Below are 55,964 nucleotides of genomic sequence, written 5' to 3'. Positions count from 1 at the left end.
GCATCTGCATTCGAGTACGCCCCCGCCCCCGAGTCGCGCTCGGTCGTCGATATCGCGCCCTCGTACGGCCTGTTCATCGACGGCGAGTTCACCGACGCGGCCGACGGCAAGGTTTTCAAGACGGTCTCGCCGAGCAGCGAAGAGGTGCTCTCCGAGGTCGCGCAGGCCGGCGCCGCGGACGTCGACCGGGCCGTGAAGGCGGCCCGCAAGGCGTTCGAGAAGTGGTCGGCGCTGCCCGGTTCCGAGCGCGCCAAGTACCTCTTCCGGATCGCCCGGATCATCCAGGAGCGCAGCCGCGAGCTCGCCGTTCTCGAAACCCTCGACAACGGCAAGCCGATCAAGGAGACGCGCGACGCGGACCTCCCCCTGGTCGCGGCGCACTTCTTCTACTACGCGGGCTGGGCCGACAAGCTCGACCACGCCGGCTACGGCGCGAACCCCCGCCCGCTCGGCGTCGCGGGCCAGATCATCCCGTGGAACTTCCCGCTCCTCATGCTGGCCTGGAAGATCGCCCCGGCGCTCGCCACCGGCAACACGGTGGTCCTCAAGCCCGCCGAGACGACCCCGCTCTCCGCGCTCTTCTTCGCGGACATCTGCCGCCAGGCGGGACTGCCGAAGGGTGTCGTGAACATCCTCACCGGGTACGGGGACGCGGGCGCCGCCCTCGTCGAGCACGAGGACGTCAACAAGATCGCCTTCACCGGCTCGACCGCGGTCGGCAAGGCCATCGCCCGCCAGATCGCCGGCACGAACAAGAAGGTCACCCTGGAACTGGGCGGCAAGGGCGCCAACATCGTCTTCGACGACGCCCCGATCGACCAGGCCGTCGAGGGCATCGTCACCGGCATCTTCTTCAACCAGGGCCAGGTCTGCTGCGCGGGCTCGCGCCTGCTCGTGCAGGAGTCGATCCAGGACGAGCTGCTGGACGCCCTGAAGCGCCGGCTGTCCACTCTCCGGCTCGGCGACCCGCTGGACAAGAACACCGACATCGGCGCGATCAACTCCGCGGAGCAGCTCGCCCGGATCACCGCGCTCGTCGAGACGGGCGAGGCGGAGGGCGCCGAACGCTGGTCCGCCTCCTGTGAACTCCCCTCTTCCGGCTACTGGTTCGCCCCGACGCTGTTCACGAACGTCACCCAGGCGCACACCATCGCCCGCGACGAGATCTTCGGCCCGGTGCTGTCGGTGCTGTCGTTCCGTACGCCCGACGAGGCGGTCGCCAAGGCCAACAACAGCCAGTACGGCCTCTCGGCCGGCATCTGGACGGAGAAGGGCTCCCGCATCCTCGCGGTGGCGAACAAGCTCCGGGCAGGCGTCGTCTGGGCCAACACGTTCAACAAGTTCGACCCGACCTCGCCCTTCGGCGGCTACAAGGAGTCGGGCTTCGGCCGCGAAGGCGGCCGTCACGGCCTGGAGGCGTACCTCGATGTCCGATAACCGTCTGAGCGTCTTCAAGACCTACAAGCTGTACGTCGGGGGCAAGTTCCCCCGCTCCGAGAGCGGCCGGGTGTACGAGGTGACGGACTCCAAGGGCAAGTGGCTGGCGAACGCCCCCCAGTCCTCCCGCAAGGACGCGCGTGACGCGGTCGTGGCCGCCCGCAAGGCGTTCGGCGGCTGGTCGGGTGCGACGGCGTACAACCGCGGCCAGATCCTCTACCGCATCGCGGAGATGCTGGAGGGCCGCAAGGACCAGTTCGTACGGGAAGTGGCGGACGCGGAGGGCCTGTCGAAGTCCAAGGCGGCGGCCGTCGTGGACGCGGCGATCGACCGCTGGGTCTGGTACGCGGGCTGGACCGACAAGATCGGCCAGGTCGTGGGTGGGGCGAACCCGGTCGCGGGCCCGTTCTTCAATCTGTCCACGCCCGAGCCGACCGGCGTGGTCACGGTGCTGGCGCCCCAGAAGTCCTCGTTCCTGGGCCTGGTCTCGGTGATCGCCCCGGTGATCGCGACCGGCAACACGGCGGTCGTCGTCGCCTCGGCGGACTCCCCGCTGCCGGCCCTGTCCCTGGGCGAGGTGCTGGCCACCTCCGACCTGCCGGGCGGTGTGGTCAACATCCTGTCCGGGAAGACGGCGGAGATCGCGGCACCGCTCGCGTCCCACCAGGACGTGAACGCCATCGACCTCACGGGCGCGGACGCCACTCTGGCGAAGGAGCTGGAGATCGCTGCGGCGGACAACCTGAAGCGAGTTCTCGGTCCACAGCCTGTGGACGAAGGTGGCGCCTTCGACTGGTCGGCCGATCCGGGCACCCACCGCCTGACGGCCTTCCTGGAGACGAAGACGGTCTGGCACCCGACGGGCGCACTGGGCGCTTCGGGATCGTCGTACTGACCGCGTGACGGCGGCCCGCTACTCCGGGATCCCGGAGGAGCGGGCCGTGTCCGTGCCGGTGTCCGCACCCCGGCCCGCGTCCACCTCAGCGGTGCAGCACCTCTGTCGCCTGCCCCACCACCGGCAGGTCCTTCAGTGCGCCCCCACTGGTCACCGGGCCGGTGACGGCGGCCGTGGAGACCGGCTTGAAGTCGGCGACCTGCGTTGCCACCGCGTTGTCCAGCGGGTCCACGCCCGTACCGGCCAGCGGGTCGAGGCGCAGATGCGTCACCGGTGCGATGCCGTTGTCGAGCGAGTGCCCGAGCGTTCCGGTCACCGCGCTCCCGGTCGCCCCACCGACCCCGCCGAGGCTGCTGTCGGCGCCCGCGGCCGGTGCGAGGGGCAGCGGTGCCGCCTGGGCCGCCGCACCCCCCGCACCGAGCGCGGCACCCACCGCTGTGACGGTCAGACCTGCCCGCAGCAGGGCGCGGCGCCGGGACTTGGAAAGTGCGTGACGTGCCATGGATTTCCCACCTGATCGCGACCATCGAGTAACCATCTGGATGCGTAGAGTAGTTGAGGTGTGATGCTCGATACCAACACAGGCACCGGGGGATCCCCTGAGCGGGTCAATGCCTCACACTCGTGTCCTGTGAATTCCCAACCGATCCCGACCCGCGTCGTGCTGCTCGCCGGCCCTTCCGGCTCCGGCAAGTCCTCCCTCGCCGCCCGCACCGACCTGCCGGTGCTGCGCCTGGACGACTTCTACAAGGAGGGCGACGACCCCACGCTGCCGCTCGTTCCCGGCAGTTTGGACATCGACTGGGACTCCGCGCAGTCCTGGGACTCCGATGCGGCGGTCGCCGCCATCCTGGAGCTGTGCCGCACAGGGCGTACGAACGTCCCGGTGTACGACATCGCCACGAGCTGCCGGGTCGACCGGGAGGCCCTCCACATCGAGCGCACACCACTGTTCGTGGCCGAGGGGATCTTTGCGGCGGACATAGTCGAACGGTGCCAGGAACTGGGCGTGCTCGCCGACGCGCTGTGCCTGCGCGGCCGTCCGACGACGACGTTCCGCCGTCGGCTGTTGCGGGATCTGCGGGAGGGACGGAAGTCGGTGCCGTTCCTGCTGCGGCGGGGGTGGCGGCTGATGCGGGCGGAACGGCGCATCGTGGCGCGGCAGACGGCGCTGGGTGCGTATCCGTGCGGCAAGGAGGAGGCACTGGGAAGGCTGGCCGCCGCGGCGGCGGGACGCTGCCGACGCGCGTCCGCGGCGCGGGGGACGGTGTAGCGGGCTTCCCGTAGCCGGGGGCACTGCCCCCGGCCCCCGCTCCTCAATCGCCGGAGGGGCTTGATCTTGCGCACATGTCGACGGGGCCGGACCGGACCCCCCGGCCCGTCCGACCCCGCAGCACTCCCCCGTACCCCCGTGCACCGCCGCCTCCCCCGAAGCAGCGGCCCCGCTTTCCCCGTATCCCCCGTTTCCCCCCGTCCCTTCAGGCCACCAGCTCGCCGAAGGACTCCTCCTCGTCACGGCCGAAGCTGAGGACCTCGTCCTCGCGCAGCCGGCGGAGCGACCGCCAGATGCTGGACTTCACCGTGCCGACACTGATGTCGAGTATGGCCGCGATCTCCGGGTCGGTGCGGCCCTCGTAGTAGCGCAGGACCAGCATCGTGCGCTGGAGTTCCGGCAGTCGCGCCAGCGCCTGCCAGAGCACGGCGCGCAGTTCCGTGCCGCGCATCGCGTCCGTGTCGCCCGCCGTCTCCGGCAGCTCCTCGGTCGGGTACTCGTTGAGCTTGCGCCTGCGCCAGGCGCTGATGTGCAGGTTGGTCATGGTGCGGCGCAGATAGCCACCGACCGCTGCCTTGTCGCTGATCCGGTCCCACGCCCGGTACGTCGAGAAGAGGGCGCTCTGCAGCAGATCCTCGGCCTCGAACCGGTCTCCGGTCAGGTGGTAGGCGGTTGCGTACAGGGAGGCGCGGCGCTCCCGGACGTAGGCCGTGAACGCCGTTTCGGCGTCCTCGGCCTGCGCCGGGGGCTTCCGCTCCCCTATGACCTCCCCGTACGCGGCTCCCCCGCCGCTTCCCCCGTTGGCCCCCACAGGCGCGTCGACCACCGCCATGTACGGCATGTGCTGACGCCCGACGCCACGAACGCACCCCCGGCCTCCCCCGAGCTCTCGGCTTCGCTCGAGCAGGGAGGTCCCCCCTCCGGCGCCGGACTTCTCGGTGCTCCGGCCGACATCGTGGAGACGCGTGACAACTGCGCTTGCGGTGGTGCTGTGAGTTGCGTTCATCTCGCGCCCCCCATCGGTGGAGTCCGTCCGTTCCTTGTGCCAATGAGCTTGCCGGGGCAGTTTCATCGCGCTGTCCCCCGACTGTCACAGCCCTGTCACAGGGCCTGCCGTCCGTGCGTCGCCGGTGCGCCGGATGTATGAGTCGGCGCCAACTGTCGAACTGGGGCTCCCCCATGAGTCAGAATGACCAGCGTGCCTTTCCTGTTGCTGATCGAGGACGACGACGCCATCCGCACGGCCCTCGAACTCTCGCTGTCACGCCAGGGCCACCGTGTGGCCACCGCGGCGACGGGAGAGGACGGTCTGAAACTGCTGCGTGAGCAGCGGCCGGATCTGATCGTGCTGGATGTGATGCTGCCCGGCATCGACGGTTTCGAGGTGTGCCGGCGCATCCGGCGCACCGACCAGCTGCCGATCATTCTGCTGACCGCGCGCAGCGACGACATCGACGTCGTGGTCGGGCTTGAGTCCGGTGCCGACGACTATGTGGTGAAACCCGTGCAGGGCCGGGTGCTCGACGCCCGGATCCGGGCGGTGCTGCGCCGCGGTGAGCGCGAGTCCACCGACTCCGCGACCTTCGGGAACGTGGTGATCGACCGCTCCGCGATGACCGTGACCAAGAACGGCGAGGATCTGCAGCTCACGCCGACCGAGCTGCGACTCCTGCTGGAGCTGAGCCGCCGGCCGGGCCAGGCCCTGTCGCGGCAGCAGCTGCTGCGGCTGGTCTGGGAGCACGACTACCTCGGTGACTCCCGGCTCGTGGACGCCTGTGTGCAGCGGCTGCGCGCCAAGGTGGAGGACGTACCGTCCTCGCCGACCCTGATCCGTACCGTTCGGGGTGTGGGCTACCGACTGGATTCGCCTCAGTGAGCGACGCCGCCAAACGGAGCCTGCTCACCGGGCTTCGCTGGACCAGTCTGCGACTGCGTCTCGTCGTCGTGTTCGCGCTGGTGGCGCTGACCGCCGCAGTGTCCGCCTCGGGAATCGCGTACTGGCTGAACCGCGAGGCCGTACTGACGCGTACCCAGGACTCCGCGCTCGGGGACTTCCGCCAGGAGATGCAGAACCGAGCGGCCTCGCTGCCGCTGCGTCCCACCAAGGACGATCTGCAGAACGCCGCCGTGCAGATGGCGAGCAGCTCGCCCGGCTACAGCGTGCTGCTGGTCGACGAGCGCGACGCCGGCAAGCCGATCGTCGGCAACTCCGATCTGGACACCTTCACGCTCGACAACGTGCCGCTGTCGTTGCAGAAGGCGGTCAACAAGAAGCAGCCGGTGGAGGCGGGCAACAAGTACGAGTACCACTTGTTCTGGCAGCGGGTCAGCATCCGCGGTACGCCGTATCTGGTGGGCGGTACGAAGATCATCGGTGGTGGCCCGACCGGCTACATGCTGAAGTCGCTCGACCAGGAGCGGCAGGATCTGAACTCCCTCGCGTGGTCACTGGGGATCGCCACCGGGCTCGCCCTGGTCGGCTCGGCGCTGCTCGCGCAGGCCGCCGCGACGACCGTGCTGCGGCCCGTGCAACGGCTCGGTGACGCCGCGCGCAAGCTCGGCGAGGGCAAGCTCGACACCAGGCTCGTGGTGTCCGGCACCGATGAACTCGCCGATCTCTCCCGTACGTTCAACAGGACCGCGAGTTCGCTGGAGAAGAAGGTCGCGGACATGAGCGCGCGGGACGAGGCGAGCCGGCGGTTCGTCGCCGACATGTCCCACGAGCTGCGCACCCCGCTCACCGCGCTGACCGCCGTCACCGAAGTGCTGGAGGACGAGGCGGACAGCCTGGACCCGATGATCGCGCCCGCGGTGCATCTCGTGGTGAGCGAGACCCGGCGCCTCAACGACCTGGTGGAGAACCTGATGGAGGTCACCCGCTTCGACGCGGGTACGGCCCGGCTCGTCCTCGACACGGTCGATGTCGCCGACCAGGTCACCGCCTGCATCGACGCCCGCGCGTGGCTGGACGCGGTGGATCTGGACGCCGAGCGCGGCATGATGGTCCGCCTCGACCCGCGTCGGCTCGATGTGATCCTGGCGAATCTGATCGGCAACGCGCTCAAGCACGGCGGCTCGCCGGTACGGGTCTCGGTACGGACCGAGGGCGACGAACTCGTCATCGAGGTCCGCGACCACGGCCCCGGTATCCCCGAGGACGTCCTGCCGCATGTCTTCGACCGGTTCTACAAGGCCAGCGCGTCCCGGCCGCGCTCCGAGGGCAGTGGTCTCGGTCTGTCGATCGCCATGGAGAACGCGCACATCCACGGTGGTGACATCACGGCCGCGAACTCGCCGGACGGCGACGGCGCGGTGTTCGTACTGCGCTTGCCGCGCGATGCCGAGCCGCTCACCCGTTCCGCCGGGGATCACGACGCGGGGGTTCAGGACGAGGAGGGCGACGCGACGTGATGGGCAGCAACCGCCGGGCACACCGTTCGGCCGTGGCGCTGGCCGGTGCCGTGATCACGGCCGTGCTGGCCGCGGGCTGCGGGATCAGGACCACCTCGGTGCCGGTGGACGCCGGGGCCGCACCGTCCCAGGTGCCGTGCTCGATGTCCGCGGAGGACGTCGCCACCCAGGCCCTCCAGGGCATCCCCGTACAGATCTATCTGGTCTGTTCCTCGCAGCTGGTCACGGTGGACCGAACGGTACAGGTCGGCGACACGAAGTCGGACCGGGTCCGGATCGCGCAGGCGCTCCTGGACGAGCTGGAGCAGAAGCCGCCCGCCGATGAGCGGCAGGCCGGGTTCTCCACGGCCGTCCCGGCGACCCTGCAGATCAGCGCGGCCCGCCGCGGCGACCGGCAGGGCACGCTGCGGCTCAGCGAGCAGCCGGAGGACCTGCCGTCCGAGGCTCTGGCGCAGATCGTGTGTACGTACGCGGAGAGCGAGTCGCTCGCCCCGGACGGCACGGTGGTGCTGGGCGGGCCGGGGAACTACGCGCCGCGTGGGTATCTGTGCACCTCGGAGACGAAGGCCAAGCCGAAGGCGGCACCGACGCTGGGGGCGGGGACGGGGGCCTGAGCGGGGGCCGGGGGCGTCCGGCGGCCGGTTCTGCTGTCCTCAAGCGCCGGCCGGGCCGGGTTTTTGCGTCGTGCCGGCCGGTTTTTTGCATGGTCCCGGCCGGTTTTGTCGCCGTCACGGCTGAGATCCGGGTTCGTCGGGCCGGGCGGAACCGATCCTGCCGCCCGGCGCGTCTTGGGGGGCGTGCGTCAAGGTTCGGGCAGTCAAGCTGTCATTCGCTTCCGCGCGGTCGGGGTATCTCTCCTCCTCGCGCATCTGTTGCTTGTCGGGTGGCTGACGCTGCGCCCGCTCGATGTGCCGTGGATGACCGCCTCGAATCTTCAACCGTTCGCCGGTATCAGAGCGGACCTGTCCCTGGGCCCGGTCGAGGCCGCTCGCCGGATCGGTAAGGGGCTGCTGCTGCTCGCCCCGCTGGGCGTGCTGCTGCCGGTGGCCGGGGGCCGGCTGTTCGTCTCCCCGTGGGCCTCGCTGGCCCGTACCGTCGCGGCGGGGGCGCTGATCTCGCTGGCCATCGAACTGGCGCAGACCGGGGTGCCGGGGCAGGTCGTCGATGTCGACTCGCTGCTGCTGAACACCACCGGTGTGGCACTCGCCCATCTGCTGGTCGTTCCCATAGGCCGGGCGCGGCTGCGCCGCAGGAACCAGCGGCGGGTCAGGGTGCTGCCCCACCCCAGGGACGAGGCGGCTCAGGGGTCGACCCCGACGATTCCCAGGGTCGGTATCGCACCGTAGAGCGACGCTTTGCCCCTGTTCGCCGGGCGACCATGGATGCATCGGGAGCACGAAGGAGCTGCTCCCCAGTAACGGTTCACGAAGGAGCCCACCATGGCCGCACTTGCCCGCCCCCGTGACGGACGCATGATCGGCGGAGTGTGCGCAGCGTTGGCAAGGCGCTTCGGCACCTCCGCGGGAACCATGCGCATCATCTTCCTGGTCTCCTGCCTGCTGCCGGGGCCGCAGTTCCTGCTCTATCTGGCGCTGTGGGTGCTGTTCCCGTCCGAGAAGACGCCGTCCGCCGCCTGGTGATCCGCGTACGCACAACACGCCTGTGGGGCGGACACCCGGTTCGGGTGTCCGCCCCACAGGCGTGTGTACGGCGGATCAGCCGCCGAGCGGGAGACCGTTGGTCGACAGGCCGCTGGTGCTCAGACCTCCCGCGGGCAGACCACCGATCAGACCCTTGACCGGAGTGGTGGCGTCGCCGACGAGCTTCTGCCGGCCGGTGCCGAGCAGCTTGGTGGCCGTGTCCTGGGCCGGCAGGGTCCGGGTGGCGTTCTCCACTGCCGAGCCGGCGACCGGCAGTGCCGCGGCGTCGGCCGGGAGCACGGTGGCGGATGCGGTCCCCGCGGCGGCAGCGGCGAAAGCGGCACCGAGAGCGGCGACGCCGAGTGTCCTGACAGCAGACTGCTTCATGTGAAATTCATCCTTGGGGAAGGGGATGTGAGCGGCTCTGAAACGTAGTCAGCTCACTGCCCGTCCCGCAAACATGCCGACACACGGAAAACGGCCGGGATTTCGCAGTCCCGGCCGTTTTCCGCGGAGGTGCGGTTCAGCCCGCGGAAGAGGAAGGCACGCTGGTCGCAGCGGTCTGCTCGAAGAGCCACTCGGACTTCAGCTCGGCATATCCGGGCTTGATCACGTCATTGATCATCGCCAGACGTTCATCGAAAGGAATGAATGCCGACTTCATCGCATTGACGGTGAACCACTGCATGTCATCGAGTGTGTATCCGAAAGTCTCGGTCAGCTTCTCGAATTCATGGCTCATGCTCGTACCGCTCATCAGCCGGTTGTCCGTGTTCACCGTGGCCCGGAAATGCAGCTTCCGCAGCAGCCCGATGGGGTGGTCGGCGTACGAGGCGGCGGCGCCGGTCTGGAGGTTGGAGGTCGGGCACAGCTCCAGCGGGATGCGCTTGTCCCGTACGTAGGAGGCGAGGCGGCCGAGCTTCACACCGCCGTCCTCCGCGACCTCGATGTCGTCGATGATGCGGACGCCGTGGCCGAGCCGGTCGGCGCCGCACCACTGGAGCGCCTGCCAGATCGACGGCAGGCCGAAGGCCTCGCCCGCGTGGATGGTGAAGTGGTTGTTCTCGCGCTTGAGGTACTCGAAGGCGTCCAGGTGCCGGGTGGGCGGGAAGCCGGCCTCCGCGCCCGCGATGTCGAAGCCGACGACGCCCTGGTCCCGGTAGCGGTTGGCGAGCTCGGCGATCTCCAGGGAGCGGGCGGCGTGCCGCATCGCGGTGAGGAGGGCACCCACACGGATGCGGTGCCCGTCCAGGCGGGCCCGCTGCTCGCCCTTGCGGAAGCCCTCGTTGACCGCCTCGACGACCTCTTCGAGGGTCAGCCCGGCTTCCAGGTGCTGCTCCGGGGCGTACCGCACCTCGGCGTACACGACACCGTCGGCGGCCAGGTCCTCGGCGCATTCGGCGGCCACCCGGACCAGCGCGTCGCGGGTCTGCATGACGGCGCAGGTGTGGGCGAACGTCTCCAGGTAGCGCTCCAGCGATCCGGAGTCGGCTGCCTCGCGGAACCAGATGCCGAGCTTGTCGGGCTCGGTCTCGGGAAGTCCGTCGTAGCCGCTCGCGAGGGCGAGGTCGACGATCGTTCCCGGGCGCAGGCCACCGTCGAGATGGTCGTGGAGAAGAACCTTGGGGGCACGCCGGATCTGGTCCTGGCCGGGCACATGGAGGGTCGGGCTCATCATTTGGGCACTCTAGCGCCTACGCGCGTAGATTGTCGCTTGCCGATATGTAACAGTGACCGCGAATACGGGTGGAGTACACCTACCCTTCTGACACTGTTCTGTCATGGCACAGCGCGCACTCCCCCTGCCTGCTGCGAGGCTGGGACGGGCCGTCAGGACGGCCGGAGCACCATCTGCGGTCAGCGGCGTGGTTCTGCTGCTCCCGGACGGCGAGGCCGACTCGCACCGCCGCCCTTCCCCCCTCTCGTACGCCCTCCAGCTGCCACTGGCCCGCACCCTGGCCCGCGCGGGCCGGGAGGACGGGCTCGCCGCGCATGTCGTGCGCTATCGCTGTCGCGGTTGGAACGCGACCGACTCGCAGCTCGCGGCGGACGCCCGATGGGCGGTGGACGAGGTCGTACGACGCTACGGCGACGTCCCCGTCTGTCTCGCCGGCCACGGCATGGGCGGCCGGGCCGCACTCCGCGCGGGCGGCCACGCCGCGGTCAACTCCGTTCTGGCGATGGCCCCTTGGCTGCCCGACAGCTCGACGGACGAGCCGGAGCCGGTGAAGCATCTGCTCGGCCGGCAGGTTCTGCTCGTCCACGGCACGAACGACGCCCGCACCGACCCCGAACTCTCCTTCCGTCTGGCCGAACGCGCCAAGAAGGCCAACCGCGACACCTGCCGCTTCGAGGTCCACTCGGACGGCCACAGCCTGCGCCAGCACCGGGCCGAAGTGGTCGCGCTGGCAACGGACTTCGTCCGCGGATCGCTCTTCGGCCGGGCATACGCCCGCCCGGTCGCCGACGCCCTGGCGGCGCCGCCTCCGCTGGGGTTGCGGATGCCGCTGGCAGCGGGGTTCGGGAGGTCGCTGCGGGACTGAGGCGAGCAGGCCGGTCGGCCGGTACCGCGGGTGGGTTCCGGCCCGGCCGATCAGCTGCTGATGAAAACGAGCAGGTCGGCGTCGAAGACCTCGTTGCACGGAGCGACCTCGGCAGGGCCGTGCGAAGCTCCGGCATCACCGAGGGCCGTCGGGCGGAAGCACCGCGTCACCCTCGCCTCCCCGCCCGGCTCAGTCCGGCAGCAGATGCCCCCGCCGCGACAGCAGGAAGCGTTTGAAGGCGGCCACCGGTGGGGTGTCCGGGTGGCCGTCCAGCCAGGCGACGCCGATCTCGCGGGCCGCCCTCGGGGCCGTGACGGTGAGTTCCACGACGCCGGGGCGGGCCACCGCGGGCGGTGGCAGCAGGGCCACGCCGAGGCCGGCCGCGACCAGACCGCGCAGGGTCTCCGCCTCCTCGCCCTCGAAGGCGACACGTGGTGCGAAGCCCGCCTCCGCACACAGGTCGTCGGTGATCCGCCGCAGGCCGTAGCCGGGTTCGAGGGTGACGAACTTTTCGTCGGCGGCCTCCGCCAGTCGGATGCGGCGGCGCGAGGCGAGGCGGTGGTCCTCGGGGACGACGAGGCGCAGCCGCTGTTCGTCGAGGCGGCGGGCGACCAGATCGGGGGCGTCCGGGACGGGTGAGGTGAGGCAGAGGTCGAGGCCGCCGGCCCTCAGGCGTTCGATCATCGCCTCGCCGTAGTTCTGCACGAGCTGGAAGCGGACCCGGGGGTGGTCGGCGCGGAAGGCGCGGATCAGGGCGGGGACGGTTTCCGAGCCCATGGTGTGGAGGAACCCGAAGGCGACCTTGCCGGTGGCCGGGTCGGCGTCTGCCCGTACCGAGTCGGCGGCCTTCTCGACCTCGGCGAGGGCCCGCTCGGCGGAGCCCAGGAAGGTGCGGCCCGCCGGGGTGAGGGAGACGGTACGGCCCTTGCGGGCGAACAGGGCGACTCCCAGGTCCTGTTCGAGCCTGACCATCGACCGCGAGAGCGTCGACTGCGGGACGCCGAGCTCGTGCGCGGCGCGGGTGACGTGCTCGTGGCGGGCCACCGCCTCGAAGTGGGCCAGTCGCGGCGCGAGCACGGCGCGAATGTCTTCTTCGTAACTACTGGGTGACAGCCGGGGCTGTGAGCTGCGTTCATGCACCATGGGATTGATTATCGCCACTTCGTGCATTGGACGCATGAAAGCGGAAAGCCTACTTTCGAAGCATGCCTCCTGCCAGTACCGGGGCGTCCACCCTCACCGTGGCCGCCTCGCCCCAGCCGTCCCCAGTCGCCACCGCCGACTCCCCCGCCACCACCGCGCCGGACCGTCTCGAACCGGGCCGCCCCGGCTACCGCCGGATGAGCTTCGCGCTCTTCGCCGCAGGTGTCGCGACCTTCGCACTTCTCTACTCCACGCAGGCCCTGCTGCCCGCCATCTCCGCCTCTCTCGGCGCCACGGCCGGACAGGCCAGCTGGACGGTCTCCGCGGCGACGGGCGCACTGGCGCTGTGCGTGCTGCCGATGAGCGCGCTCTCCGAGCGGTTCGGACGGCGGCAGATGATGACCGCCTCGCTGACGGTCGCCGTGCTGGTCGGGCTGCTCGTCCCCTTCGCCCCCTCGCTGGGCTGGCTGATCGCGCTGCGCGCCGTCCAGGGCGCGGCGCTGGCCGGACTGCCCGCATCCGCGATGGCGTATCTGGCGGAGGAGGTACGGCCGAAGGCGCTGGTCGCCGCGATCGGACTGTTCGTGGCGGGCAACAGCATCGGCGGGATGAGCGGCCGTATCCTCACCGGCTGGGTCGCCCAGCTGTGGGGCTGGCGGGCGGCGCTCGGCGCGGTCGGGCTGCTGGCCGTGGCCTGCGCGGTCGTCTTCCACTTCATGATCCCCCGGGCCCGGCACTTCACCCCCGGTTCGCTGAACCCGAAGGCACTCGCGAAGACCGTGGGCGGGCACCTCGCCGATCCGCTGCTGCGCCGGCTGTACGCGATCGGCGCGCTGTTCATGACGGTGTTCGGCGCGGTCTACACGGTGATCGGCTACCGCCTGGTGGAGGCGCCGTTCAACCTCCCGCAGGGGGTCGTCGGCTCGATCTTCCTGGTCTACCTCGTCGGTACGGTCTCCTCCGCCGGGGCCGGCCAGCTGGTCGCCAGGCTCGGCCGACGGGGCGCGCTGTATCTGGCCGTCTCCACCACGGCCGCCGGCCTGCTGCTCTCGCTCGCCGACCAGCTGGCCGCCGTACTCCTCGGCCTGGTCCTGATCACGGCGGGCTTCTTCGCCGGGCACGCGGTCGCCTCCTCGTCCGTGAGCCGTACGGCGACGAAGGGCCGTGCCCAGGCGTCGGCGCTCTACCAGTCCGCGTACTACGTGGGCTCCAGCGCGGGCGGAACGCTCGGCGCGGTCGCCTTCCACGCCGGAGGCTGGGCCGGGACCGTATCGCTGGGGCTGTTCGCAGTCCTCGGCGTCGTCTCGATCACGCTGTACGGCACGCGGGCCGCACGCGCCGAGCGTCGCCGGCTCGTGCCGGTGGTATCCGTACAGAACTGAGCCGGGCGTCCGTACAGAACTGAGACATACGACGCACAACCATCCACTCCCCGACGCGCGTCTAGCAGGCGGAAGCACCTCACGGCGCACGAAGGGAAGTCGGAGTACATGAGAGTCGCAGGGAACATACGAGGGGTTCGGGCGCGGCGCGCACTCGCGCTGTCCGTCGCCGGTCTGATGGCGGCGCCCGCCCTCGTCCTGGGCACCGGCGGATCCGCGCAGGCGGCGTCCTGCACGACGTCCACCGGGCCGTACCAGAAGCAGGTCGAGAAGTATCTGCACCGGCCGGTCGACGGCAAGCAGTCGGCCGCCGACTGCAAGGCGATCCAGTCGTTCCAGCGCACCTACGGTGTCACCCCGGACAGCGGTTACGCCGGGCCGGTCACCTGGCGCACGATGAAGACGCTCACGGCCCAGAAGGCGGCCGGCAAGAACCCGAACAAGGACAAGAAGTGCCCCACCAACAAGGGGCGCATCGCATGTGTGGACCTGACCCGTCAGCTGAGCTGGATCCAGGACGGCGCCAAGCTGAAGTTCGGTCCGGTGCCGATCCGCAGCGGCCGCAACGGGTACGAGACCCGCACCGGGTCCAAGAAGATCTACATGCGGCACATCAACCACGTTTCGTCGATCTACCACGTGTCGATGCCGTACGCCCAGTTCTTCGACGGCGGCCAGGCGTTCCACTCGGTGGGCCTGAAGATGTGGAACCCGCCGGGGTCGCACGGCTGCGTCAACATGCGCGGCGCCGACGCGAAGTCGTACTGGAATCTGCTGAAGAACGGCGACGACGTGTACGTGTACGGACGCAAGCCCGGCACCTGACCGGAGCGTGACCGGAAGGTGTGCCGCTACGGCACTTCCCGCCCCCGTTGTCAGTGCCCTGCTGTAGCTTCCGAAGTGCTGAAGTGAGTGGCGTCACAGCGCAACAGGGGTGGAGCGATGAGTGATCAGACGGCGACGGCGGACATCGACAGCCGGCTGGAGGGACACCGGGTCGAGCTGACCGGCTACTGCTACCGGATGCTCGGCTCGGCCTTCGAGGCGGAGGACGCGGTACAGGACACGCTGGTGCGTGCCTGGCGCAACTTCGAGAAGTTCGAGGGGCGTTCCTCGTTGCGGTCCTGGTTGTACCGCATCGCCACCAACGTCTGTCTGGACATGCTGAACGCGGGCAACAAGCGGGCCCGTCCCGTCGATCTGACGGGTCCGACGCCGCTCGCCCAGGCGGCGCTCAACCCGTTGCCGGAGAACACCTGGCTGGAGCCGATGCCGGACGGGCGGATCCTGCCGTCGGTGGCCGACCCGGCGGAGGCCGCGGTGGCCCGGGAGTCGGTGCGACTCGCGTTCGTCGCCGCGTTGCAGCATCTGCCGTCCAAGCAGCGGGCCGTACTGATCCTGCGCGAGGTGCTGGCCTGGAAGGCGAGCGAGGTCGCCGAGCTGCTCGAAACCTCGGTCGCCTCGGTGAACAGCGCCCTCCAGCGGGCGCGCGCGACCCTCGCGGACCACGAGGGTCTGACCGCCGACACCGCCGATCCGCTCGACGAGGAGCAGCGCAAGCTCCTCGATCGGTACGTCGCGGCCTTCGAGGGGTACGACATGGCGGCGCTGACCGCGCTGCTCCATGAGGACGCCGTGATGACCATGCCGCCGTTCGACCTCTGGCTCCAGGGGCACGACGACATCACCGGCTTCATGCGCACCATGGGTGCGAGCTGCGAGGGCTCACGGCTGGTGGCGACGGCGGCGAACGGCACCCCGGCGTTCGCGCACTACAAGCCGAATCCGGACGGGCCGGGGTTCGTGCCGTGGGCGGTGCAGGTCATCGACGTCTCGGAGGGCTCGATCACGGGGATGCACTGCTTCCTGGACACACCCCGCTGGTTTCCGCTGTTCGGTCTGCCGGATCATCTCGACGCCGACGCGGCATGAGGCGCGGCGTACGGAACGTGCTGGTGGCGGGCTGGGTGGTGCTCGCGGCCGGGGGCTGGGGGCTGACCCGGTGGCTGGGTGAGCCCGTCGCCATCGACGGGCCCACGCCCGGGACCGTCCGGACTCCGAATCCCGTCTCCGGCGGCGGACCGGGTCCGCAGCCGGAGCACGAGTGCGACGGCGCCAGTCGCGCGTCGAGCCTGTCCCCGGCGGTGTCCCCGTTCCCCACAGCGACGGCGGTCCGGGACAGCGGCATGGTCAGACAATCGGTCTGCGTGCGGTTGAAGGGAAGGAGCCCGGCGGGCCCGAGCGGGGACTGAACGTCGGGCGGGGCAGGCGGACAGCGGTGCACGCTCCCCGAAGCACCGCCCCTTCAGGCCTCGTTCCCCGCGACCCCGTCCCCGGTCCCGCACCCCACGTCCACCACATCGGCCAGCCCCACCAGGTCGAGCAGGCTCTGCAGTTCGGGTGGCACATTGCGCAGCCGCAGCCGCCTGCCGCCCGCACGGCGTGCGACGAGCCCCAGCCGCGCCACCGCCTCGACCAGGGCCAGATCCGCCTGTACGACCCCGCCCACGTCGCAGTCCACCCCGGCACCCGGGTCGCGGACGGTGCCCTCGGAGTCGTACAGCAGCGACTCCAGCTCGGCGCAGAGACCCGGCACCGCGGCCCGCGTGACGCGGCCGGTGACGACGAGAACGATCGGGATCATGGCTTCCACATCAGGGAGACCGGTCCGGCGGCCGAAACTCATCGCTGCCCGCTTCCGCGCTTTCCCGGCGTCCCGGCCCTGTGCACGCCCCGCACCCTGCCCAGCACTGCCCCCGCCCGCCTCGCCCCCGCCCGCCTCGCCCTCGGCCGGCGCACGACCGGCAGTCGTCCCTCCGGTCCGTCCCGAACCGATGAACTTCCGTCAACTCCCGTCTCACGTGCGGTTTCTGTGAACCTTCTCGATCAATTCCTCCTCTAGGTACGTGAACCGGTCGGCACCGGCGACCCATTCGGTGCCGACTGACCAGTGGCCCCCAGGGGGCCGCCTGATTCTCCAGGGGGAGAGTTGCGCAGACACGTGAGAAGCGCGTGTGTTTCGACCATCGCCACGGCGGCCGCCGTGGCGCTCGCAGCCGGGATGACCACCCCGGCCATGGCACAACCCGACGCGGGCCGCCCGGCAGACGCCAAGTCCGTGGCCCGGCACCAGTTGACGCTCATCACCGGCGACCGCGTCTCGGTGGACGCCAAGGGCCGGGTCGTCGGCTTCCGGCCCGCCAAGGGGCGCGAGAACATACCCGTGCAGCGACAGATACACGACGGGCACACCCTGCTCGTCCCGGCCGACGCACACCAGCTGATCAGCTCCGGAAAGCTGGACCGCCGGCTGTTCGACGTCACCGAGCTGAACCGTGCGGAGAACCGCAGGGCCCAGAAGGCGGGCCTGAAGCTCATCGTCGCCTACCGGGGAGCCCAGGCGGCGGCCGCGAAGGCGGAGGTCCGTGACGCCGGCTCCACCCGGGTCGGCCGGACCCTGAAGTCGCTGAACGCCGAGTCGGTGACCACACCGGAGCACGACGCCCAGGACGTCTGGCACGCGCTCACCAGCAAGCCCTCGCACGGCGCCCAGCGCACCACGGCCGCCGGTATCGACCGGGTCTGGCTGGACGGCGTACGCAAGGCGAGCCTCGACAAGAGCGTGCCGCAGATCGGTGTGCCGTCCGCGTGGAAGGCCGGTTACACCGGAAAGGGCGTCAAGATCGCCGTCCTGGACACCGGTGTGGACACCACCCACCCCGACCTCCAGGGCCAGATCCTCGACACGAAGAACTTCACCTCCTCCCCCGACACCAAGGACCGCGTCGGGCACGGCACACATGTGTCCTCGATCGCGGCCGGTACGGGCGCCAAGTCGGGCGGGAAGTTCAAGGGCGTCGCCCCGGACGCCAAGCTGCTCGAGGGCAAGGTGCTCGACGACGACGGCTTCGGCGACGACTCCGGCATCCTGGCCGGCATGGAGTGGGCGGTCGCGCAGGGCGCCGACATCATCAACCTGAGCCTCGGCGGCGGCGACACCCCCGAGATCGATCCGCTCGAAGCGGCGGTGAACAAGCTGTCGGCCGACAAGGGCGTCCTGTTCGCCATCGCGGCGGGCAACGAGGGCGCCGGCGCCGGCACGGTCGGCTCCCCGGGCAGCGCGGACGCCGCACTGACCGTCGGCGCGGTCGACGACAACGACGAGCTGGCCGACTTCTCCAGCCGCGGCCCGCGCAACGGCGACGGCGCGATCAAGCCCGATGTCACCGCCCCCGGCGTGGACATCACGGCGGCGGCCGCACCCGGCTCCGCCATCGACCAGGAGGTCGGGCAGAACCCGCCGGGCTATCTGACGATCTCCGGTACGTCGATGGCGACCCCGCACGTCGCGGGCGCCGCGGCGCTCCTCAAGCAGCAGCACCCGCAGTGGAAGTACGCCGAGCTCAAGGGCGCGCTCACGGCCTCGACGAAGCCGGGCGCGTACACACCGTTCGAGCAGGGCTCGGGCCGGATCGCCGTCGACAAGGCGATCGCCCAGACCGTCGTCGCCGACCCTGTCTCGGTGAGCTTCGGTGTGCAGCAGTGGCCGCACACCGATGACACCCCGGTCAGCAAGAAGCTGACGTACCGCAACCTCGGTACGACGGACGTCACCCTCGACCTCGCGGTCACGGCCACCGGTCCGAAGGGCAAGCCCGCCCCGGCCGGCTTCTTCGCCCTCGGCGCCGACAAGGTGACCGTCCCCGCGGGCGGCACCGCTGATGTGCCGCTGACCGTGAACACCAAGCTAGGCGGTTCGGACGACGGCACGTACTCCGCGTACGTCGTCGGGACGGGCGGCGGCCAGAGCGTCCGCACCGCGGCCGCGGTCGATCGCGAGATCGAGTCGTACGACCTCACCGTCAGGACGATCGGGCGCGACGGCAAGCCTGCCGAGTTCGCCCAGACCGACCTCTACGGCCTCTCGGGAACGGCGCTCGGCCAGTTGCTCTCCCCGACGAGCACCAACGGCACGGCCAAGATCCGTCTCCCCAGGGGCGGTTACGCGCTGAACGGGGCTGTCACCGTCGACCCCGAGGACTATTCCAAGGGCACTGACTGGCTGGCGCAGCCAAAGCTGGACGTCACCAAGAACCTCACCGTGACGCTCGACGCGCGCAAGGCGAAGCCGGTGAACATCACCGTGCCCGCCACCGGGACGAAGTCCCTGCTGGCCGCGCCCGACCTCCAGTTCACGACCGATGACACCGGCTACACCTACAGCTGGATCCTCGACACGTACAAGAACTTCCGCACCGCGCACTTCGGACCGAAGGTCACCGACGGCTCGCTCTCCCAGCACTGGCTCGGCAGCTGGAGCAAGGGAACCTCGACCCGGTACGAAATCGCGGCCGGCGGTCCGGTGACCCAGGCAGCCACCGGTTTCGAACGGAAGTACACCACCGGCCAACTGGCCGAGGTCAGCCTCACTCTCGGCTCGCCCGCCAAGGGCAAGACCGGTGAGATCGCCCCGTCTGGCACGTTGCCCGGCATGGCCAGCGGCTGGGCGGCCTATTCCCTCCACAAGATCCCCGGCACCGCCACCGTCTATGTCTCCACCGCCGACAAGGCCCAGTGGAGCTTCGGCTTCAGCCAGAACGGCCCGGCCGACGAGGACGGCTACCCGGTGACCGAGGCGCAGTACTCCATCGCCCCGCAGTCCCTGAAGGCCGGCAAGTCCTACACGAAGAAGGTCAACACCGCGGTGTTCGGCCCCGCGGTCGGCTCCGAGTACGGCATCCTCCGCGACGGCGACGACATCGTCGGCAAGCTTCCGCTGGTGGCCGACGGGCGCGGCAACCTCGGTGATTCCGCCTACAGTTCGGCCAAGACGGTCCTGTACCGCAACGGCAAGAAGCTCGCCCAGAACGAGGACCCGCTGACGGGCTTGGCCCCCATCGCTGTGCCGTCCGCCGCCGCCGACTACCGGCTGACGACTTCGATGCGGCGCAGCACCGCACTATCCCCGGTCTCCACCCGGATCGACGCGAGCTGGACCTTCCGCTCCAAGCGGACCTCGGGCCCGGCCATGCTGCCGGTCTCCACGGTGCGGTTCACACCCAACGTCACCGCGGACAGCAGGGTCACGGCCGGCCGGACCGCTTCCGTGCCCGTGACGGTGCAGGGTGCGGCCGCCGGCAAGAACCTCAAGTCACTGACGGTGTACGTCAGTTACGACGCCGGAAAGACCTGGAAGAAGACCACGGTCAAGTCGGGCAAGCTCTCCGTGAAGAACCCGGCCAAGGGCAAGTCCATCTCGTACCGGGCCGATGTCACCGACAAGCAGGGCAACAAGTCGTCGGTGTCGATCTACAACGCGTACTTCGGCAAGTAAGTGAGCCGATAGGCGCACCGACCGTATGAGAGCGGCCCGCCGGGACGGATCACTCCGTTCCGGCGGGCCGTTCGCGCACCCACGGGACCGGCACGGCATCGCTTCTCAGCCGGCCGGGAAGAACCCGGTGTCCAGTACCAGCGCGAACGGCTCGGGAAGCGTCAGCTTCTCCCCGTACTCGACCGCGTCCAGGACCCGGTAGATACCGTCGGCGGGTTCCCCGTACAAGGTGGCGGTGGGGCGGCCGGAGTGCCAGGGGTCCAGGAGCAGGAAGAGTTCGACACCGGCCTTCGCGTATCCGTGCGCCTTGCCGATGCGGTCGTGGTTGGCATTGGCCTGCGAGGTGATCTCGACGACGAGCCGGGCCTCTTCCGCCGGTACGCGGTTTCCAGGCCCGGTCGCCACGGCACGCGGCACGACGGCGAGATCGGGGATGTAGAGCCCGGCGCGGCCCGGCACGGCGACACCGAGGGTCTGGTAGATCCCCCAGTCCTCCGGGATCACGGAGTAGAGCCTGCGCTGCAGCAGTTCCGCGGTGGTGTTGTGGTCCTTGGACGGCGGTGGCGACACGGTGACGATCCCCTCGATGATCTCCACCTTGCAGCCCTCGGGTGCGTCCGTCTCCTCCCAGATCCGGACGAGGTCGTCCCAGTCCTGGCCGTGGCCCGGCGCGGGGTCGACGGTGAGTGCGCCCATGGCGGTCTCCTCTATCGGTGCGTCACCGAGTCCAGCATGCCGAACGGGACCGGCGGCAGTCCACCGGTCCCGTTCACCCGAACGAGGAAGCCGCAGGTCAGGCGATACGTTCCCGCACCACGGGGGTGGCCGTGAAGTCCGTACCGGCCGGGGCGATGTCGTACGAGGAGGGCAGGGCCTTCAGCGCGTAGTCGAACTTCTCGGGGGTGTCGGTGTGCAGCGTCAGCAGCGGCTGTCCGGCCGTGACCGTGTCACCGGGCTTGGCGTGCAGTTCGATGCCCGCGCCCGCCTGCACCGGGTCCTCCTTGCGGGCCCGGCCCGCGCCGAGGCGCCAGGCGGCGACGCCGATGTCGTACGCGTCCAGGCGGGTCAGTACGCCGGTGGACGGGGCCGTCACGACGTGCTGCTCGCGGGCGACCGGAAGCGTGGCGTCCGGGTCGCCGCCCTGGGCGGAGATCATCCGGCGCCAGACGTCCATCGCGGAGCCGTCGGCGAGGGCCTTCTCCGGGTCGGCGTCCCCCAGCCCGGCCGCGTCCAGCATCTCGCGGGCGAGGGCCAGGGTGAGGCCGATGACGTCCTTCGGGCCGCCGCCGGCCAGTACCTCGACCGACTCGCGCACCTCCAGGGCATTGCCCGCGGTCAGGCCGAGCGGGGTGGCCATGTCGGTGAGCAGCGCGACCGTCCGAACTCCGCTGTCGGTGCCCAGCGCGACCATGGTGGAGGCCAGCTCGCGGGCGTCCTCGATGGTCTTCATGAAGGCGCCCGAGCCGACCTTGACGTCCAGGACGAGTGCGCCGGTGCCCTCGGCGATCTTCTTGGACATGATCGAGCTGGCGATCAGCGGGATGGCCTCGACGGTGCCCGTGACATCGCGGAGCGCGTACAGCTTCTTGTCGGCGGGGGCGAGCCCGTCACCGGCGGCGCAGATCACGGCGCCGGTGGTGTCCAGGACGCCCAGCATCTCGGCGTTCGAGAGGTGGGCGCGCCAGCCGGGGATGGACTCCAGCTTGTCGAGCGTGCCGCCGGTGTGGCCGAGTCCGCGGCCGCTGAGCTGAGGAACGGCGGCGCCGCAGGCGGCGACCAGCGGGGCGAGCGGCAGGGTGATCTTGTCACCGACGCCGCCGGTGGAGTGCTTGTCGGTGGTGGGGCGGGAGAGCGAGTCGAAGTTCATCCGCTCGCCGGAGGCGATCATGGCGGCGGTCCAGCGGGCGATCTCCGTACGGTTCATACCGTTCAGCAGGATCGCCATGGCCAGCGCGGACATCTGCTCGTCGGCCACCTCGCCGCGGGTGTAGGCATCGATGACCCAGTCGATCTGTTCGGGGGTCAGCTCGCCCCGGTCGCGCTTGGTGCGGATGACGGAGATGGCGTCCATGTCCTGGGAGTCCTTCCGGCCGATACGTACGTACGCAAGAGTCCTGAATGACTCTACGCGCATAGAGGGTTGAGATGGGCGTGGCCCTCCCGACGGGCAGGAGGGCCACGGTGGTGCTGCTGCAGATGGTCTCTACTTCAGATGGTCCGGTCCGAACGCCTGCGGCAGCATCTCGTCGAGCGTGCGCAAGCCGTCCGGCGTCTCCAGGATCAGCTCCGGCCCGCCGAACTCGTACAGCAACTGCCTGCACCTGCCGCACGGCACCAGGATCTCGCCCGCCCCGTCCACACAGGTGAAGTGGGTCAGCCGCCCGCCACCGGTGGCGTGGAGCTGGGAGACCAGGCCGCACTCGGCGCACAGCCCGATGCCGTACGAGGCGTTCTCGACGTTGCAGCCGGACACCGTCCGGCCGTCGTCGACGCGGGCCGCGGCGCCGACCGGATAGTGCGAGTAGGGAACGTACGCACGTGTCATGACGGACCGTGCGGCGCTACGCAGCGCCGCCCAGTCGACCTCCGCGGCGGCCGTCACTTGCCCTGGCCCTTCCGGTAGCGCATGCCGTCCGCCTTCGGCATCCGCAGCCGCTGGGCGGAGAGCGAGAGGACGAGCAGCGTGACGATGTACGGGGTGGCGCTCACGAACTCGGTGGGCACCGTGTCCGTGGCGAGGTACCAGACCAGCACCGCGGCGGCGATGACCGCGCTGACCGCGCCCTGGACGAAGCTCTTGCGGTAGAGCTTCCAGGCGGCGAGCACGGCCAGCACGACCACGAGCAGCAGGAGCAGCGCGTGGACGGACTCGCCTCCGTTGCGCAGTTGGAGCGCGTCGGCGAAGCCGAACAGGCCGGCGCCCATGGCGAGCCCGCCGGGCCGCCAGTTGCCGAAGATCATCGCGGCGAGACCGATGTATCCGCGGCCGCCGGTCTGGCCCTCGTTGTAGATGTGCGAGGTGACGAGCGAGAGGAAGGCACCGCCGAGGCCGGCCATGCCGCCGGAGACGATCACCGCGATGTACTTGTAGCGGTAGACGTTCACACCGAGCGACTCGGCGGCGACCGGGTTCTCGCCGCAGGAGCGCAGCCGCAGCCCGAACGAGGTCTTCCACAGCACGAAGAACGTGAGGACGAAGAGGACCACGGCCAGGATCGTCAGCAGCGACACATTGGTGACCAGGCCGCCGATGACGCCGGCCAGGTCGGAGACGAAGAACCAGTGGTGCTTCTCGATGGAGTGCAGCCAGTCGGAGAGGCCCGGGATCGTCACCGAGGTGATGTCGTCGGCCGGCGGGGACTGCTTGGGGCTGCCGCCCTTGGCCGCCGCCTCGCCCGAGTTGAACCAGAGCTTGGCGAAGTAGGTGGTGAAGCCGAGCGCCAGGATGTTGATGGCGATACCGGAGATGATGTGGTCGACGCCGAAGGTGACGGTCGCTACGGCGTGCAGCAGCCCGCCGAGCGCCCCGCCGATGACGCCGGCCAGTACGCCGAGCCACGGGTTGGTCTGCCAGCCGGCCCAGGCACCGAAGAAGGTGCCCAGGATCATCATGCCTTCGAGGCCGATGTTGACCACACCGGCCCGCTCGGCCCACAGGCCGCCGAGACCGGCGAGCCCGATCGGCACGGCCATCGCGAGCGCCGCGCTGATCTGCCCGGCCGAGGTGACGTCCTGGGCGCCGGTGATGGCGCGTACCGCGGACAGCGCGAGCAGCGCGCCCGCGACGATCAGCAGAACGACGGGGAAGGAGAGGCGGGTGCGGCCGCCCTTGCCACCGGAGACCTTGGGGGCCGCGGGCGGCGGGGTGGAAGTCGCCGTGGCGGTCACGCCGACACCTCCTGCTGGTCGGAGTTACGGGCGGCCTGTGCGGCGAGTTCCGCGCCGACCTTGCTCTGCTGGCGCTTGAGTCCGTAGCGACGGACGACTTCGTAGGCGATGACGACGCACAGGACGATGACGCCCTGGATGACGCCGACGATCTCCTTGTCGTACCCCTCGAACTCGAGCTTTCCGGTACCGCGCTCCAGGAAGCCCCAGAGCAGCGCGCCGAGCGCGATGCCGATGGGGTGGTTACGGCCGAGGAGGGCGATGGCGATGCCGGTGAAGCCGATGCCGATGGGGAAGTCGCCGCTGTACTCGTAGCTGTCGTTGAGCAGCGTCGGCATACCGACCAGGCCGGCCACCGCGCCGGAGATCAGCATCGACGTGACGACCATCTTCTTCACATCGACACCGCTGGCCTCGGCCGCGGAGCCGGACTGGCCGACCGTACGCAGATCGAAGCCGAACCGGGTGCGCGAGAGCGTGAACCAGTAGGCCATGCCCGCGACGACCGCGACCACGATGAAGCCCCAGACGGGCGACGGGGTGGTCGGGAACTCGAAGAAGTGCGAGGACTCCGGGAGCGGAGTGGTGGAGATCTTCGTGCCGGCCTCGTCGAGGTGACCGAGGCGGCCCTGCTGGAGCAGATAGCCGATGATGGCGGTCGCGATGGCGTTCAGCATGATCGTCGAGACGACCTCGCTGACGCCCCGGGTGACCTTGAGAACACCGGCGATCCCGGCCCACATCGCACCGACGATCATCGCGGTGAGGATGATCAGCGGGATCTGGAGGGCGCCCGGCAGGGTCAGCGCGCCACCGACGGCGGCGGCGAAGAAGGCGGCGAGGCGGTACTGGCCGTCGACGCCGATGTTGAAGAGGTTCATCCGGAAGCCGACGGCCACCGCGAGACCCGCGAGGTAGTACGTCGTCGCCTTGTTCAGGATGTAGACCTGGCTGTCCGACTTCATCCCGTAGTCGAACATGATGCCGAAGGCGCTGAACGGCTCCTTGCCGGTGGCGGCCAGCACGAGTGCGGTCACCAGGAAGGCGACCACGATCGCGAGTACGGGGGCCGCGATCCCCAGGAGCAGCCGCTCCTTGTCGATCTTCTTCATCGGTCCTCTCCCCCGTTCCGGGGGTCGGTGTCGGTGCTTTCGGCACCGGAGTCGTCCGGCTCAGGTGTCTCGTCCGGCGCTTCGAGGTGGCCGGTGGCCGCGCCCGTCATCGCCGAGCCGAGCTCTTCCGGAGTGATGGTCGCCGGGTCGGCGTCCGCCACCAGACGGCCTCTGTACATGACGCGCAGGGTGTCGGAGAGCCCGATCAGCTCGTCCAGGTCGGCGGAGATCAGCAGCACCGCCAGTCCTTCGCGGCGTGCCTCGCGGATCTGGTCCCAGATCTGCGCCTGGGCTCCGACGTCCACGCCCCGGGTGGGGTGCGCGGCGATCAGGAGCTTCGGGTCGTGGCTCATCTCGCGGCCGACGATCAGCTTCTGCTGGTTGCCGCCGGAGAGGGAGGCCGCGGTGACCTCGATACCAGGGGTGCGGACGTCGTACTCGCGCACGATCCGCTCGGTGTCGGCGCGGGCGGCCTTGAGGTCGAGGAACGCACCCTTGCTGTTGGGGCGTTCGGTGACATGGCCGAGGATGCGGTTCTCCCAGAGCGGGGCCTCCAGCAGCAGTCCGTGCCGGTGACGGTCCTCGGGAATGACGGCCATGCCGTCCTCGCGGCGCTTGCGTGTCGGCGTGCGGGAGATGTCGACGCCGTCGAGGGTGAGTACGCCGGTGTCGAGGTGGCGCATGCCCATGATCGCGTCGACCAGTTCGGACTGGCCGTTGCCCTCGACGCCCGCGATGCCGAGGACCTCGCCCTTGTGAATGGTGAAGCCGATGCCGTCGAGCACCGAACGCACCACGCCGTCCGGGTCGGTGGCGGTCAGCCGCAGCCCTTCGACGGTCAGCATCGGGATGTCGGTGACGGTCGACTCGCGGGTCTCCGGGGACGGGAGTTCGCTGCCGACCATCAGCTCGGCGAGCTGCTTGGTCGTGGTGCGCTTCGGGTCGGCGGTGCCCACCGTCGTACCGCGCCGGATGACGGTGATCTCGTCGGCGACCGACAGCACCTCGCCCAGCTTGTGCGAGATGAAGATGACGGTCAGGCCCTCGGCCTTGAGCTCGCGCAGGTTGTCGAAGAGCGCGTCGACCTCCTGCGGTACGAGGACGGCGGTGGGCTCATCGAGGATCAGGGTGCGGGCGCCTCGGTAGAGGACCTTGAGGATCTCCACGCGCTGCCGGTCGGCGACCCCGAGGTCCTCGACCATGGCGTCCGGGCGGACACCGAGACCGTAGGCGTCGGAGATCTCCTTGATCTTGGCGCGGGCCCGGTCGCCGATCCCGTGCAGCTTCTCGGAGCCGAGGACGACGTTCTCCAGGACCGTGAGGTAGTCGGCGAGCATGAAGTGCTGGTGCACCATGCCGATACCTCGGTCGATGGCGTCGCCGGGGTTGTGGAACGAGACCTGCTCGCCGTCCACCGCGATGGTGCCCTCGTCCGGCTTCTGCATGCCGTACAGGATCTTCATCAGAGTGGACTTGCCGGCGCCGTTCTCGCCGACGAGAGCGTGGACGGTGCCGCGGCGCACGGTGATGTCGATGTCGTGGTTGGCCACGACTCCGGGGAACCGCTTGGTGATGCCGCGGAGCTCCACGGCATGAGGACTGCTGGACGCGTTGATGACGCACTCTCCTTGGCAGGAGCGGAGGGCGGAGGCGATGGGACGGAGGCGGTGGGGGCGAAAAAAGGTACCGCGCCCGGCGGACGCTACGCGCGTAGCGCCGCCGAATCGTTGGCCACCTGATGACAGGTGGCGGACAGTGTGCGTACGGCTACCGCGGATGCGAGGGAAGCCGTACGTGAATCGGGGCCCGCGCGAAGCCGAAGCGGCTCACCCGGGCCCCGATCGACGGGTCGGATCAGGTCGTGGTCTTGACCGTGATGGAGCCGTCGACGATCTTCTTCTTCGCCGCGTCCAGCTGGGCCTGGATGTCCTTGAGGTGGTCACCCGTGGTGGTCAGGCTGACGCCGCCCTTGGCCAGGGAGTACGCCTGCGTGCCCGTCACCGGCTTGCCGTCCTTGACGGACTTGACCAGGTCGAAGACGCCGGTGTCGACGTTCTTGACGACGGAGGTCATGATCGTGTCCTTGTACTTCGACAGCGCCGGGTCGAGCGCCTGGTCGGAGTCGACGCCGATGGACCAGGCGCCCTTCTTGCCGGCGACGGCCTCGATCGAACCGGCACCCGAGCCGCCCGCGGCAGCGAAGATGACGTCCGCACCCTTGTCGAGCATGCCCTTGGCGGCTTCCTTGCCCTTGTCGGGGCTGCCGAAGCCGGACAGGTCCGAACCGGTGGACAGGTACTGGATCTGCACCTTGGCCTTCGGCTTCGTGTCCAGGACACCCTGCTGGAAGCCCGCGGCGAACTTCTTGATCAGCGGAAGGTCCACACCGCCGATGAAGCCGACCTGGCCGTCCTTCGACTTCAGCGCGGCGGCGACACCGGCGAGGTAGGAGCCCTGCTCCTCGGTGAAGACGATGCTGTCGACGTTCTTCGCGGTGGCGACCGAGTCGACGAGACCGAAGCTGACCTTCGGGTACTTGGCCGCGATCTTGTCGACCGCGTCCTTGTACGCGAACCCGACCGCTATGACCGGGTTGTAGCCGCCCTCGGCGAGCGACTCCAGACGCTGCTCACGGTCGGCGGGGGTCTCACCGTTCTTGGCGGTGAGCTCCTTCGTCTCGGCACTGAACTCGGACTTGGCCTTGTCCAGACCACGCGCGGCGGAGTCGTTGAACGAGTTGTCGCCACGGCCGCCCACGTCGTAGGCCATGCCGATCTTCATCTTGCCCTTGTCGGAGCCGGAGCTCTCGGTGGACGACTCGCCACACGCGGTGGCGGTGAGCGCGAGAGCCGCAGTGACAGCACACGCAGCGGTGATCTTGGATACCCGGCGCAAGGGAAGGCTCCTTCAAACCTGACCGAAGCGCCTCTTCCGGCGCTGGTTTCGCGGCGATCGTAACGCGCGTAGATGTCAGATAAAGCCCTGTACGGAAGCCGTTATCGGATCGTCGCGAACGGGGGGTGACCTGTCCGGTTACGGATGGTTGCCGTCGAGCAACGCGGAGGCAGTGAAGAGCTCCACAGCAACCGTGATCGCCTCCTCGTTCGCGTCGAAATCACCGCGATGCAGGTCGAGCCGGGCAGTGTCGCCGGGGGTACGGACCCCGAGCCGGGCCATGGCCCCGGGGACGTGCTCCAGGTACCAGGAGAAGTCCTCGCCGCCCAGACTCTGTTCGGTGTCCTCGATCGCATACGAACCGCGGCGGGCGGTCATCGCCTCGGCGAGCAGATCGATCACGGCGGCGTCGTTCACGACGGGCGGGACGCCCCGGACGTAGTTGATCACCGTCTTGGCGCCGTGCATCCCGGCCACCTCGTCGATGGCGGCGTGCACCAGGTCGGGGGCCTCCCGCCAGGCGGCCAGCTCCAGACAGCGGACGGTGCCCGACAGCTCCGCGTGCTGCGGGATCACATTGCAGGCGTGACCGGCCTCCAGCCGCCCCCAGGTGACGGCGAGCCCGGCCCGTGCGTCGACCCGGCGGGCCAGCAGCGCGGGCACCTCGGTGGCGACCTTGGCGGCGGCGGTGACCAGGTCGGTGGTCAGGTGCGGGCGGGCGGTGTGGCCGCCCGGACCGTCGAGCGACACCTCCAGCCGGTCGCAGGCCGAGGTGATCGCCCCGACCCGCAGCCCGATCCGCCCCACGTCCACCTTCGGGTCGCAGTGCACCCCGATGATCCGCCCGACGCCCTCCAGCGCCCCGGACAGGATCGTGTCGGGCGCCCCGCCGGGCAGTACCTCCTCGGCCGGCTGGAAGATCAGCCGTACGGGGTTCGGGAGCAGCCCCCGCCGGTCGAGCTCGGCGAGCACCAGCCCGGCGCCGAGGACCGAGGTGGTGTGGATGTCGTGCCCGCAGGCATGCGCCCGGTCGGGGACGGTGGAGCGGTACGGGACGCCCGCCTTGGTGTCCGGGATGGGCAATGCGTCGATGTCCGCGCGCAGAGCGAGCATGGGCCGCGGGTCGCCGCTCCGGCTTCCCACGTCACAGATGAGCCCCGTCCCCGTGTCGAGCACCCGGGGTTCGAGCCCCGCCTTCTCCAGCCGGGCCTTGATGGCCGCGGTGGTACGGAACTCCTGGTTGCCCAGCTCGGGGTGCATGTGCAAGTCGCGACGGAAGGCGATCAGTTCGGCACGCAAGGGCTCGGGCAGGGTGCCGGGCAGCGCCTCGTCCCCGGGCAGCTGGGCATCGGAATCGCGGGACATCAACTGGTTCACCTGGTGAAGAGTAAGGCCCTTGACCCCTCAACTGGCCACAGATCAACAAAAGTTCAGCCGCATAGACGAACAAAATGTGGCGTCGGAGCGTGTGGCGTGAGATGGAGGTGGGTAAACTCACCCATTTTCTACTGGCTGCGGCGCACCGGCAGCAGCGCCAGGCCGATGCACAGGGCACCGATCGGCAGCAGATCCAGGTTCATGGCCGTCAGCACGACCCCGGCCAGTACCGCGACGGGAGCCCACGCCCGGACCAGGTCCCGGCGGAAGAACGCAAGCAGGGTGATGAGGGCCAGCAGTCCGAACCAGAACAGCAACGGCACCACCGTGTAGACCAACGGCATCACACCGGGCACGCCCTGCACCCGGTCGAACATCTCGCTCATGGCCTGCTTGTCCGCCGCTACGAACGCGACCGCCAGGTCGATCACCGCCTGGACCGCCACCGCCGCCGCCCCGACCAGCCCGGCCCAGGCCGCCACCTCGACGGCGACCCGCCTGCCGCCACGCACCACGGCGGTCTTCCGCAGCCCCAGGAACACCGGCACGAACGCGAGCACCCCGGCCAGGAACAGAAGGTGCGCCAGCGTCCACCACACACCGGGCCCGTAATCGCTGACGGCGCGCCCGACCAGCCGCACCACCCCGTACCCCGCCATCAGGACCGGCCCCGCGAGGAGGGCCGTTCCCAGCGTCACCCCGGCCACACCATCCGTACCGGCTGTTGCATGCTGTCGCTCCGCCGCCATCCGCATCGTCGTCATGCGTCGATGCTCGTGCCCGGCGGACCCTTCCCACTATCAGGGCTTACCCCCAACGAACCCTGGGTGTAAGCCACTTACGAGTCAGGGTGATCCATCACGACCTGCTCGGGCTTGCGTACGGCATCGGCACCGACCGCCACCCCCGACCCGGCAGGCAAGAGCCGTCACCGACGCACGCCTCCGGATCGCGGGGGACACTTGGTCCAGTGGTTGGTCCACCCGCCGATCCGTCCCTGCGAGGCAGCCGTGGAAGCAGCTCGTCAGTACAACGTCCATGAGGCCAAGACCCACCTCTCGCGCATCCTGGAACAGGTGGCCACAGGCGAGGAAGTGGTGATCTCCAAAGCGGGAGAACCGGCGTCCGAGGTCGTGCCGCTCCATGCCCGGGTGAAGCGGACCGGGCGCGGCTCACTCAAGGGACAGATCCACATCAGGGAGGACTTCGACGACCTGCCGGACGACCTTGCCGACGCCTTCGGGATGCGCTGAGGAAGATGCTGCTCGACACCCCTGTCGTCCTGTGGTGGCTCGACGACTCCGCCGAGCTCACCGACGAGATCAAACACCTGCTGGACACGGAGCCCTCGGTCTTCGCCAGCGCGGTCACCCCGTAGGAGATCGCGATCAAGCAGTCCCTCGGAAAGCTCGAAGGTCCCGAGGACCTGGCTGAACGGGCACGGGACAGCCAGTTCACCTCGCTTCCGATCACCTCGGGACACGGCGTGCGGGCGGGCAGACTGCCCGCACATCACCGCGATCCGTTCGACCGGATACTGATCGCACAGGCCCGGACCGAGGGTATGACTGTCCTGACCCGCGACAAGTGGATCCCCTCCTACGACGTGCAGGTCATGCCCGTCTGAGGACTTTGCGCCCTTCGCCTCGGTGCGGGCCAGGGCGGGAGCAGCGTGTGGACGACCGTGGCAGGCCCTGCTTTCGTCGATACGTCCTTGTTCAGCGGTGACGTCACGCCAGGTCGCCTTCCCGCGCGCCTACAGGGACGCCCCGTGCCAGGGGTGTCCGCCTGATGCGTCCTATGCCTCTGTCACTGCCGTGGCGCGCCACGGGGCCAGCCGTTGCACGTCGCGAGCCGTCTCCGTCACCCCCGACAGGAATCCCTGGGCGCGCGGGGATGCCGTGTCGCGGAGCCATTCCGGGGCGATGTCGCAGACCGCGACCTTGACGTCCGTGCCGACGAGGGCGAGGGGCAGGGTGTGGACGACCGTGGAGGGGAAGCTCAGGACCGTACGGCCGATGGGTCCGCGGCGGGCGATGAGTTCCAGGGGGAGGTCGGGGCGGACGATCTCCAGGCCGGTGGCGGCCTCCAGGGCGTGGAGCTTGTCGGTGGACTCGCGGCGGTGCGCGAAGTAGCGGGTGGCCCCATGGGTGCGGGCCAGGGCCGCGACGGCCTCCAGGTACTGGGCCTGGTCGACCACGCCCGTCTCGACGAGCGAGGTGCCGACCAGGTCCGCGCCCTTGGTGAGCAGCGGCGGGCCGAAGCGGGCCCGGGTCCAGGCGAAGGTGTTGGGAGTGACGGTGACGCCGGGCGGAGCCTCGACCGGCATCGCCGTGAAGACCTCGACCGTACGGGTGGCGGACGGGGTGAAGCGGCTGCGGGCGCGGGCCGTGACCGGGGCCAGGACCAGTTCGCGCGGGCCCGAGCTGCCCTTGCGGTGCCAGCGCACCAGGCGTTCGCCGCGCGCGAGCTGGGCGACGAACTCCATGGTGGCCGTGCCGTCGTCGACCACGGTGAGGCGGCGGGCCCGGACCATGGTGAGCAGGAGTTGTACGTACCGGGAGAACGGGTCTCCGATGACGACGTGTTCCGCCCTGCGGACGAGTCCGGACAGGTCTCGCAGGCTCTTCAGGGGTGCGCCGGCACCGCCGCGCGCCTCCTGCCAGCGGACGTTGACGCCCTCGTCGCGGGCCAGCTCCGCCATCCGGCGCAGCTGGCCGCGCGACATCGGGTCGACCGGGGGGAGGACGACGACCGTGACGTCCGTGAGGACATGGTCGTCGCCTCCCTCTGTGTAGGCCCACTCCAGGACGTTCAGGAGCTGGACCGGGCTCTCGACGAAGGCGAGGTTCACCGGTCGGCCCGTCAGACCGCGACCGGCTCGGCGGCCGGGGCCGCCTCGGCGCTCTCGGCGACGACGCCCGCGACCCGGCGGAGCTTCTTCATCGGGCCGAGCTCGGACTCGTACACCTTCTTGATGCCGTCGCCGAGCGAGGCCTCGATGGTGCGGATGTCGCGGACGAGGCGGGTGAGGCCCTGCGGCTCGACGGAGGCGGCCTGGTCGGAGCCCCACATGGCGCGGTCGAGGGTGATGTGGCGCTCGACGAACGCGGCGCCGAGGGCGACGGCGGCGAGGGTCGTCTGGAGGCCGGTCTCGTGGCCGCTGTAGCCGATCGGGACGTTGGGGTACTCCTGCTGGAGGGTGTTGATGACCCGGAGGTTCAGCTCCTCGGCCTTGGCCGGGTACGTCGAAGTGGCGTGGCAGAGAAGGATGTTGTTCGATCCCAGGACCTCGACCGCGTGGCGGATCTGGCGCGGGGTCGACATGCCGGTGGAGAGGATGATCGTGCGGCCGGTCGCCCTCAGGGCACGCAGGAGTTCGTCGTCGGTGAGGGAGGCCGAGGCCACCTTGTGGGCGGGGACGTCGAACTTCTCCAGGAAGGCGACGGCCTCGGTGTCCCACGGGGAGGCGAACCAGTCGATGCCGCGCCTGGCGCAGTGCTCGGAGATGGCCTGGTACTCGGCCTCGCCGAACTCGACGCGGTGGCGGTAGTCGATGTAGGTCATCCGGCCCCAGGGGGTGTCGCGCTCGATGTCCCACTGGTCGCGCGGGGTGCAGATCTCCGGGGTGCGCTTCTGGAACTTGACGGCGTCGCAGCCGGCTTCGGCCGCCACGTCGATCAGCGCGAGGGCGTTGTCGAGGTCGCCGTTGTGGTTGATGCCGATCTCGCCGGTGACGTAGACGGGCCGGCCCGGGCCTGCGGTGCGGGTGCCGAGGGTGCGCAGACGGGAGGTGCTCATGAGGTGCGTTCCTTACTTGGGGGACTGGGGGGGGTGCTTGGGGGGTGAGTTACTTGGGGGACTGGGTGGGAGCTGTGGTCGAGAGGGTGGGGCCCAGCAGCCAGGCCGCGATCTCGCGGATGGCGCCGAAGCCGCCGGGGGTGGTCGTGACGGCGCGTGCCGCGGCGCGTACCGAGTCATGGGCGCTCGCGACCGCGACGGGCCAGCCGGCCAGCGCGAAGCACGGCAGGTCGTTGACGTCGTTGCCGACGTAGAGGACACGTTCCGGGGCGATGGACTGTTCGTCGCACCACTGCTTGAGCGCCAGGTCCTTGCGGTCGATGCCGTGCAGGACCGGGATGCGGAGCTTGTGGGCGCGGGCCGCGACGACCGGGTTCTGTTCCGTGGAGAGGATCAGCAGCGGCATTCCGGCCTTGCGCAGGGCCGCGATGCCCAGGCCGTCGCCGCGGTGTACGGCGACGATCTCGCGTCCGTCGGCGTCGATGAGGACCCGGTCGTCGGTCTGCGTGCCGTCGAAGTCGAGGACGACCGCGTCGATGTCGTCCCGGGTGGGCAGCGGTGAGGGGTCCAGGAGCGGCGCGAGGGCGCGGGCGCGGGCCAGGTCGTGCGGGTCGTCGATCTCCAGGACCCGGGCGGCGTCGGTGCGCACCAGGGCGGTGTGGCCGAAGAAGCGGTGGCGGTGGACACGGAAGCCCGCGGCGTTCATGGCGTACGCGGTGCCGGTCTCCAGCAGGTCCTCCGGGCGGTCCTGGCGCATCTGCCGGACGGACTTGTCGTGGTTGACGCCGTGGTTGTCCTCCTCCAGCGCACTGCCGTCGCGCCAGAGGAAGCCGTGGAACGGGGCCACCGTGACCGCCGTGTCGGCGCCGTCGCGGGCGACGGCCGCGGCGACGCCGTCGATGTCCTCCCGCACGACGAAGGGGCTGGTGCACTGGACCAGCAGCACCACGTCGGCCTTCCGGTCGTGCATCGCCTCGTACGCGTCCAGGGCGTGCAGCACCGCGTCCTCGCTGCTCGACTTGTCCCCCGCGATGGCCGCCGGACGCTGGACGATGTGCACCCGCTCCGGGGCGCCCAGCGTGTCGCCGGCGGCGCGGGCCGCGTCGGCGATGGCGGCGTCGTCGGTGGTCACGACGACGTCCGTGACCTCACGGGAGGCCAGGCAGGCGCGTACGGCACGGGCGACCAGCGGTACGCCGCCGACCTGGGCGAGGTTCTTGGCCGGGACGCCCTTGGATCCGCCGCGGGCGGGGATCACGGCGAGCACGGTGGGCGGCGTCATCGCTGCTCCTGGTGTCGTGGTGGAAGTGGAGGTGTTCACAGCTCGCCCATCCGCCGGATGACGGGGGCGACCCGCTGGACGCCCTGGCGGTACGCGCCGCGCGCCGCTTCCCGGACCGCGTCACGGACCGCGCCGCGCACTCCGCTGACCTCGCGGGGCCGTTCGGCTCCCGGCAGCGGGTGGCCGTCGGGGGCGAGGTGGTGGCGGGCGAGGATGCCGGGGAGGTAGCCGGGGGCGGTGGCGGGTGTGTAGTACGGGGCGAGGTCGGGCAGGCGGGCGGCGGCGAGCAGGGCTTCGACGCGTGCGCGGGCGTTGTCGTAGGCCGTGGCGTACGTGCCGTCGGCGGCGACGCCCTGGCCGGCCAGCCATGCGCCGTCGGGCTCCGGGCGGTGGCCGCCGTCCAGGTGGTCCCAGGAGGTGAGCAGTCCGGAGCCGATGAAGTGGTGGTTGCCGAGGGCCTCGCGGACGCCCAGGTCGGTGAGGATCGCGGTCGGGATGCGCCGGTGCAGGGACTCCAGCGCGGCGGTCGAGGAGACCGTGACCAGCAGGTCGGTGCGGTCCAGGACCTCGCCCATGTGCCCGTACACCAGACGGAAGTTGGGCGGAAGTCCGCCGGGCAGCTTCTCCGCGAGCCGCTGGTACGGGAGTTCCTCGATGTGCGTGGTGTGCTCGCCTGGCTTGGAGCGCAGCTTCAGCAGCACCTCGCGGTCCGGGTGCAGCCTGGCGTGCTCGACGAGCCTGCGCAGCAGATACGTACGGTCGGCGCGGGAGGCCGGTACGGAGGGCTGGGCGGCGAAGACGACCGTGTCGCGGCCCTCCTGCGGGCGGTGCGGCTCGCCGCCGAGGAACGGCAGCGCGGCCTCGGTGACGGCCGAGGCATCGGCGCCCACTCCCTCGTACACCGTGCGGAAACGCTCCGCGTCGTGGCGGGAGTTGGCGAGGACGACATCCGCGCCATGTCGCAGCAGCAGTCCGTCGGCGAGCTTCTCGTAGACGACGCCGACATAGCCGGTGACGACGACGGGCCTGGCGGGCAGCCGCAGCGCGGCGAGGCCGTGCAGCATCGCCTGGACGGCTCCCCCGACGAGAGCGAGTACGACGACGTCGTATCCCTCGTCCCGGACCGTGTGCAGGAATTCGACGGCCGTCACCTCACGCACCCGGTCGGCATCGATACCGACATCGCCGACCTCGGCGAGCTGGCGCGGGGTCGGGGTGGCCCGGCCGCGCAGCAGCAGTCCGCTGATCTCGACGCGCTGCGCCGACGTCCCGGACGCGTCGATGGTGAGGCGGCGCGCGGTGAGCGCGCCCCATTTCCAGCGGGTGTCGGAGTCGGCGAGTACGGCTACCCGGAGGGCGGTCGTCTTTTCGGTACGTGGGGGCACGTCCCAGAACTTAGGAAGGCATTTCGATTCGCAGCCCAACGTGACGGCAACAGATGGTTAACAGACCACCGACGGTTGGCTAATCGACTCACAAAATGGCCGGGCAACCCACGTATTCACGCCGGTTCACTATCCCCACATGCGTCGTTCACCCGCAGTCTTTTTCCGGGACAAGGTAAATGCCGAACCCGCCCTTAGCGTGACGCGGGTGGTTAAGCTCTCCGTCATCGTGCCGTTCTACAACGTGCAGACATATGCCCCCGACACCCTCAGAAGCCTGCGTGCCAATGCGCGCGAGGACTTCGAGTTCATCCTCGTCGACGATGCCTCGACCGACGGGACCGCGGACATCCTGCGCCGGGCGCGGGACGAGATCCCGGGGGTGGTCCTGAGACAGCACGAGCACAACCAGGGGCTGGCGACCGCCCGCAACACGGGTCTCGACGCGTCGAGCGGCCGGTACGTCACATTCCTCGACGGCGACGACTGGCTGGCTCCCGGACACTGCGCCGCCCTGGTCGACGCGATGGACCGTCTGGATTGCGACTTCGTACGGACCGACCACGTGCAGTGCACCGCCAAGGCACGCACCGTGCGCCGGGTGCCCCACGGCCTGCGCGACGTGCCGATGCGTCCGCGCGACGCGATTCTCCCGGTCGGCCGCACCACCTCCGTCGACTACCCGTTCGCCTGGGCCGGTGCCTATCACCGCCGCCTGGTCGAGCGCGGTCTGATCCACTTCACGGACGGGCTGCGCACCGCCGAGGACCGGCCGTGGATCTGGCGGCTGCACCGGGAGGCGGAGTCGTTCGCCGCGGTCGGGCTGCTCGGCGTGTTCTACCGGCGCGGTGTCGCCTCCTCACTCACCCAGATCGGCGACATCCGGCAGCTCGATTTCATCCGCGCGTTCGATCAGGTGCTGGAAGAGACCGCGCAGGATCCGGAGGCCGACGCGCTGCTGCCGAAGGCCGTACGCACCTACTGCGCGATCATCTCCCACCACCTGGCGGGGATCTCCAAATTCGAACCGGCCGTGGCCCGCCGCCTTCTCACCATGAGTGCGGCCGCGCTGCACCGTATGCCGCAGAACATTCTGGAAGAGACGATCAATTCCATGGGTACCGACAGGTCCGCCCGACTGCGGCGGCTGCGCCGCCGGCCCTTCGCAGGTGCGGGGGCCACCGCATGACCACCCAGATCTTCTGCGCGTCCACCCTCTACGGTGCGGCCACCGTGGCCGCGGCCATCGACGCGGGCCTGGTCCGGCCCGCGGACCGGCGCATCCTGCTGATCAGCAACAACGCCGCCGTCCCCGAGGTCGCACCGGCGCTCGACACGATGCCGGGCTTCGAGGCGCTGCGCGGCCGGTTCGACGACGTTCTCTCCTGGAACGCGGCGATCGAACCGTTCCATCCGTCGGGCTGGTCCCCACGGCCCGAGGACGTCCCGCTCTGGGAACGCCATCTGCGCAGGCTGTGGGGGCTCGGCGACGACGACGTCGAGTTCACCGTCGAATCCATCCAGGTCAACCCGGCTCTCGCCGTCACCGGGATCTTCATGGGCGCGGCCGTGGATGTGTACGCGGACGGGCTGATGAGCTACGGGCCCACCCGGATCAAGCTCGATCCGCTGCTCGGTACACGCGTGCGCCGGCTTCTCCACCTCGATCTGGTGCCGGGTCTGAAGCCCTTGTTGCTGACGGAGTTCGGCGTGGAGTCGCAGATCATCCCCGGTGACACCTTCCGCAGGGTCCTCGGGGAAGTCGGAGCGGTCTCGCCCGCGCCGAAGGTCCCGTACGACAGTCCGGCGCTCCTTCTCGGCCAGTACCTCTCGGCGCTGGAGATCCTCACGACGGAGGAGGAAGAGGAACTCCATCTGCGGATGCTGCGTGGCGCCGCGGCGCTCGGGCACCGGAGAATCGTCTTCAAGCCCCATCCGACGGCACCCGCCCGCTGGTCCCGTCTCCTGGAGTCCGAGGCCGGACGGCTCGGTGTGGAACTCACCGTTCTCGACGTGCCGGTGCTCGCCGAGACGCTGTACGAGCAGCTGCGCCCGGCAGTCGTCGTGGGCTGCTTCTCCACCGCGCTCTTCACCGCCCGGCAGCTGTACGGTCTGGACACCGCCCGCACCGGGACGGGAGCGTTGCTGAAGCGCCTGACCCCGCTCCAGAACAGCAATCGTGTACCGGCGGTTCTCGCCCACACCCTGCTGCCCGAACTCGAAACGGGGCGCACCCGGACGCCTGGGGATCCGGGCCGGCTCGTGACCACCCTCGGGTTCATGATGCAGCCGCGGATCTACCCGCATCTGAGGCCGGACGCCGCCGCGTATCTCGAGGACGGCGTCACACCGGACGAGCAGCAGTTCTTCTCCCGTCGCAAACTGACGGTGCTCGGGCTCCCCGGTGGTCTGCCCGGCAGACTCGCCACGCTCTCGCGCAATCCGGCCCTGCGGCGGACGGCGCGCCGTGCTCGCCGGCTGGGGCGGGCCGTACTGCGCTGACGAGGGCCGCTCGCCCGGATTCCGGGCGAGCGGCCGGCCGCACCCACGGCCTTGATGCCACGCCGAGAATGCCAAGAGGGCCGTACCAGCCACGTCGACGATCGACGGAAAATCCGATTGCCATTCATTGCGGCGAGCGGAGGCACCGTTCCCCCGGCCGTCGCACGGCGCATTCGCCGCTCCCTTTTCCTTATCGGGGGAAATTCCCCTCGGGCATGCGGGAAATCCACCGCGCGTTCACCGCCGCACATGTCCGGATCACGATCACCGAAAAGAACACCCGTTGTGGACTCAGCACCGGCTCTGCGATCGTGCTCGGCGTCAGTCAGGATTCCCGTGTGACATGCGGGCGCACGCGGCGCGTCGGCCCTCCGGGGCCCGCGCCGCGTGCGGTCGTCCTGGCCCGGCGGCTCAGCCGAGCATCCGGCTCATCCCGAGCCGCGCCCACAGCAGGCCCGCACCGAACGCCAGCAACGTCGTCGCCGCGGTCACCGCGACGACCAGGGCAGCGGCCACCGGCAACGTCAGGTCGGCGGAGACGAACAGGTCGGTGAGCACGCCGAGGATCAGGACGTGGACCATGTAGGCGCCGAAGGAGGCGTCGGCCAGCCGGGTCAGGAGGGGGCGCAGCCCTTCGGGAACCGTCAGCCGGTGCAGGGTGAGCAGCACACCGGCGCTGAACAGGGCCACCAGCACACTGGCGTACGGAATCGCGTAGTGGACCTTGTGCTGGTACGCGATCACCGCAGCCAGCGCCGCCGCCGTCGGCAGCAGCCACAGCAGGCGCCGCTTCCCGACGACTGCGGCGGGCAGCGCGAACAGGAGCGCGCCGAGCACCGCGTAGATCAACTGGTACGGGCCGAAGCCCCAGCCGAAACGCGGCACGTCCCAGCCCGTGACCGAGGAGAGGTCACCGAAGAGCGACGGTGCCGCGGCCAGGACCAGGAGCGCCGCGCCCAGGCCCCACGGGCGCTTGCCCGACTTCACCATCGTCGCGAAGGCCAGGAGCATGATCACGGGAATGTAGGCGTACAGGTACCAGAGGTGGTAGGCGGGACGCACCGAGGCGAAGACCGAGTCGAGTGCCAGGTCACCGACCGGATCGTCATTGGTGCCGCGCCAGCGGCCCCACGCCAGGTACACCGCCGTCCACACGGCGAGCGGCAGCGCGATGCGGACAATGCGCTGCCGCAGCCTCGCACCGTCCTTCGGCGGGGCGCCGACGAGGACGACCCACCCGGCAATCGCGAAGAACAGGGGCACGGCGAATCGGCCCGCCGAGTCCGCCGCCAGCCCTGCCCAGTAGGTGCCCGAGCCGCCCGACGGCTTGCGGCCCACGGCGTTCACGAACGCGGAGCCCGTATGGCAGAGGATCACACCGACCGAGCAGAGCAGTCTGATGAGATCGATGTCGTAACGGTGCTCGCGGCGTGGGCGGGCCTCCTGAGCCTCTTCGGCCTGTGGGTCCGCTGGTGCCGCTGAGGGCGAGGAGGCCGGTGCTCCGGCCGGGGAGACGGTGGATGACATGGTCTTCGAAGGCTATGAACGCACCGCCGCCCGGGGAACTCCGGCGAGGTGAACAGTCACTTCCTGCGGATGGCGCGGAGGTGAAGGACGCGTGCCCGCTGAGCAGCCGTCACCGACTCAGGGTGCTGCGGGTGCGCCGCACCGTCCGGCGCAGTCGGGCCGCGGTGCCCTCGGCGCTGCCACCGGGCAGGGAGAGCTTGCCGAGTCGGCGGCGCTTGAAGTAGCGCTGGGTGCTGACGTCCAGCCGGTCCCGCAGCCAGTCCTCCGCCTCACCGCGCAGTTCCGGGTGGAGTTCGGACTGCATGCAGTAGCCGACCGTGCGGACGAGGGGGCCCAGGGTCGCCGGTGAGCTGGGCGGCAGTGCGGGGACGTCACCGCCGCCCTGGTCCTCCAGATCGGGCACGAGGTGGTCGACGATCGTCAGCGGAATGCGGTTGCTGTTCTCGTACGGGGCGAGGCGGTCCAGCACCCGGCCCGTGCCGACGCGGGCGACGGGAATGCCGTAGTACGCCGCGGCGGTGAGCATGGCGGTCGAGAAGCAGCCGACGACGAGTGCGGGTGCGCACCTCTCGAAGAGGGTCTCCGCCAGCAGGGGTGTGTCCATCGTGACGAGCCGGACCCCGGCCTCGACGGCGGCGCGGTCCAAGGCGTCGGAGTAGCGGGCGGGGGCGGTGGGATGGGGCTTGAAGAGGATGGACGTGTGGCCGGCCCGGGCGGCCCCGCGCAGCATACGGATGTGCAGGTCCTCCTCCTCTTCGGCGGTGAGGATGTCGAGGGCGGCCAGGTACTGGCCCAGGAGTACGGCGGTGGGGGCCTGCTCCACCGCCTCGGTGAGCTGCGGGTCGCCGTCCGTCGCCCCGGCTATCTCACCGAGGACCTTGCGGAAGGCGTCCGCCGGCACGAGTTCGGGCTCCACGTCGAATTCGGACAGGAGCATGGGCCTGAGCCCGGGCACCAGGTCGAGGTGGAGCACGCGCTGGACGCGGCAGCCCATCGTCTGGGGCAGCTTGGTGCGGGTCGGCCCATAGCTCATGAGGCCGTCCGCGTAGACGTGCAGGGTGCTCTCGGAGAAGATCGCCCCGAGTGCGCGGGCCGGGTCGACCTGGATGGATTCCAGAACCAGTTCGACGGGTTCCTCACCCAGTCCCCAGGCGAGCCGGAGTGCGCGCTGCCACAGCACGACGTCCTCGGCACGCGGACCCCAGGCGCCCGGGTGGTACGGGCGGATCGCTTCGTTCCAGCTGACGACGGAGTCGAAACGGGCAGCGATGCGGTCGTAGCCGAGCATCGCGTCCAGCCCGGCGGCCGTCTCCGGTACCGGGGCGTTGTTGCACACCAGCAGGATCCGGCGGCTCTGCGCCGGTGGTCCGAACTGGCCGGCGTCGAGCGCGGCAGCGAGCGTGGCGGCCCCGTACAGGGTCGACACCTGGAAGATCTGGGTGCGCGTAGGCATGGGTCAGGCGGCCTTCTGCTTGTCACGCAGGCGTCGGAGCAAAGTGCTGCGCTTCGTGTCCATCGTCATCAGGGTGTGGTCCAGTACGTGCTGGGGCATGCGGTGCAGCGCGGCGATCGACTCCCGTCTCAGGCTGCGGGCGGTGCCGGCCTCGTATTCGCCCGTCTTCTCGCTGTGGAAGGCGATCAGCGCGCAGTACGTACGGACCGCCTTGGGCAGGAGGAGTTCCGCGTCCCGGTCCTGCGCCAACTCCTCCAGCAGGGTGTCGTACGCGGGGAAGAAGTCCAGTTGGCGGGAGTCCTTGATCTGGGTCAGCGAGGTGGTGACACCGCGCCGGTAGAAGATCCCGTGGAGCCCCAGGACCGCGCAGGTACGTGCCCGCAGATGCAGCCGCCAGGTCCACAACCGGTCCTCGGCTGTGCGCAGGGCGGAGTCGAAGCGCAGGGCACCGTCCTCGAAGAGCCGTCGGTGGTAGAGCCCGGCCCAGACGAAGGGGTAGTCGACCATCGTCTCCATCGTCGAGTACGCGATCCCCGCCCGCGGGTCCGTCGCCCTGTCCCGCACCCGGGCGGGGGCGCGGCGGATCACCCGGCTGGTGCCCGTCGCCTGGACGTGGTCGTTGCGGACGAAGTCGACGCCCAGTTCCTCCGCTGCTTCCAGGAGCCGCGCCAGGTGCTCGGGGGCGTACCAGTCGTCGCCGTCGAGAAAGGTGAGGAACTCACCGCTCGCCGCCTCGATTCCGCTGTTGCGTGCGGCGGCGATCCCCACGTTCGTGTCGTGCCGGATGACCCGGGCCTGCGGGAGTCTCGCGGCCCAGCGGTCGATGACGGACGGCGTCTCATCCGTGGAACAGTCGTCGACCAGCAGGAATTCGACGTCCCCGGCCGCATTGCGGGCAAGACTGCCCAGCGTGGTGTCGGCATACGGGGCGACATTGTGGAGCGGTACGACAACGGACAGTTTCGGCACGCCGGCCCTCGCCTTCGATCTTGTAGCCGCTCAACGTAATCAGCCCCGTCGAGGAGGAAGCAGCCACCGGGGCGACGGATGGTGAACGCTGGACGACACTCACGTGACGCCTGGCGCGACGGCTGGCTGATCCGCGGAGTGGGGGCGAGGCCGAGAGGGTGACGCCGTACCTGGCCCCGCTCGGCGTCGCCGCGGTCACACGCTGCTGAGCGAGAGCTTCGCCGCGAACCCCAGGAACAGCAGACCGGCCGCCGAAGTGGCTCCCGCCGACAGCCGCTTGCGGCGGCGGAACGCGGCGGACAGGCGGGTGCCGCCGAATATCAGCATCGACAGATAGAGGAAGCTGGCGATCTGCAACAGGGTGCCCAGCACCAGGAAGGACAGCGCCGGATAGGCGTAGCCGGGATCGACGAACTGCACGAAGAACGAGATCAGGAACAGGATCGCCTTCGGGTTGAAGAGGCTGACCACCAGCGCGCGCCGGTACGGCCGCTCCATCGCCCCGGCGGTCTCGGGCCCGGCGGTCTCCTCGGTCAGCTCGGCCACCCGCCGGTGCCGCTCGCGCCACATGGCCACCGCGGCCCGCAGCATGCCGATCGCCAGCCAGGTCAGATAGCCCGCACCCGCGAACTTGACGACGGCAAACAGCACCGGCGTCGTCTGCAACAGCGACGAGGCCCCCAGCGCGGACAGCGTCATCAGCACGGTGTCCCCGGTCCACACCCCGGCCGCCGCCACATAACCGGTACGCACACCGCGCCGGGCGGCGACGGACAGCACGTACAGCGAATTCGGCCCCGGCAGCAGAACGATCAGCACCAGGCCGACGAGATAGGTCGGAAGATCGGTGACACCCAGCATGAGAGGGAGTGTCGCACGTGGGTACGACACTCCGTTCCGGAGGTCCGGAAAGTCGTGGGGTCAGTCCTCGTCGCCGTCCAGGAGGCGGTCCACGGAGAGCTTCATCTCGATGCCGACCACGTCCGGCACGGTGAACGAGGTCCCGCGCTTGTGGGACACCTTGTTCTTGTACTCGCCGCTCCGTGGATCGCTGCAGAGCAGCACCTGGTCATGCTTGCGATCGACCACGACGTAGACCGGAATGCCCGCCTGCGCGTAGTCCTCGACCTTGGGACCGAGGTCGTCGGCCCAGTTGGTCGAGGTCACCTCTACCACCATGCGGAAGGCGTGGGCGGCGTAGCAGTTCTTCATTGCATGGGCGTCCCGAAAGTCTGCCTCGACAACCGACAGATCGGGAATCGCGTAGTCGTCCGGCCCGGTTGGCAGCCACAGACCGACCGCCTGGACGAGCCTGAGCCCCACCGTGCGCGCCTTGGCGCCGAATTCCTCGCCGAGCCAGGACAACGCCAGCGCGTGCGTTCCGTCCGCCGGTGGTGTCACAGTGAGCCTCCCCTGGAGAATCTCCACGCGATGCCCAGGCAGCGAGCGTGCGAGCTGCTCGGCTGCCTCGCCGAGCGCCAGCTCGGGCTGTTCCTGCTCCCGCACCTCGTGCTGTATTACAGCCACGGCATCCTCCTTTCGGGGACCACTGTTCACGAGCTTATCCGTGGCCACGGACATTCGGCGAGAGATCACCCTCACGGGTACACGTCGCCTCAGAACGCGTCCGACGGCACGTAAGCCCCCCACACCCCCCGCAGCGCATTGCAGACCTCGCCCACCGTCGCCCGCGCCGCCAGCGCGTCCTTCATCGGGTACAGGACGTTGTCCGTGCCCTCGGCCGCCTTCTTCAGCCGGCCCAGCGCCTCGTCGACCGCGCCCTGGTCGCGCTCGGCCCGCAGCTTCGCCAGCCGGGCCGCCTGCTGGGCCTCGATCGCGGGGTCGACGCGCAGCGGCTCGTACGGCTCCTCCTCGTCGAGCTGGAAGCGGTTGACGCCGACCACGACACGCTCGGCGCTGTCGGTCTCCAGGGCGATGCGGTACGCACTGCGCTCGATCTCGTTCTTCTGGAAGCCGCGCTCGATCGCGTTGACCGCACCGCCCATGTCCTCGACCTTGAGCATCAGCTCCAGGGCCGCGGCTTCGACATCGTCGGTCATCTTCTCGACGACGTACGAACCCGCGAACGGGTCCACGGTGGCCGTGACGTCCGTCTCGTACGCCAGGACCTGCTGGGTGCGCAGGGCGAGGCGGGCGGACTTGTCGGTCGGCAGGGCGATCGCCTCGTCGAAGGAGTTGGTGTGCAGCGACTGCGTACCGCCGAGGACCGCGGCCAGGCCCTGGACGGCGACGCGCACCAGGTTGACCTCGGGCTGCTGGGCGGTGAGCTGGACGCCCGCCGTCTGGGTGTGGAAGCGCAGCATCAGCGACTTGGGGTTCTTCGCGCCGAACTCCTCCTTCATCACCCTCGCCCAGATCCGGCGGGCGGCGCGGAACTTGGCGACCTCTTCGAGGATCGTCGTACGGGCGACGAAGAAGAAGGAGAGGCGGGGGGCGAAGTCGTCGACGTCCATGCCGGCCGCGACGGCGGTACGTACGTACTCGATGCCGTCCGCGAGGGTGAACGCGATCTCCTGCGCGGGCGAGGCCCCGGCCTCCGCCATGTGGTAGCCGGAGATCGAGATGGTGTTCCACTTCGGGATCTCGGCCCGGCAGTACTTGAAGATGTCGGCGATCAGCCGGAGCGAGGGCCCCGGCGGAAAGATGTACGTGCCGCGGGCGATGTACTCCTTGAGGACATCGTTCTGGATGGTGCCGGTCAGCTTGTCCGCCGGGACGCCCTGCTCCTCTCCGACCAGCTGGTACATGAGGAGCAGCAGCGCGGCGGGCGCGTTGATCGTCATCGAGGTGGAAACCTTGTCGAGCGGGATTCCGCCGAACAGGACCCTCATGTCGTCGATCGAGTCGATCGCCACCCCGACCTTGCCGACCTCGCCGGACGCGATCGCCGCGTCGGAGTCGTGGCCCATCTGGGTGGGCAGGTCGAAGGCGACGGAGAGGCCCATCGTGCCGTTGGCGATCAGCTGCTTGTAGCGGGCGTTGGATTCCGTGGCCGTGCCGAAACCTGCGTACTGACGCATCGTCCACGGCCGGCCGGTGTACATCGACGGGTAGACACCGCGCGTGTAGGGGTAGGCACCCGGCTCTCCCAGCTTGTCGTCGGGGTTCCACCCGTCGAGTGCGTCCGGCCCGTACACCGGCTCGATGGGCAGTCCCGACTCCGACTCGCGCGTCATCTGCTGTGCCTCCCGCTGAAGCTGCTCGGTAAAGCTACTTACTGGTAACCAAGGATCCCCGCGACGGACTGTAGCGGCGGGCGCGAGACCGGTGGAGGTGCACGGGCTGGGACCTTGCTCACAGCCCTCCCTCACGACCCTCGCCGCCGCTCTCCCCATCATGCGCGGGCTTTGGCAACCGGGCAGAGCGGGAATCCGTCCAAGGGGACACCGGAGAAACCCGGAGAATCAGGGGGCCGAGATGATACGCAGCATCACCGGAAGCACGTCACGGCGCAGGGCGCGGGTCAGGACACGGGGTTGGGCGGGGACCACGACCACTGCGGCGCTCGCCGTTCTCGCCATGACCGCCGCGACCGCCGGCTGCAAGGCGCAGCCCGCCGACAGCGCGTCCGCGGCCCCGTCGTCACCGCCCCGGGCCACGGCGACCGATGACGCCAAGCCCCCAGCGGCGCAGTCGCCCTCGCCGGACGCATCCTCGTCGTCCCCGAAGGCCACCGCGACGCCCACGCCGAAGCCGGACCCTCAGGGCACGACGCTGATGGCGAGCGGTTCCGAGGGCAAGCAGGTGCGGGAACTGCAGGCCCGGCTGCGGCAGATCGGCCACTTCGACCGCTCCCCCACCGGCTACTACGGCACCGTGACGGTCGCCGCCGTCCGGTCCTTCCAGGGCAAGCGCGGCCTCTCCCGTACAGGCAGGACGGACACCGTCACCTGGCAGAAGCTGCTCGGCATGACGCACGCGCCGACGGCCGCCGAGCTGAATCCGCCGACCAGCCTGCCCGTAACCAAGCCGGACAAGCGCTGCCTGACGGGCCGGGTACTCTGCATCAGCAAGAACAGCCGGACGCTGTCATGGATGATCGACGGCCGCGTCGTCTCGTCGATGGACGTGCGCTTCGGCTCCCAGTACACGCCGACCCGCGAAGGCACCTTCTCCGTCTACTGGAAGTCACGGCACCATGTGTCGACGATCTACCACACGGCCATGCCGTACGCGATGTTCTTCAGCGGCGGCCAGGCGGTGCACTACTCGGCGGACTTCGCGGCCCGTGGCTACAGCGGCGCCTCGCACGGCTGCGTCAATGTCCGTGACGAGGGAAAGATCGCCTCGCTCTTCGCCCAGGTGAGGACGGGCGACAAGGTCGTCGTCTACGGGTAGGGCCGGTCCGGCCGGAAGGAAAGGGGCGCGGACGGGACCGGGGGAACGTGTCCCGCCCGCGCCAATGCGCTGAGCCGCAGGTACGGGGGGAACCCCGGCTCTGTGCGCTGCCGATGACCAGTCGGCTCACTCTGTACTGCGCCGTGGCCTCGAAAAACGTCACACCTGGTGGTGGACGGCTTGAAAAGGACCGGCACGCACGGCTCTCAGCCGGGCGATCCGACGGCGTCGAGGGACGCCCGGTCCGCTGCCGGCGAGGAGACCGGGTTCGAGGGCGAGGGCGGCGGCGGGTTGGTGAACCGGATCGCCGGGAGCGTGTTGGAGCCGTCGCCGTCCCCGTTCGAATCATCGTCGTCGTTCTGCTCGCCGTCGCTGCCGGGGCTGTTCCGGCCGTCCGTGTCCTTGGCGATCATGCGGTCGCAGAACCGGTCCAGATTGCGGGCGCCCTTCGCCAGCGCTTCGAGATGCCGTCTGCGGTCGTCGTCCAGCTTGCCCTTGCGGTAGTCGCGACAGGCCTTGAGCGCTTTGGCGTACCAGTCGCCGGAGGTGCCGTTCCCGGGGCCGTCGGGCTGCTCGCCGTTCTCGGTGCCGTTCGGGGTTCCGCTCGCGGTGCCGTCGGGCTTCCGGTTGTCGTCACCCTTGCGGTCCTCGCCCTTGCCGGTTCTGCCGTTGTCCCGGTCACCGGTGGGGGCGGAGGGCTCCGCCGGGCGGGTGGCGGGCCCCGTCTCCGGGGAGGCGGGCGGCTGTGCGGACGGGCTCTCGTCGGTGACGGCTCCCGAGCCGAGCTCCTCGGGCGTCGCCGCGGCGGAGACGGAGGTCGCCGGTACGGGGGTGTGCCCGCCGAACGGTCCGGGGAGCATCCCGGTGCTCGCGGCCACGGCCACCCCGCCGAGCGCGCAGCCCGCGAAGGAGGCGACCAGGCCGAAGCGGATGGGCCGACTCCAGCCCAGGGAGCGGGTACGGCCGGAGCCCGCGGAGGAAGAGGGGCGGTGCGGGGCGAAGCCGCCGGAGGCGGGCCGGATGTGCACCGGTTCGAGTATGTCTGCCGGTGCCGGTTCGCCCGTCTTCCCGGCATACCCCTTCACCTGCGGGTTCGCCGCCCGTGCCCGTGCGCGCGCGGATTGCGCGGCGGTGCGGAAGGCGGCCAGCGCCGCGGCCTCGCCCGGCAGTTCGCCGGTGGCCGGGCGGGCGGCCCGTGCGGCGGCGTCCAGCGCTGCCGCGAGCCTTTCCGCTTCTGTACGCGACTGACCGCCCACGGGATCGACCGGTTCGCCGCGGAGCAATCTCTCCGCCGCGTCCTTGTCAAGCCATTCGTAGTGCTCGTCGGCCATCACATGTCCTTCTGCGTCCACGGACGCGAATGCGTCACACCGGCCGGCGCCGCCGAACCGTTGTGGGAGGGGCGCTGGGCGGGCACGGCGTCGAGTTCCGCCGTACGGCCTGCCGTGCTTGTGCGAGGGGCGGGCGAATCCGCCGGATCGCCCGCGGGAACACGGTCCGCGGCGATACCCGCACCGCCTTCGGCACGGCCGTCGCCGCCCTCGCCGTCCCCGTCACCGGGGTGGCCGCCGTCATCGTCCGCGTCGTCCGTGCGCAGCAGTTCGGCCAGCCGCTTCAGTCCCCGGTGCGCCGCGGTGCGTACCGCCCCCGGCCGCTTGCCCAGTGTCAGGGCCGCGCTCTTCGCGTCCAGGCCGACGACCACCCGCAGCACCACGGCCTCGGCCTGGTCCTGGGGCAGCTGGGCGATGAGCGACATCGTGCGGCCGGTGGCCAGGGCCTCCATCGCCTCGTCGGCGGTGTCGGACTCGGCGGGCTTCTCCGACAGCTCCGACTCGTCGCCGCCGATCGCGGGGCGCCTGCCGCGCATCCGCAGATGGTCCAGGGCGCGGTTACGGGCTATCCGTGCCGCCCAGCCGCGGAAGCGGTCGGCGTCGCCGCTGAACCGGTCGAGGTCGCGCGCTATCTGCAGCCAGGACTCGGACGCCACGTCCTCGGCGTCCGGATCCCCCACGAGTGTCCGTATGTAGCCCAGCAGTCGCGGCTGTACAGCGCGGTACACAGTACGGAAGGCGTCTTCGTCCCCGTCCTGCGCCGCGAGCACCGCGGCAGTGAGCTCCGCGTCGTCCCCCAGCACTCCCTCAACCTGTCCTGCTGTCCCGAATCGCAGCTGGTCATCACTGCCGCGCCACCCTGCGCGACTCAGCACGCTACGTCCTTCGCGGGGGTCGCGTCCATGGCTTGTACAACCTGCAACATTCTTCCGGCACGGTGCGGTGTGACAGAAAACGCAGCGACGGCGCTGAGAGAAGTGCGGGGTCGTCCTACGGCCCCGCGGAAGACGACCGGGGCCTCTCCTGTGGGGGGTGGCGGCCCCGGTCGTCCTCGTTCCCCCTCAGTTCTCTCTGTTCGGCCGGTCCGGGACCCCACCCGGTGCCGTTCCCGGAGGACACCCCTTCGACCCGGTGACGGACCGGTCGGCGATTCAGTCGACAGCGGTCCTGTCCTTGCCGTCGCTCCCGGTCGGGTTCCCGCTCCCTTTCGACGGCGCCCGGCCGCCCTGCTTCCCCTCCGGCACGGCCTTCTTCTCCGCCTCCCCCTTCGCGTCCCGGTTGCCCCGGGCCTTCTTCGACTCCCCCGGTGACGGCTGTCCGAGGAGCCCGTCGCAGTAGGCCGTCACCGCCGCCTCCGACGCATCGCCCGCGGCCGCCTCCAGCCGTTCGAAGGCGGTGGCGTCCTTGGCCTTCCCGCTGCCCCGGTCGCCGAGGTACACACGGCACAGCGCTGCATCGCCCTGTGTCCGGTCGGGTCGACCGGAAGGACGCCCGTCGCCCGGAGCATTCGTGGACGCCGGCGCCGTGCCGCCGGCATCCGTCAGCAGCGACTCCTCGCCGGAGGGACGCCCACCGGGTGTTGCAGAAGTGGTGTACGCGGGGCGTGCGGACTCCGCCCCGTGGGGCTTCCCGCCGCCGAAAGGTGCCGGGATCGCCCCCGAGCCGGCGGCCGCTGCGACCCCGCCGAGCATCGTCACGGCCACGAAACCGCCGAGCATCACCCGGAACGAGCGCCCACCGCGCCGTCGTTCCGCCGGACGCCAGTCGTCACGTCGACGCCGCCACCGCACCACCGCGGCGTGCGCGCCCTCGTCCCGCGCGGCCACGAAGGCGGCGGTCGCGCGCTTCTCGTCGCCGGGGTCGAGCGCCCCGGTTCGCCGCGCTGCCGCGAGCAGGGCGGCAAGTTCAGGTGTCTCCGGCGCTTCGGGCGGCCACTGCGATTCGTGTCTCATTCTTCATTTCCCAGCGTCCGGCTCACCTTGTTTGTCACAGCACCTGCCGCACGGCCCGGGGACAACTGCCCCGCCAGCCTCTTGAGTCCGCGGTACGCGGACGTGCGGACTGCCCCCGCACGCTTGCCGAGCACGCGCGCCGCCGCAGGACCGTCCAGACCGACGACCACCCGCAGAAGTACGGCCTCGGCCTGCTCGCGCGGCAGCGTGCCGATGATCTCCAGCGCCGCTCGGGTGGAGAGCGTCTCCAGTGCCGCGGCGGCCGTGTCGTGGCCGCCGGGCAACTGAAGCACGTCCTGTTCGATCAAGGTGGTACGAGGCCGCCGCTTCAGCTTCCTCAAGTGGTCGAGCGCACGGTGGCGGGCGATCATCGCGGTCCAGCCGCGGAACCCCGCTCCGTCGCCGCGGAACCGCCCCAGATCGCGGGCTATCTCCAGCCAGGCATCGGAGGCCACGTCCTCGGCGTCGTCGCCGACCAGTCCGCGTACGTAGCCGAGGAGGCCGGGCTGCACCATCCGGTACGCGACGGCGAAGGCGTCCTTGTCCCCCTGCTGGGCACGTTCGACGGCGTCGCCGAGCTCGGCGTCGTACATCTGCCTGCGGCGCTGCTCCCCGCCCGTGCCCAACACTTCCCTACTCAACGCCCGGTCCGGCACCGGCCACCCTGCCCGTGCCCTGCCGGGGCAACCCCCCTACTTTCCCTCTGCGCCTGGATCCAAAGAAATGTCACAGGTTCCCCACGCACGCGAGCTACCCGCATACAGCCTTCCACTGCGCTGTCCGTCCGTGCAGCAGCAGATACAGCCGCTGCACCGATTCCTCCGCCCCCGACTCGAAGCGGTTGACGACCTTGCCGAGCGGATTCCAGACCCGTCCGTCGGGCATCCGCACGCCCACCGCCTGCCGGAACAGCTCCCGTTGTGCGGCGTCGAAGTCCACCCATGTCCCACCGGCCCTGCGCACGATCACCTCGCCGGTGTACGCCCCGAGCCCCAGCAGAGTCCCTGCGACCCGGTTCCGTTGCGGCTGATCCCGCCGCAGACCGTCGACGACCAGATCGACGAGCCGGAGGCTGGCGACCGAGTAGTCCAGGGGCAGCCGATTGCGCGCCGTGAGCCGGGCGACGAACTCCGATGTGCAGGAGCGCATCACCGCCGCCTCGGGAAACGTTGTCCGCTCGTCCCCACCCGTGATTCACCCTGCCCTTCGCAGTACCGACGATCACCGACACTGACCCAGCGCTCAGGGGCCCGGGAACATCACGCGAAAGGCGCTGTGTTCGTTCTCACGGCCCGAAACAGGAAGAATTGCTTCCGCTCGCACAACCATTGCCCCATCTCGAGCGTCGCCAACGCCGAACCGGTTTCCGATACCGGTTTCCAACCTCAGCCGATGGTGATACGGGGATGGGCACCCGGCCTGATCCAGGCCGTGATCCGGTTCATCGTGGCGCGTGGCACCGACGAGGACGAGCCCCCGGGCGACACGCTCACGGACCCGACTCGACCTCGGCGGCGGCAGATCCCTGGTCTCCCTGCCCGCAGGCGGAAGCCAGGAACGGCGGGAGCATCGTCCCGATGGCGACACAAGTACGCGACGTTTTCCGGGAATCAGGCAGCACGAAGTAGTCCTCCGGAATGTGGTTGGTGACACGCCCGACGGCGGCGCGGAGAAATCGGGCCGGTTACACATCGGCCCGGCAGCCGATTGCGAGCGTGCACACCTTTCGGAGAAAACCACTGCAGAGGACGGCACTTCGCCCGTCTCTCAGGCAGCGATTGAGATTTTCTCAGCGTCGACAGGTCGCGCTCAAGGCGCCGATCTATGCTCTCGGAGGGGATCGGGTGGACTGCCACTGCGGTCGGGGCCGTAGGCGAAGGGGCCGTAATGAGTCGCGTGGGCCGAACCGTGGTGTGGTCTGTGACGGCGCTCGTCTTCGTCCCGGCAGCGGCCGGTTGCGCAGGCAGTGCTCCGGGGGCGAAGCCCGAGCCCAAGGCGGCCGTGGTCAGCAATGATGCCGATCGGCTGGCCAAGTGCATCCGGCTCCCGGGAAAGACCGAAAGGGTCAGCTGGATCACTCATCCACTGGGCACGCCGGACGCCAGGGCGCCCGGTCCCACGGACTACAAGTTGCAGGGCATCGCCTGGCTGGCCAACGGCGAGGCGACGCGTCTACGTGGAACCGGCACCTGGCAGCTTCAGTCCCCCGAGATCCCCCTGCCGAAGGAGCTGGACTCTCTCCTGGACCGCCGAGGCAGCTGGGTCCGAAGCGGTGACCTGGAGGAAGACGGTGTGGAGGGATCGCCTCACTTTCTCCTGAACCTCGATGCGAACGCTCTCTACTTCTGGGCCGTCAATCCGCGCTGTCAGCAATGAAACTGCTGTGAGTCCCGGCCATTGGCGCCTCTCCGGAGAACAGCCGGCGTCCTCGCAGTGTCGCGGACCGGCCTCGGGCAGGACGACAGACCATGATGCCGATCACCACCCGATGGATCACGTCTCCGAACGGGCCGGATCGGGTCACCTCTGCCGGGTCGATGCCGAGGGAGGGCAGCGTGACGCCGTGGGCGGCGAGCGCGGCCCGCAAGTCGTTCACGCAGTCCTGCGCATCGGCGTCCGTACCCGCGCCGTCGTGGGGGTGGTCGTTCATGGGGGTGCCACACCTTCCAGTGCGCTCTGTGAGGAATCGCTCACACTCTGACGCGGTGCGACCTACCGTGAAAGAGCTTCGGGCTCCCGGCCGTGAACTGCGCGTATGCCCTTGCACGTTGGCATCGGCGCGGGAATCCCCGGGACTCGGGCGAACACGCCGTGAAACGGGCGGCACGACACCAATGGCGGTGAACGATGGGACAGCGCAAGGACATCGACGGGTCGGCAAGCGTCCCCACCTTCTACGGCAAGGAGTTGCGCTGGAAACGGGAGGAAGCCGGACTGACCCTCCAACAACTGGTGGAGGGCAGCTTCTACGGCCTCAGCCACCTCAGCGAGATCGAACGCGGACAGCGCCGCATGCCGGCCGAACTGGCCGAGCACGTGGACCGGACGCTGGATACCGACGGTTTCTTCCAGCGCCGCTGCGAGGACGTACGGAAGGCGAAGAGGCGAGGCCACGCCAGCTACTTCGAGCGCGTGCTGGAGGCGGAGAAGCACGCGGAGACCATCGAGGAGTGGTGCCCGACCCTGATTCCCGGCCTGCTGCAGACGGACGCGTACGCGCGGGCGGTGGTCCGGGCGGCACACCCGCTGGCGCCCGACGACGAGGTGGAAGAGAAGGTCACCGCCCGGATGGCACGGGCCAGCCTCTTCGAGGACGACCACAAAACCCCGGAATACTGGGCGATCCTGCCCGAGTCGCTACTGCGCCAGCCGATTCTGCCACCGGCTCAGGCGGCCGAACAGCTGGAGCGCATCGCGGCGCTGGCAATGCGCCGCCGGATCGTTCCCCAGATCCTTCCGTGGAACTGCGGGCCACACCCTCTCATGCTGGGCACCGCCAAGATCATGACCTTCCCCGACGCCCCGCCCCCGGTCTGCACGGAGGCGCAGTACAGCGGTGACACCATCGACGATCCGGCCCTCGTGAAGCAGTACCGCAAGGCATACGATCGACTCAGGGCCGCCGCACTGCCGCCGGAGGCGTCCCTCGCCCTGATCGAGCAAGCGGCTGAGGATCACCGAAATGGCAAGCAACGGGATTGACTTGAGCACGGCAGTCTGGCGCAAGAGCAGCCACAGCAACGGCGATGGCGGGGACTGCGTGGAGGTCGCCGACAGCCTCGCAGGCATCGTCCCCGTCCGCGACTCCAAGCTCACCCACGGCCCGGTCCTCACGGTCACGGCCCCCGCCTGGACGTCGTTCGTCGCGTCCCTCAAGGGCGCGCCCGGCCGCCGATCTGCGTAGGACCAGCCCGAAACGCCCTGTCGCCCGGGAAGCCGCGCCCATGACCACCCCTGGTCATGGGCACGTTGCCCGGGTCGTGCACGGTCCGCGGCTTGCGCCACGGCGCCATTGCCGCCGATATCGCGGTGTCCAGGCCGGACTTACGGACCGCCTCGACCAGCAGTACCGACCCTGGCCTGCGAGACCACTCCGCCGCCACCGCCCTCGACGCGGACACGCGGATACAACCCGATACGCTTGCTCACCTGGAGAGTGCTTCTTTCCGTGCAGCCAACAGGACCCTAGACAAGTCCCATCGTTGCAGGTCAGAAGCACTCTCCACTTATTTGATCAAGGCATGGACGAGCAGGCTCATGAAAGCACGAGCTGAATAAGGCCCGGACCTGTCCGTTGAGATCCACCCGCAGCGGGCTGTGCATCAACGTCATCGAGTGGTGTGGTCAGGTTCCCAGGTCGGCGTCTCGTGCCAGCAGTGCGGCCTGCACTCGGTTCTCGCAGTCCAGCTTGCTCAGGATCCGGCTCACGTACGATTTGACCGTGGCCTCGCTCATATGGATCCGCTGACCGGCGTCCGCGTTGGACAGGCCCTCACCCAGCAGCGCCAGGACCTCCAGCTCGCGGTTGGTCAGCGCGTCCAGCCGGCGGCGGGCCCGCTCGGCACGGTGGGCGCTCTGGCTGGACGCCAACGAGTCCACGACGCGGCGGGTGGCACCCGGCGACAGGTACGCGTCTCCGGCCGCGGCAGCCCGGACCGCGCGCATGAGTTCCGCGGGCGCCGAGTCCTTGAGCAGAAAGCCCACGCTGCCCTCGGTCAGGGCGCGCAGTACGTTCTGCTGTTCCCCGAAGGTTGTCAGGATCAGCACCCGCGTGTCAGGCACGGTCCGGTGCAGCTCGGCCAGGGCCGTCAGTCCGTCCATGACCGGCATCTGGATGTCGAGCAGCACGACGTCCACGCGGCGGGTCTGGGCCAGTTCGACCGCCTCACGGCCGTTCCCCGCCTCGGCGACGACTTCGATGTCGTCGGCGGAGGAGAGAATCATCCTGACGCCTGCCCGGATGAGCGGCTCGTCATCCGTGACGAGAACCCTGATCATGACTCCCCTGCGCGGTCCTTGAGCGTCTACCTGCGGTCACTCGCCATCATCCCTGATCGAGCGCCCGCTACTTCTCAGTTCCTCACCTCGAAGGACTTCTTCTCGGTCAACTTGCCGTCCTTGAAGCAGAACCGGAAGACCAGCTCCATATCCGGATCGTTGCTGGACTCCGTGGAAGTCAGGCTGAGGCACTTCGCGCCCTTGGGCACGGGCGGCGCACCCACTTCCAGGCCGTCGGTCACGAAGGAGTTCTCCTTGGGCAACTGTTTGCGGATCTCTGCCTCGGACTGGCCCACCTTCACCGCGTCGTACTGCTTCGGCTCGATCCTGGCCTTTTCCGCCTTGTTCAGGAGGACGTATCCCCCGACGCCGACGGCGGCGATCACCAGCAGCAGAGAAATCAGTACCACCATCCCGCAGCCGATGGCTATGCCGCTTCCGTTCTTCCTGCTCATTGCCTTGGCCAGCTCCTTCAGACCGTTCCCGTTCATGACGGGACCACCCTCGTCCAAGGAGTCCCCCGGGGGCTGCTGCCAAAAGGTGTTCGTTGGATCAACGAACGTCGTCGTCACGTTGCCGGGCTCGGGGCTCGGGACACGGCCTTCCGGCGATGTGTACGGCAGCACACCCGCCAGCCGGAAGCCGCCGTCCGCCGTCGGGCCCGCGTGCGCCAGGCCCCCGATGAGCCGGGTCCGCTCACCGAGCCCGGTCAGCCCCTGGCCGCCGCTCACCACGCCCCGGCCGTTGTCCGTCGTCCCGGTTGCGGGTCCGTTGGCGACCTCCACGACCAGCGAGTCCGGCTCATACCGCAGCTCGACGGTGATCGGGGCGCCCGGGGCGTGCTTGTGGGCGTTGGTCAGGCCCTCCTGAACGATGCGGTACGCCGCGTGATCGGCGGTCGGGGGGAGCGGGCACGGCTCGCCGGAGTGCCGCAGCTCCACGGCCGCGCCCGCGCTCCGGGACGTCCCTACCAGGCCCTCGATGCCCGCCACCCCGCGCGACAGCGTCGTGGTGTCCTCCGCCGCCGCAGCCGCGACGCCTGGGGTGGTGCGGTCCTGGTGGGGGGCCTCCGTGC

53 protein-coding genes and 2 pseudogenes (2 of these 55 only partly in view) are annotated in these 55,964 nt (G+C 69.8%); 21 read left to right on the top strand and 34 right to left on the bottom strand.

Features of this window, described 5'->3' with window-relative positions; translation table 11 throughout:
- Together IEZ15_RS07885 and IEZ15_RS07880 are read left to right on the top strand one after the other, a co-directional pair.
- Window positions 1-1,437, top strand: partial view of an aldehyde dehydrogenase family protein gene (locus IEZ15_RS07885; RefSeq protein ID WP_189275270.1) — the 3' portion only. 3 nt of this gene lie to the left of the window's left edge; the window shows 1,437 of its 1,440 coding nt (coding positions 4-1,440); the start codon falls outside the window, past its left edge; its stop codon occupies window positions 1,435-1,437.
- Window positions 1,427-2,332, top strand: a complete 906-nt coding sequence (locus IEZ15_RS07880) for an aldehyde dehydrogenase family protein (RefSeq protein WP_189275268.1) — start codon at window positions 1,427-1,429, stop codon at window positions 2,330-2,332. Before IEZ15_RS07885 ends, IEZ15_RS07880 begins: the two co-directional genes overlap by 11 nt.
- 85 nt (window positions 2,333-2,417) lie before the next feature.
- Here IEZ15_RS07880 and IEZ15_RS07875 read toward each other — a convergent pair whose 3' ends face one another.
- Window positions 2,418-2,834 carry a hypothetical protein gene (locus IEZ15_RS07875; RefSeq protein ID WP_189275266.1) on the bottom strand — a complete coding sequence of 139 codons (417 nt, stop codon included), beginning with the start codon at window positions 2,832-2,834 and terminating at the stop codon, window positions 2,418-2,420.
- 63 nt (window positions 2,835-2,897) lie between these two features.
- On the opposite strand from IEZ15_RS07875, the gene IEZ15_RS07870 reads away from it, so the two are divergent.
- Window positions 2,898-3,605, top strand: coding sequence for a uridine kinase family protein (locus IEZ15_RS07870; protein WP_189275264.1), 708 nt, complete (start codon window positions 2,898-2,900; stop codon window positions 3,603-3,605).
- Between the two features lie 205 nt (window positions 3,606-3,810).
- On the opposite strand, the gene IEZ15_RS07865 is transcribed toward IEZ15_RS07870, so the two are convergent.
- Window positions 3,811-4,611, bottom strand: a complete 801-nt coding sequence (locus IEZ15_RS07865; RefSeq protein ID WP_114246261.1) for a SigE family RNA polymerase sigma factor — start codon at window positions 4,609-4,611, stop codon at window positions 3,811-3,813.
- 192 nt (window positions 4,612-4,803) lie between these two features.
- Between IEZ15_RS07865 and afsQ1 the strand changes: the two genes are divergently transcribed.
- The 5 genes from afsQ1 (at window position 4,804) to IEZ15_RS07840 (ending at window position 8,656) form a co-directional block, all read left to right on the top strand.
- Window positions 4,804-5,481 carry a two-component system response regulator AfsQ1 gene (gene afsQ1 / locus IEZ15_RS07860; RefSeq protein WP_189275392.1) on the top strand — a complete coding sequence of 226 codons (678 nt, stop codon included), beginning with the start codon at window positions 4,804-4,806 and terminating at the stop codon, window positions 5,479-5,481.
- Window positions 5,478-7,016, top strand: a complete 1,539-nt coding sequence (locus IEZ15_RS07855; RefSeq protein ID WP_114246259.1) for an ATP-binding protein — start codon at window positions 5,478-5,480, stop codon at window positions 7,014-7,016. The genes afsQ1 and IEZ15_RS07855 overlap by 4 nt, the downstream gene beginning before the upstream one ends.
- Complete coding sequence (locus tag IEZ15_RS07850) at window positions 7,013-7,630, top strand: GerMN domain-containing protein (protein WP_189275262.1); 618 nt, start codon at window positions 7,013-7,015, stop codon at window positions 7,628-7,630. Before IEZ15_RS07855 ends, IEZ15_RS07850 begins: the two co-directional genes overlap by 4 nt.
- Window positions 7,631-7,813: 183 nt before the next feature.
- Window positions 7,814-8,362: a VanZ family protein gene (locus IEZ15_RS07845; protein WP_189275260.1), complete on the top strand. Its 549-nt coding sequence runs from the start codon at window positions 7,814-7,816 to the stop codon at window positions 8,360-8,362.
- Window positions 8,363-8,455: 93 nt separating this feature from the next.
- A complete protein-coding gene (locus IEZ15_RS07840; RefSeq protein WP_114246256.1) occupies window positions 8,456-8,656 on the top strand; it encodes a PspC domain-containing protein in 201 nt (66 codons plus the stop codon).
- 75 nt (window positions 8,657-8,731) lie between these two features.
- Here the strand turns inward: IEZ15_RS07840 and IEZ15_RS07835 are convergent, their stop codons facing one another.
- Window positions 8,732-9,043 carry a hypothetical protein gene (locus IEZ15_RS07835; RefSeq protein WP_189275258.1) on the bottom strand — a complete coding sequence of 104 codons (312 nt, stop codon included), beginning with the start codon at window positions 9,041-9,043 and terminating at the stop codon, window positions 8,732-8,734.
- 136 nt (window positions 9,044-9,179) lie between these two features.
- Complete coding sequence (locus IEZ15_RS07830; protein WP_189275256.1) at window positions 9,180-10,334, bottom strand: adenosine deaminase; 1,155 nt, start codon at window positions 10,332-10,334, stop codon at window positions 9,180-9,182.
- A 103-nt stretch (window positions 10,335-10,437) separates the two neighbouring features.
- Between IEZ15_RS07830 and IEZ15_RS07825 the strand changes: the two genes are divergently transcribed.
- The gene (locus IEZ15_RS07825) at window positions 10,438-11,199 is read left to right on the top strand and encodes an alpha/beta hydrolase family protein (RefSeq protein WP_189275254.1); all 762 of its coding nucleotides are present in this window, start codon (window positions 10,438-10,440) and stop codon (window positions 11,197-11,199) included.
- A 189-nt stretch (window positions 11,200-11,388) separates the two neighbouring features.
- Here IEZ15_RS07825 and IEZ15_RS07820 read toward each other — a convergent pair whose 3' ends face one another.
- The gene (locus IEZ15_RS07820) at window positions 11,389-12,342 is read right to left on the bottom strand and encodes a LysR family transcriptional regulator (protein ID WP_189275252.1); all 954 of its coding nucleotides are present in this window, start codon (window positions 12,340-12,342) and stop codon (window positions 11,389-11,391) included.
- A gap of 62 nt (window positions 12,343-12,404) precedes the next feature.
- On the opposite strand from IEZ15_RS07820, the gene IEZ15_RS07815 reads away from it, so the two are divergent.
- From IEZ15_RS07815 to IEZ15_RS07805, 3 genes are all read left to right on the top strand, one after another.
- A complete protein-coding gene (locus IEZ15_RS07815; RefSeq protein ID WP_189275250.1) occupies window positions 12,405-13,724 on the top strand; it encodes an MFS transporter in 1,320 nt (439 codons plus the stop codon).
- 108 nt (window positions 13,725-13,832) lie between these two features.
- Window positions 13,833-14,549: a L,D-transpeptidase family protein gene (locus tag IEZ15_RS07810; RefSeq protein WP_189275248.1), complete on the top strand. Its 717-nt coding sequence runs from the start codon at window positions 13,833-13,835 to the stop codon at window positions 14,547-14,549.
- Window positions 14,550-14,666: 117 nt separating this feature from the next.
- Entirely contained in the window at window positions 14,667-15,656 is a 990-nt protein-coding gene (locus IEZ15_RS07805) for a sigma-70 family RNA polymerase sigma factor (RefSeq protein WP_114246249.1), read from the top strand.
- 373 nt (window positions 15,657-16,029) lie between these two features.
- Here IEZ15_RS07805 and IEZ15_RS07800 read toward each other — a convergent pair whose 3' ends face one another.
- A complete protein-coding gene (locus IEZ15_RS07800) occupies window positions 16,030-16,410 on the bottom strand; it encodes an STAS domain-containing protein (RefSeq protein WP_189275245.1) in 381 nt (126 codons plus the stop codon).
- Between the two features lie 315 nt (window positions 16,411-16,725).
- Between IEZ15_RS07800 and IEZ15_RS07795 the strand changes: the two genes are divergently transcribed.
- A complete protein-coding gene (locus IEZ15_RS07795) occupies window positions 16,726-20,058 on the top strand; it encodes a S8 family peptidase (protein WP_444545159.1) in 3,333 nt (1,110 codons plus the stop codon).
- Between the two features lie 105 nt (window positions 20,059-20,163).
- Here the strand turns inward: IEZ15_RS07795 and IEZ15_RS07790 are convergent, their stop codons facing one another.
- From IEZ15_RS07790 to IEZ15_RS07750, 9 genes are all read right to left on the bottom strand, one after another.
- Complete coding sequence (locus IEZ15_RS07790) at window positions 20,164-20,754, bottom strand: Uma2 family endonuclease (protein WP_189275243.1); 591 nt, start codon at window positions 20,752-20,754, stop codon at window positions 20,164-20,166.
- 97 nt (window positions 20,755-20,851) lie between these two features.
- Window positions 20,852-22,129, bottom strand: a complete 1,278-nt coding sequence (locus tag IEZ15_RS07785; RefSeq protein ID WP_189275240.1) for a thymidine phosphorylase — start codon at window positions 22,127-22,129, stop codon at window positions 20,852-20,854.
- A 132-nt stretch (window positions 22,130-22,261) separates the two neighbouring features.
- Window positions 22,262-22,660 carry a cytidine deaminase gene (locus IEZ15_RS07780; protein ID WP_114246244.1) on the bottom strand — a complete coding sequence of 133 codons (399 nt, stop codon included), beginning with the start codon at window positions 22,658-22,660 and terminating at the stop codon, window positions 22,262-22,264.
- Window positions 22,657-23,946, bottom strand: coding sequence for an ABC transporter permease (locus IEZ15_RS07775; protein ID WP_114246243.1), 1,290 nt, complete (start codon window positions 23,944-23,946; stop codon window positions 22,657-22,659). Before IEZ15_RS07775 ends, IEZ15_RS07780 begins: the two co-directional genes overlap by 4 nt.
- On the bottom strand, window positions 23,943-25,058 hold the full coding sequence (locus IEZ15_RS07770) for an ABC transporter permease (RefSeq protein WP_114246242.1): 1,116 nt from the start codon (window positions 25,056-25,058) through the stop codon (window positions 23,943-23,945). Before IEZ15_RS07770 ends, IEZ15_RS07775 begins: the two co-directional genes overlap by 4 nt.
- Window positions 25,055-26,647: an ABC transporter ATP-binding protein gene (locus IEZ15_RS07765; protein ID WP_189275237.1), complete on the bottom strand. Its 1,593-nt coding sequence runs from the start codon at window positions 26,645-26,647 to the stop codon at window positions 25,055-25,057. The genes IEZ15_RS07770 and IEZ15_RS07765 overlap by 4 nt, the downstream gene beginning before the upstream one ends.
- A 265-nt stretch (window positions 26,648-26,912) precedes the next feature.
- Window positions 26,913-27,953 carry a BMP family lipoprotein gene (locus IEZ15_RS07760; protein ID WP_114246240.1) on the bottom strand — a complete coding sequence of 347 codons (1,041 nt, stop codon included), beginning with the start codon at window positions 27,951-27,953 and terminating at the stop codon, window positions 26,913-26,915.
- A 138-nt stretch (window positions 27,954-28,091) separates the two neighbouring features.
- On the bottom strand, window positions 28,092-29,318 hold the full coding sequence (locus IEZ15_RS07755) for an amidohydrolase (protein ID WP_114246239.1): 1,227 nt from the start codon (window positions 29,316-29,318) through the stop codon (window positions 28,092-28,094).
- A 140-nt stretch (window positions 29,319-29,458) separates the two neighbouring features.
- Window positions 29,459-30,094 carry a hypothetical protein gene (locus IEZ15_RS07750; RefSeq protein ID WP_189275235.1) on the bottom strand — a complete coding sequence of 212 codons (636 nt, stop codon included), beginning with the start codon at window positions 30,092-30,094 and terminating at the stop codon, window positions 29,459-29,461.
- 246 nt (window positions 30,095-30,340) lie between these two features.
- Between IEZ15_RS07750 and IEZ15_RS07745 the strand changes: the two genes are divergently transcribed.
- Both IEZ15_RS07745 and IEZ15_RS07740 read left to right on the top strand, forming a co-directional pair.
- A complete protein-coding gene (locus IEZ15_RS07745; RefSeq protein WP_189275233.1) occupies window positions 30,341-30,583 on the top strand; it encodes a type II toxin-antitoxin system Phd/YefM family antitoxin in 243 nt (80 codons plus the stop codon).
- A 5-nt stretch (window positions 30,584-30,588) separates the two neighbouring features.
- Window positions 30,589-30,957 (top strand): annotated as a pseudogene (locus IEZ15_RS07740) (type II toxin-antitoxin system VapC family toxin).
- Window positions 30,958-31,128: 171 nt separating this feature from the next.
- On the opposite strand, the gene IEZ15_RS07735 reads toward IEZ15_RS07740, so the two are convergent.
- The 4 genes from IEZ15_RS07735 to IEZ15_RS07720 are packed head-to-tail and all read right to left on the bottom strand — an operon-like array spanning window position 31,129 to window position 35,798.
- Entirely contained in the window at window positions 31,129-32,184 is a 1,056-nt protein-coding gene (locus IEZ15_RS07735) for a hypothetical protein (RefSeq protein WP_189275231.1), read from the bottom strand.
- 11 nt (window positions 32,185-32,195) lie between these two features.
- Window positions 32,196-33,131 carry an N-acetylneuraminate synthase family protein gene (locus IEZ15_RS07730; RefSeq protein WP_114246236.1) on the bottom strand — a complete coding sequence of 312 codons (936 nt, stop codon included), beginning with the start codon at window positions 33,129-33,131 and terminating at the stop codon, window positions 32,196-32,198.
- A 49-nt stretch (window positions 33,132-33,180) separates the two neighbouring features.
- Window positions 33,181-34,413, bottom strand: coding sequence for an acylneuraminate cytidylyltransferase (locus IEZ15_RS07725; RefSeq protein WP_189275229.1), 1,233 nt, complete (start codon window positions 34,411-34,413; stop codon window positions 33,181-33,183).
- A gap of 35 nt (window positions 34,414-34,448) precedes the next feature.
- The gene (locus IEZ15_RS07720) at window positions 34,449-35,798 is read right to left on the bottom strand and encodes a DUF6716 putative glycosyltransferase (protein ID WP_189275227.1); all 1,350 of its coding nucleotides are present in this window, start codon (window positions 35,796-35,798) and stop codon (window positions 34,449-34,451) included.
- Between the two features lie 208 nt (window positions 35,799-36,006).
- On the opposite strand from IEZ15_RS07720, the gene IEZ15_RS07715 reads away from it, so the two are divergent.
- Together IEZ15_RS07715 and IEZ15_RS07710 are read left to right on the top strand one after the other, a co-directional pair.
- Window positions 36,007-36,987 carry a glycosyltransferase family 2 protein gene (locus IEZ15_RS07715; RefSeq protein WP_189275225.1) on the top strand — a complete coding sequence of 327 codons (981 nt, stop codon included), beginning with the start codon at window positions 36,007-36,009 and terminating at the stop codon, window positions 36,985-36,987.
- Window positions 36,984-38,300 carry a polysialyltransferase family glycosyltransferase gene (locus IEZ15_RS07710; RefSeq protein ID WP_189275223.1) on the top strand — a complete coding sequence of 439 codons (1,317 nt, stop codon included), beginning with the start codon at window positions 36,984-36,986 and terminating at the stop codon, window positions 38,298-38,300. The genes IEZ15_RS07715 and IEZ15_RS07710 overlap by 4 nt, the downstream gene beginning before the upstream one ends.
- A gap of 411 nt (window positions 38,301-38,711) precedes the next feature.
- Here the strand turns inward: IEZ15_RS07710 and IEZ15_RS07705 are convergent, their stop codons facing one another.
- The 6 genes from IEZ15_RS07705 to IEZ15_RS07680 all read right to left on the bottom strand — a co-directional run bounded on the left by IEZ15_RS07705 (window position 38,712) and on the right by IEZ15_RS07680 (window position 45,446).
- Window positions 38,712-39,827: an acyltransferase gene (locus tag IEZ15_RS07705; protein WP_189275221.1), complete on the bottom strand. Its 1,116-nt coding sequence runs from the start codon at window positions 39,825-39,827 to the stop codon at window positions 38,712-38,714.
- 109 nt (window positions 39,828-39,936) lie between these two features.
- The gene (locus IEZ15_RS07700) at window positions 39,937-41,280 is read right to left on the bottom strand and encodes a polysialyltransferase family glycosyltransferase (protein ID WP_189275219.1); all 1,344 of its coding nucleotides are present in this window, start codon (window positions 41,278-41,280) and stop codon (window positions 39,937-39,939) included.
- A 3-nt stretch (window positions 41,281-41,283) separates the two neighbouring features.
- The gene (locus tag IEZ15_RS07695; protein ID WP_114246230.1) at window positions 41,284-42,249 is read right to left on the bottom strand and encodes a glycosyltransferase family 2 protein; all 966 of its coding nucleotides are present in this window, start codon (window positions 42,247-42,249) and stop codon (window positions 41,284-41,286) included.
- A 195-nt stretch (window positions 42,250-42,444) separates the two neighbouring features.
- On the bottom strand, window positions 42,445-43,110 hold the full coding sequence (gene leuE, locus IEZ15_RS07690) for a leucine efflux protein LeuE (RefSeq protein ID WP_189275217.1): 666 nt from the start codon (window positions 43,108-43,110) through the stop codon (window positions 42,445-42,447).
- Between the two features lie 60 nt (window positions 43,111-43,170).
- Window positions 43,171-43,776, bottom strand: a complete 606-nt coding sequence (locus IEZ15_RS07685) for a Uma2 family endonuclease (protein ID WP_189275215.1) — start codon at window positions 43,774-43,776, stop codon at window positions 43,171-43,173.
- Between the two features lie 89 nt (window positions 43,777-43,865).
- Window positions 43,866-45,446: an acyl-CoA mutase large subunit family protein gene (locus IEZ15_RS07680; RefSeq protein ID WP_189275213.1), complete on the bottom strand. Its 1,581-nt coding sequence runs from the start codon at window positions 45,444-45,446 to the stop codon at window positions 43,866-43,868.
- A 343-nt stretch (window positions 45,447-45,789) separates the two neighbouring features.
- Between IEZ15_RS07680 and IEZ15_RS07675 the strand changes: the two genes are divergently transcribed.
- Window positions 45,790-46,608 (top strand): L,D-transpeptidase family protein, encoded by an 819-nt coding sequence (locus tag IEZ15_RS07675; RefSeq protein ID WP_229845775.1) that lies wholly within the window; start codon window positions 45,790-45,792, stop codon window positions 46,606-46,608.
- 206 nt (window positions 46,609-46,814) lie between these two features.
- Here IEZ15_RS07675 and IEZ15_RS07670 read toward each other — a convergent pair whose 3' ends face one another.
- The 5 genes from IEZ15_RS07670 to IEZ15_RS07650 form a co-directional block, all read right to left on the bottom strand.
- On the bottom strand, window positions 46,815-47,939 hold the full coding sequence (locus tag IEZ15_RS07670; protein ID WP_189275209.1) for a hypothetical protein: 1,125 nt from the start codon (window positions 47,937-47,939) through the stop codon (window positions 46,815-46,817).
- A complete protein-coding gene (locus IEZ15_RS07665; RefSeq protein WP_189275388.1) occupies window positions 47,939-48,742 on the bottom strand; it encodes an RNA polymerase sigma factor in 804 nt (267 codons plus the stop codon). The genes IEZ15_RS07670 and IEZ15_RS07665 overlap by 1 nt, the downstream gene beginning before the upstream one ends.
- Before the next feature lie 348 nt (window positions 48,743-49,090).
- Window positions 49,091-49,891, bottom strand: a complete 801-nt coding sequence (locus tag IEZ15_RS46365; RefSeq protein ID WP_189275207.1) for a hypothetical protein — start codon at window positions 49,889-49,891, stop codon at window positions 49,091-49,093.
- Complete coding sequence (locus IEZ15_RS07655; RefSeq protein WP_189275386.1) at window positions 49,888-50,517, bottom strand: RNA polymerase sigma factor; 630 nt, start codon at window positions 50,515-50,517, stop codon at window positions 49,888-49,890. Before IEZ15_RS07655 ends, IEZ15_RS46365 begins: the two co-directional genes overlap by 4 nt.
- Window positions 50,518-50,641: 124 nt before the next feature.
- Window positions 50,642-51,040, bottom strand: coding sequence for a hypothetical protein (locus IEZ15_RS07650; RefSeq protein ID WP_189275205.1), 399 nt, complete (start codon window positions 51,038-51,040; stop codon window positions 50,642-50,644).
- A 747-nt stretch (window positions 51,041-51,787) separates the two neighbouring features.
- Between IEZ15_RS07650 and IEZ15_RS07645 the strand changes: the two genes are divergently transcribed.
- Complete coding sequence (locus tag IEZ15_RS07645; protein WP_189275202.1) at window positions 51,788-52,267, top strand: hypothetical protein; 480 nt, start codon at window positions 51,788-51,790, stop codon at window positions 52,265-52,267.
- Here the strand turns inward: IEZ15_RS07645 and IEZ15_RS07640 are convergent.
- Window positions 52,245-52,541, bottom strand: a complete 297-nt coding sequence (locus tag IEZ15_RS07640; protein ID WP_189275402.1) for a hypothetical protein — start codon at window positions 52,539-52,541, stop codon at window positions 52,245-52,247. The genes IEZ15_RS07645 and IEZ15_RS07640 overlap by 23 nt on opposite strands.
- 197 nt (window positions 52,542-52,738) lie before the next feature.
- Between IEZ15_RS07640 and IEZ15_RS07635 the strand changes: the two genes are divergently transcribed.
- Complete coding sequence (locus IEZ15_RS07635; protein ID WP_189275200.1) at window positions 52,739-53,593, top strand: helix-turn-helix domain-containing protein; 855 nt, start codon at window positions 52,739-52,741, stop codon at window positions 53,591-53,593.
- Window positions 53,574-53,795 carry a DUF397 domain-containing protein gene (locus tag IEZ15_RS07630; protein WP_189275198.1) on the top strand — a complete coding sequence of 74 codons (222 nt, stop codon included), beginning with the start codon at window positions 53,574-53,576 and terminating at the stop codon, window positions 53,793-53,795. The genes IEZ15_RS07635 and IEZ15_RS07630 overlap by 20 nt, the downstream gene beginning before the upstream one ends.
- Before the next feature lie 61 nt (window positions 53,796-53,856).
- Here the strand turns inward: IEZ15_RS07630 and IEZ15_RS44505 are convergent.
- The 3 genes and pseudogenes from IEZ15_RS44505 to IEZ15_RS07620 form a co-directional block, all read right to left on the bottom strand.
- Window positions 53,857-54,040 (bottom strand): annotated as a pseudogene (locus IEZ15_RS44505) (IS1380 family transposase); the annotation flags it as partial.
- A 195-nt stretch (window positions 54,041-54,235) separates the two neighbouring features.
- Window positions 54,236-54,889: a response regulator transcription factor gene (locus tag IEZ15_RS07625; protein ID WP_189275196.1), complete on the bottom strand. Its 654-nt coding sequence runs from the start codon at window positions 54,887-54,889 to the stop codon at window positions 54,236-54,238.
- Window positions 54,890-54,963: 74 nt separating this feature from the next.
- Window positions 54,964-55,964, bottom strand: partial view of a sensor histidine kinase gene (locus IEZ15_RS07620; RefSeq protein ID WP_189275194.1) — the 3' portion only. It continues 706 nt past the right edge of the window; only the last 1,001 of its 1,707 coding nucleotides appear in the window; the start codon falls outside the window, past its right edge — the gene reads right to left on this strand; its stop codon occupies window positions 54,964-54,966.

Origin of the sequence: Streptomyces atratus, from assembly GCF_014648655.1 — a bacterium.
GTDB lineage: Bacteria > Actinomycetota > Actinomycetes > Streptomycetales > Streptomycetaceae > Streptomyces > Streptomyces atratus.
This window is presented reverse-complemented; position numbering and strand designations above follow the sequence as displayed.

Excerpts from the sequence above, each read along its gene's own strand:
- IEZ15_RS07880 (WP_189275268.1), top strand. The coding sequence starts at position 1,427 with ATGTCCGATAACCGTCTGAGCGTCTTCAAGACCTACAAGCTGTACGTC.
- IEZ15_RS07875 (WP_189275266.1), bottom strand. The coding sequence starts at position 2,834 with ATGGCACGTCACGCACTTTCCAAGTCCCGGCGCCGCGCCCTGCTGCGG.
- IEZ15_RS07870 (WP_189275264.1), top strand. The coding sequence starts at position 2,898 with ATGCTCGATACCAACACAGGCACCGGGGGATCCCCTGAGCGGGTCAAT.
- IEZ15_RS07865 (WP_114246261.1), bottom strand. The coding sequence starts at position 4,611 with ATGAACGCAACTCACAGCACCACCGCAAGCGCAGTTGTCACGCGTCTC.
- IEZ15_RS07840 (WP_114246256.1), top strand. The coding sequence starts at position 8,456 with ATGGCCGCACTTGCCCGCCCCCGTGACGGACGCATGATCGGCGGAGTG.
- IEZ15_RS07835 (WP_189275258.1), bottom strand. The coding sequence starts at position 9,043 with ATGAAGCAGTCTGCTGTCAGGACACTCGGCGTCGCCGCTCTCGGTGCC.
- IEZ15_RS07830 (WP_189275256.1), bottom strand. The coding sequence starts at position 10,334 with ATGATGAGCCCGACCCTCCATGTGCCCGGCCAGGACCAGATCCGGCGT.
- IEZ15_RS07825 (WP_189275254.1), top strand. The coding sequence starts at position 10,438 with ATGGCACAGCGCGCACTCCCCCTGCCTGCTGCGAGGCTGGGACGGGCC.
- IEZ15_RS07820 (WP_189275252.1), bottom strand. The coding sequence starts at position 12,342 with ATGGTGCATGAACGCAGCTCACAGCCCCGGCTGTCACCCAGTAGTTAC.
- IEZ15_RS07815 (WP_189275250.1), top strand. The coding sequence starts at position 12,405 with ATGCCTCCTGCCAGTACCGGGGCGTCCACCCTCACCGTGGCCGCCTCG.
- IEZ15_RS07810 (WP_189275248.1), top strand. The coding sequence starts at position 13,833 with ATGAGAGTCGCAGGGAACATACGAGGGGTTCGGGCGCGGCGCGCACTC.
- IEZ15_RS07805 (WP_114246249.1), top strand. The coding sequence starts at position 14,667 with ATGAGTGATCAGACGGCGACGGCGGACATCGACAGCCGGCTGGAGGGA.
- IEZ15_RS07800 (WP_189275245.1), bottom strand. The coding sequence starts at position 16,410 with ATGAGTTTCGGCCGCCGGACCGGTCTCCCTGATGTGGAAGCCATGATC.
- IEZ15_RS07790 (WP_189275243.1), bottom strand. The coding sequence starts at position 20,754 with ATGGGCGCACTCACCGTCGACCCCGCGCCGGGCCACGGCCAGGACTGG.
- IEZ15_RS07785 (WP_189275240.1), bottom strand. The coding sequence starts at position 22,129 with ATGGACGCCATCTCCGTCATCCGCACCAAGCGCGACCGGGGCGAGCTG.
- IEZ15_RS07770 (WP_114246242.1), bottom strand. The coding sequence starts at position 25,058 with ATGAAGAAGATCGACAAGGAGCGGCTGCTCCTGGGGATCGCGGCCCCC.
- IEZ15_RS07755 (WP_114246239.1), bottom strand. The coding sequence starts at position 29,318 with ATGTCCCGCGATTCCGATGCCCAGCTGCCCGGGGACGAGGCGCTGCCC.
- IEZ15_RS07750 (WP_189275235.1), bottom strand. The coding sequence starts at position 30,094 with ATGACGACGATGCGGATGGCGGCGGAGCGACAGCATGCAACAGCCGGT.
- IEZ15_RS07730 (WP_114246236.1), bottom strand. The coding sequence starts at position 33,131 with ATGAGCACCTCCCGTCTGCGCACCCTCGGCACCCGCACCGCAGGCCCG.
- IEZ15_RS07725 (WP_189275229.1), bottom strand. The coding sequence starts at position 34,413 with ATGACGCCGCCCACCGTGCTCGCCGTGATCCCCGCCCGCGGCGGATCC.
- IEZ15_RS07710 (WP_189275223.1), top strand. The coding sequence starts at position 36,984 with ATGACCACCCAGATCTTCTGCGCGTCCACCCTCTACGGTGCGGCCACC.
- IEZ15_RS07705 (WP_189275221.1), bottom strand. The coding sequence starts at position 39,827 with ATGTCATCCACCGTCTCCCCGGCCGGAGCACCGGCCTCCTCGCCCTCA.
- IEZ15_RS07700 (WP_189275219.1), bottom strand. The coding sequence starts at position 41,280 with ATGCCTACGCGCACCCAGATCTTCCAGGTGTCGACCCTGTACGGGGCC.
- leuE (WP_189275217.1), bottom strand. The coding sequence starts at position 43,110 with ATGCTGGGTGTCACCGATCTTCCGACCTATCTCGTCGGCCTGGTGCTG.
- IEZ15_RS07680 (WP_189275213.1), bottom strand. The coding sequence starts at position 45,446 with ATGACGCGCGAGTCGGAGTCGGGACTGCCCATCGAGCCGGTGTACGGG.
- IEZ15_RS07675 (WP_229845775.1), top strand. The coding sequence starts at position 45,790 with ATGACCGCCGCGACCGCCGGCTGCAAGGCGCAGCCCGCCGACAGCGCG.
- IEZ15_RS07670 (WP_189275209.1), bottom strand. The coding sequence starts at position 47,939 with ATGGCCGACGAGCACTACGAATGGCTTGACAAGGACGCGGCGGAGAGA.
- IEZ15_RS46365 (WP_189275207.1), bottom strand. The coding sequence starts at position 49,891 with ATGAGACACGAATCGCAGTGGCCGCCCGAAGCGCCGGAGACACCTGAA.
- IEZ15_RS07650 (WP_189275205.1), bottom strand. The coding sequence starts at position 51,040 with ATGCGCTCCTGCACATCGGAGTTCGTCGCCCGGCTCACGGCGCGCAAT.
- IEZ15_RS07640 (WP_189275402.1), bottom strand. The coding sequence starts at position 52,541 with ATGAACGACCACCCCCACGACGGCGCGGGTACGGACGCCGATGCGCAG.
- IEZ15_RS07635 (WP_189275200.1), top strand. The coding sequence starts at position 52,739 with ATGGGACAGCGCAAGGACATCGACGGGTCGGCAAGCGTCCCCACCTTC.
- IEZ15_RS07630 (WP_189275198.1), top strand. The coding sequence starts at position 53,574 with ATGGCAAGCAACGGGATTGACTTGAGCACGGCAGTCTGGCGCAAGAGC.
- IEZ15_RS07625 (WP_189275196.1), bottom strand. The coding sequence starts at position 54,889 with ATGATCAGGGTTCTCGTCACGGATGACGAGCCGCTCATCCGGGCAGGC.